Annotated in this window: 50 protein-coding genes and 1 pseudogene (1 of these 51 running past the window's edge); 31 read left to right on the top strand and 20 right to left on the bottom strand. The window is 62.0% G+C overall.

Translation table 11 applies throughout. The features are described from left to right. Together P3T25_RS41290 and P3T25_RS41285 are read left to right on the top strand one after the other, a co-directional pair. Positions 1-789: the 3' portion of an epoxide hydrolase family protein gene (locus P3T25_RS41290; protein ID WP_171926666.1), read on the top strand. The gene continues 501 nt to the left of window position 1, outside the view; 789 of the gene's 1,290 nt are visible here — the last part of the coding sequence; its start codon lies off the left edge, out of view; the stop codon is at positions 787-789. A gap of 50 nt (positions 790-839) precedes the next feature. Continuing rightward, entirely contained in the window at positions 840-1,583 is a 744-nt protein-coding gene (locus P3T25_RS41285; RefSeq protein ID WP_171926665.1) for an SDR family oxidoreductase, read from the top strand. Between the two features lie 160 nt (positions 1,584-1,743). Here P3T25_RS41285 and P3T25_RS41280 read toward each other — a convergent pair whose 3' ends face one another. The 4 genes from P3T25_RS41280 to sauS all read right to left on the bottom strand — a co-directional run bounded on the left by P3T25_RS41280 (position 1,744) and on the right by sauS (position 7,481). Further along, entirely contained in the window at positions 1,744-2,655 is a 912-nt protein-coding gene (locus P3T25_RS41280) for an NAD(P)-dependent oxidoreductase (RefSeq protein ID WP_429362973.1), read from the bottom strand. Between the two features lie 166 nt (positions 2,656-2,821). Continuing rightward, a complete protein-coding gene (locus P3T25_RS41275) occupies positions 2,822-4,204 on the bottom strand; it encodes an MFS transporter (protein ID WP_266242418.1) in 1,383 nt (460 codons plus the stop codon). A 155-nt stretch (positions 4,205-4,359) separates the two neighbouring features. Further along, positions 4,360-6,039 carry an AMP-binding protein gene (locus tag P3T25_RS41270; protein ID WP_429362971.1) on the bottom strand — a complete coding sequence of 560 codons (1,680 nt, stop codon included), beginning with the start codon at positions 6,037-6,039 and terminating at the stop codon, positions 4,360-4,362. Next, the gene (gene sauS, locus P3T25_RS41265; protein WP_171926661.1) at positions 6,036-7,481 is read right to left on the bottom strand and encodes an acylating sulfoacetaldehyde dehydrogenase; all 1,446 of its coding nucleotides are present in this window, start codon (positions 7,479-7,481) and stop codon (positions 6,036-6,038) included. Before sauS ends, P3T25_RS41270 begins: the two co-directional genes overlap by 4 nt. A 201-nt stretch (positions 7,482-7,682) precedes the next feature. Here sauS and P3T25_RS41260 point away from each other — a divergent pair, with 201 nt between their 5' ends. Continuing rightward, on the top strand, positions 7,683-8,447 hold the full coding sequence (locus P3T25_RS41260; protein WP_097393753.1) for an IclR family transcriptional regulator: 765 nt from the start codon (positions 7,683-7,685) through the stop codon (positions 8,445-8,447). 146 nt (positions 8,448-8,593) lie between these two features. Next, positions 8,594-9,346, top strand: coding sequence for an IclR family transcriptional regulator (locus tag P3T25_RS41255; RefSeq protein ID WP_074288001.1), 753 nt, complete (start codon positions 8,594-8,596; stop codon positions 9,344-9,346). A gap of 12 nt (positions 9,347-9,358) precedes the next feature. Here P3T25_RS41255 and P3T25_RS41250 read toward each other — a convergent pair whose 3' ends face one another. After that, entirely contained in the window at positions 9,359-10,885 is a 1,527-nt protein-coding gene (locus P3T25_RS41250) for a PLP-dependent aminotransferase family protein (protein ID WP_429362967.1), read from the bottom strand. A 299-nt stretch (positions 10,886-11,184) separates the two neighbouring features. Here P3T25_RS41250 and tauA point away from each other — a divergent pair, with 299 nt between their 5' ends. From tauA to pta, 6 genes are all read left to right on the top strand, one after another. After that, positions 11,185-12,243, top strand: coding sequence for a taurine ABC transporter substrate-binding protein (gene tauA, locus P3T25_RS41245; protein ID WP_154563276.1), 1,059 nt, complete (start codon positions 11,185-11,187; stop codon positions 12,241-12,243). Positions 12,244-12,275: 32 nt separating this feature from the next. Beyond that, positions 12,276-13,091, top strand: a complete 816-nt coding sequence (locus tag P3T25_RS41240) for a taurine ABC transporter ATP-binding protein (RefSeq protein ID WP_154563278.1) — start codon at positions 12,276-12,278, stop codon at positions 13,089-13,091. After that, the gene (locus P3T25_RS41235) at positions 13,084-14,004 is read left to right on the top strand and encodes an ABC transporter permease subunit (RefSeq protein WP_266242427.1); all 921 of its coding nucleotides are present in this window, start codon (positions 13,084-13,086) and stop codon (positions 14,002-14,004) included. Before P3T25_RS41240 ends, P3T25_RS41235 begins: the two co-directional genes overlap by 8 nt. A gap of 104 nt (positions 14,005-14,108) precedes the next feature. Continuing rightward, a complete protein-coding gene (gene phnY, locus P3T25_RS41230; RefSeq protein WP_154563282.1) occupies positions 14,109-15,566 on the top strand; it encodes a phosphonoacetaldehyde dehydrogenase in 1,458 nt (485 codons plus the stop codon). Between the two features lie 169 nt (positions 15,567-15,735). Further along, positions 15,736-17,538, top strand: coding sequence for a sulfoacetaldehyde acetyltransferase (gene xsc / locus P3T25_RS41225; protein ID WP_154563284.1), 1,803 nt, complete (start codon positions 15,736-15,738; stop codon positions 17,536-17,538). A 167-nt stretch (positions 17,539-17,705) separates the two neighbouring features. Then, positions 17,706-18,743, top strand: coding sequence for a phosphate acetyltransferase (gene pta, locus P3T25_RS41220; RefSeq protein WP_429362963.1), 1,038 nt, complete (start codon positions 17,706-17,708; stop codon positions 18,741-18,743). Positions 18,744-18,771: 28 nt separating this feature from the next. Here pta and P3T25_RS41215 read toward each other — a convergent pair whose 3' ends face one another. The 4 genes from P3T25_RS41215 to P3T25_RS41200 all read right to left on the bottom strand — a co-directional run bounded on the left by P3T25_RS41215 (position 18,772) and on the right by P3T25_RS41200 (position 24,820). Then, positions 18,772-20,514 (bottom strand): cobaltochelatase CobT-related protein, encoded by a 1,743-nt coding sequence (locus tag P3T25_RS41215; RefSeq protein WP_154563288.1) that lies wholly within the window; start codon positions 20,512-20,514, stop codon positions 18,772-18,774. Beyond that, entirely contained in the window at positions 20,514-21,503 is a 990-nt protein-coding gene (locus P3T25_RS41210) for an AAA family ATPase (RefSeq protein WP_168435814.1), read from the bottom strand. The genes P3T25_RS41215 and P3T25_RS41210 overlap by 1 nt, the downstream gene beginning before the upstream one ends. A gap of 144 nt (positions 21,504-21,647) precedes the next feature. Next, positions 21,648-22,952 (bottom strand): MFS transporter, encoded by a 1,305-nt coding sequence (locus tag P3T25_RS41205; RefSeq protein ID WP_154563290.1) that lies wholly within the window; start codon positions 22,950-22,952, stop codon positions 21,648-21,650. 206 nt (positions 22,953-23,158) lie between these two features. Further along, complete coding sequence (locus P3T25_RS41200) at positions 23,159-24,820, bottom strand: GMC family oxidoreductase (protein WP_429362960.1); 1,662 nt, start codon at positions 24,818-24,820, stop codon at positions 23,159-23,161. Between the two features lie 218 nt (positions 24,821-25,038). Here P3T25_RS41200 and P3T25_RS41195 point away from each other — a divergent pair, with 218 nt between their 5' ends. After that, the gene (locus P3T25_RS41195) at positions 25,039-25,875 is read left to right on the top strand and encodes an IclR family transcriptional regulator (protein WP_429362958.1); all 837 of its coding nucleotides are present in this window, start codon (positions 25,039-25,041) and stop codon (positions 25,873-25,875) included. Between the two features lie 104 nt (positions 25,876-25,979). Here P3T25_RS41195 and P3T25_RS41190 read toward each other — a convergent pair whose 3' ends face one another. From P3T25_RS41190 to P3T25_RS41180, 3 genes are all read right to left on the bottom strand, one after another. Beyond that, entirely contained in the window at positions 25,980-27,395 is a 1,416-nt protein-coding gene (locus tag P3T25_RS41190; protein WP_171926652.1) for an NAD(P)/FAD-dependent oxidoreductase, read from the bottom strand. Positions 27,396-27,414: 19 nt separating this feature from the next. Further along, positions 27,415-27,819 carry a nuclear transport factor 2 family protein gene (locus P3T25_RS41185; RefSeq protein WP_266242450.1) on the bottom strand — a complete coding sequence of 135 codons (405 nt, stop codon included), beginning with the start codon at positions 27,817-27,819 and terminating at the stop codon, positions 27,415-27,417. Between the two features lie 516 nt (positions 27,820-28,335). Beyond that, positions 28,336-29,715, bottom strand: a complete 1,380-nt coding sequence (locus tag P3T25_RS41180) for an MFS transporter (RefSeq protein ID WP_429362956.1) — start codon at positions 29,713-29,715, stop codon at positions 28,336-28,338. 156 nt (positions 29,716-29,871) lie between these two features. Between P3T25_RS41180 and P3T25_RS41175 the strand changes: the two genes are divergently transcribed. Together P3T25_RS41175 and P3T25_RS41170 are read left to right on the top strand one after the other, a co-directional pair. Further along, positions 29,872-30,576 carry an ArsR/SmtB family transcription factor gene (locus P3T25_RS41175; protein ID WP_154563302.1) on the top strand — a complete coding sequence of 235 codons (705 nt, stop codon included), beginning with the start codon at positions 29,872-29,874 and terminating at the stop codon, positions 30,574-30,576. An 88-nt stretch (positions 30,577-30,664) separates the two neighbouring features. Beyond that, positions 30,665-32,254: a tetratricopeptide repeat protein gene (locus P3T25_RS41170; RefSeq protein WP_171926650.1), complete on the top strand. Its 1,590-nt coding sequence runs from the start codon at positions 30,665-30,667 to the stop codon at positions 32,252-32,254. Between the two features lie 37 nt (positions 32,255-32,291). On the opposite strand, the gene P3T25_RS41165 is transcribed toward P3T25_RS41170, so the two are convergent. From P3T25_RS41165 to P3T25_RS41145, 5 genes are all read right to left on the bottom strand, one after another. After that, on the bottom strand, positions 32,292-33,125 hold the full coding sequence (locus P3T25_RS41165) for a quaternary amine ABC transporter ATP-binding protein (RefSeq protein ID WP_429362953.1): 834 nt from the start codon (positions 33,123-33,125) through the stop codon (positions 32,292-32,294). A 32-nt stretch (positions 33,126-33,157) separates the two neighbouring features. Next, positions 33,158-34,126 (bottom strand): ABC transporter permease, encoded by a 969-nt coding sequence (locus P3T25_RS41160; RefSeq protein WP_154563308.1) that lies wholly within the window; start codon positions 34,124-34,126, stop codon positions 33,158-33,160. 105 nt (positions 34,127-34,231) lie between these two features. Next, positions 34,232-35,269 carry an ABC transporter substrate-binding protein gene (locus P3T25_RS41155; protein WP_429362950.1) on the bottom strand — a complete coding sequence of 346 codons (1,038 nt, stop codon included), beginning with the start codon at positions 35,267-35,269 and terminating at the stop codon, positions 34,232-34,234. Between the two features lie 94 nt (positions 35,270-35,363). Further along, complete coding sequence (locus P3T25_RS41150) at positions 35,364-36,590, bottom strand: M24 family metallopeptidase (protein ID WP_154563312.1); 1,227 nt, start codon at positions 36,588-36,590, stop codon at positions 35,364-35,366. Between the two features lie 40 nt (positions 36,591-36,630). Continuing rightward, entirely contained in the window at positions 36,631-37,515 is an 885-nt protein-coding gene (locus tag P3T25_RS41145) for a HalD/BesD family halogenase (RefSeq protein ID WP_429362948.1), read from the bottom strand. A gap of 121 nt (positions 37,516-37,636) precedes the next feature. On the opposite strand from P3T25_RS41145, the gene P3T25_RS41140 reads away from it, so the two are divergent. From P3T25_RS41140 to P3T25_RS41110, 7 genes are all read left to right on the top strand, one after another. After that, entirely contained in the window at positions 37,637-38,551 is a 915-nt protein-coding gene (locus P3T25_RS41140) for a LysR substrate-binding domain-containing protein (RefSeq protein ID WP_429362946.1), read from the top strand. A 572-nt stretch (positions 38,552-39,123) separates the two neighbouring features. Beyond that, positions 39,124-40,269 (top strand): porin, encoded by a 1,146-nt coding sequence (locus P3T25_RS41135; protein ID WP_154567130.1) that lies wholly within the window; start codon positions 39,124-39,126, stop codon positions 40,267-40,269. A gap of 144 nt (positions 40,270-40,413) precedes the next feature. Further along, the gene (locus tag P3T25_RS41130) at positions 40,414-40,881 is read left to right on the top strand and encodes a MarR family winged helix-turn-helix transcriptional regulator (RefSeq protein ID WP_154567129.1); all 468 of its coding nucleotides are present in this window, start codon (positions 40,414-40,416) and stop codon (positions 40,879-40,881) included. Positions 40,882-40,897: 16 nt separating this feature from the next. After that, the gene (locus P3T25_RS41125) at positions 40,898-41,461 is read left to right on the top strand and encodes an isochorismatase family protein (protein ID WP_171926644.1); all 564 of its coding nucleotides are present in this window, start codon (positions 40,898-40,900) and stop codon (positions 41,459-41,461) included. Positions 41,462-41,513: 52 nt separating this feature from the next. Continuing rightward, positions 41,514-42,860, top strand: coding sequence for an MFS transporter (locus P3T25_RS41120; RefSeq protein ID WP_168436002.1), 1,347 nt, complete (start codon positions 41,514-41,516; stop codon positions 42,858-42,860). An 82-nt stretch (positions 42,861-42,942) separates the two neighbouring features. Further along, entirely contained in the window at positions 42,943-43,119 is a 177-nt protein-coding gene (locus P3T25_RS41115; protein ID WP_166618364.1) for a hypothetical protein, read from the top strand. 103 nt (positions 43,120-43,222) lie between these two features. After that, positions 43,223-44,587, top strand: a complete 1,365-nt coding sequence (locus P3T25_RS41110; protein ID WP_154567127.1) for a glutamine synthetase family protein — start codon at positions 43,223-43,225, stop codon at positions 44,585-44,587. Between the two features lie 105 nt (positions 44,588-44,692). On the opposite strand, the gene P3T25_RS41105 is transcribed toward P3T25_RS41110, so the two are convergent. Next, positions 44,693-46,216, bottom strand: a complete 1,524-nt coding sequence (locus tag P3T25_RS41105) for a CoA-acylating methylmalonate-semialdehyde dehydrogenase (protein WP_093632881.1) — start codon at positions 46,214-46,216, stop codon at positions 44,693-44,695. A gap of 171 nt (positions 46,217-46,387) precedes the next feature. Next, the gene (locus P3T25_RS41100; protein ID WP_154567126.1) at positions 46,388-47,467 is read right to left on the bottom strand and encodes a hypothetical protein; all 1,080 of its coding nucleotides are present in this window, start codon (positions 47,465-47,467) and stop codon (positions 46,388-46,390) included. A gap of 208 nt (positions 47,468-47,675) precedes the next feature. Between P3T25_RS41100 and P3T25_RS41095 the strand changes: the two genes are divergently transcribed. The 4 genes and pseudogenes from P3T25_RS41095 to P3T25_RS41080 form a co-directional block, all read left to right on the top strand. After that, positions 47,676-48,581 (top strand): LysR family transcriptional regulator, encoded by a 906-nt coding sequence (locus P3T25_RS41095; protein ID WP_429362941.1) that lies wholly within the window; start codon positions 47,676-47,678, stop codon positions 48,579-48,581. 130 nt (positions 48,582-48,711) lie between these two features. Then, positions 48,712-49,389 carry an HAD family hydrolase gene (locus P3T25_RS41090; RefSeq protein WP_154567124.1) on the top strand — a complete coding sequence of 226 codons (678 nt, stop codon included), beginning with the start codon at positions 48,712-48,714 and terminating at the stop codon, positions 49,387-49,389. 4 nt (positions 49,390-49,393) lie between these two features. After that, entirely contained in the window at positions 49,394-50,530 is a 1,137-nt protein-coding gene (locus P3T25_RS41085) for a DSD1 family PLP-dependent enzyme (RefSeq protein WP_429362938.1), read from the top strand. A 25-nt stretch (positions 50,531-50,555) separates the two neighbouring features. Then, a pseudogene (locus tag P3T25_RS41080) lies at positions 50,556-50,687 on the top strand (DNA-binding response regulator); the annotation flags it as partial. 9 nt (positions 50,688-50,696) lie between these two features. On the opposite strand, the gene hpaR reads toward P3T25_RS41080, so the two are convergent. Next, on the bottom strand, positions 50,697-51,104 hold the full coding sequence (hpaR, locus tag P3T25_RS41075; protein WP_097393792.1) for a homoprotocatechuate degradation operon regulator HpaR: 408 nt from the start codon (positions 51,102-51,104) through the stop codon (positions 50,697-50,699). A gap of 177 nt (positions 51,105-51,281) precedes the next feature. Between hpaR and P3T25_RS41070 the strand changes: the two genes are divergently transcribed. From P3T25_RS41070 to hpaI, 7 genes are all read left to right on the top strand, one after another. Continuing rightward, positions 51,282-52,055, top strand: a complete 774-nt coding sequence (locus P3T25_RS41070; protein ID WP_154567121.1) for a fumarylacetoacetate hydrolase family protein — start codon at positions 51,282-51,284, stop codon at positions 52,053-52,055. Continuing rightward, a complete protein-coding gene (locus P3T25_RS41065) occupies positions 52,052-52,810 on the top strand; it encodes a fumarylacetoacetate hydrolase family protein (protein ID WP_154567120.1) in 759 nt (252 codons plus the stop codon). Before P3T25_RS41070 ends, P3T25_RS41065 begins: the two co-directional genes overlap by 4 nt. A gap of 76 nt (positions 52,811-52,886) precedes the next feature. Further along, on the top strand, positions 52,887-54,344 hold the full coding sequence (hpaE, locus tag P3T25_RS41060; protein WP_154567119.1) for a 5-carboxymethyl-2-hydroxymuconate semialdehyde dehydrogenase: 1,458 nt from the start codon (positions 52,887-52,889) through the stop codon (positions 54,342-54,344). Between the two features lie 61 nt (positions 54,345-54,405). Further along, positions 54,406-55,269, top strand: coding sequence for a 3,4-dihydroxyphenylacetate 2,3-dioxygenase (gene hpaD, locus P3T25_RS41055; RefSeq protein WP_154567118.1), 864 nt, complete (start codon positions 54,406-54,408; stop codon positions 55,267-55,269). Positions 55,270-55,290: 21 nt separating this feature from the next. Then, positions 55,291-55,689 (top strand): 5-carboxymethyl-2-hydroxymuconate Delta-isomerase, encoded by a 399-nt coding sequence (locus P3T25_RS41050; protein ID WP_168436001.1) that lies wholly within the window; start codon positions 55,291-55,293, stop codon positions 55,687-55,689. A 141-nt stretch (positions 55,690-55,830) separates the two neighbouring features. Beyond that, on the top strand, positions 55,831-56,634 hold the full coding sequence (hpaH, locus tag P3T25_RS41045) for a 2-oxo-hept-4-ene-1,7-dioate hydratase (RefSeq protein WP_429362934.1): 804 nt from the start codon (positions 55,831-55,833) through the stop codon (positions 56,632-56,634). 10 nt (positions 56,635-56,644) lie between these two features. Continuing rightward, positions 56,645-57,448: a 4-hydroxy-2-oxoheptanedioate aldolase gene (hpaI, locus tag P3T25_RS41040; RefSeq protein WP_154567115.1), complete on the top strand. Its 804-nt coding sequence runs from the start codon at positions 56,645-56,647 to the stop codon at positions 57,446-57,448. Positions 57,449-57,671: the final 223 nt, after the last annotated feature.

The following is a 57,671-nucleotide window of genomic DNA, read 5'->3' as shown; positions in this document are numbered from 1 at the left end:
GAAGATTCCTTCGACGTGGTCCTGCCCTCGATGCCCGGATACGGGTTCTCAGGCAAGCCCAAGGGCACTGGGTGGACGCCTGACCATATCGCCCGCGCCTGGGAGGAACTGATGCGCCGCCTCGGGTACCAGCACTACGTCGCTCAGGGCGGCGACTGGGGTTCCGTGATCGCCGACAAAATGGCCGCGCAGAAGCCATCCGGACTGCTCGGCATTCACGTCAACATGCCGGCGACGGTACCGCCGGACGTTGCGAAATCGCTGAAAGCGGGCGACTCACCGCCGGCCGGCCTTTCCGACAAGGAGAAAGCCGCGTACAAGTCACTTGACAGCCTCTATACACGCGGCGGCGGTTACGCAGCGATGATGGTCACGCGTCCACAGACGGTGGGTTACGCGCTTGCGGATTCTCCGGTTGGCCAGGCAGCATGGATGTACGACAAATTTGCGGACTGGACCTACAGCGGCGGCAATCCCGAACGCTCGCTGACCAAGGACGAGATGCTCGACGACATCACGCTGTATTGGCTGACCAACACGTCGACGTCCGCGGCGCAGCTCTACTGGGAAAACAATGCGAACAACTTCAACGCGGTCGACATTTCGATCCCTGCGGCAGTGACGGTCTTCCCCGGCGAGATCTATCAGGCGCCTCGTAGCTGGACTGAACGCAGCTACCACAAGCTCATCTACTTCAATGAAGTGAACAAGGGTGGCCACTTCGCGGCCTGGGAACAGCCTCAGCTTTTCTCGGAAGAACTCAGGGCTTCATTCAAGTCCTTGCGTTGAATGACGCGAATCAAGTCATGCATGAAAACCATTTATCTCAAGAGCAATCGATGAAGACGACTGGCAACACCATTTTCATTACCGGCGGCGGTTCCGGCATTGGCCGCGGTCTCGCCGAAGCATTCCATCGACTCGGCAATCAGGTCATCATTTCCGGACGGCGCCGCGCGAATCTCGACGAGACGATCGCGGCCAACCCCGGCATGCAGGCGATCGAGCTCGACATCACCGACCCGGAGAACATCATTTCGGTTGCCGAGGAACTCGTCGCCGGATGGCCATCGCTGAACGTGCTGATCAACAATGCAGGTGTGATGCATGTCGACGATCTCAGCGCACCGGTTGACGAAACGCTGCTGACGTCGACGCTGAGCACCAATCTGATGGGTCCAATACGGATGACGGGCGCGCTTGTCGAACACCTGAAACAGCAGGACAAGGCGACGATCATCAATGTCTCGTCGGTTCTGGCTTTCGTGCCGATGGCAATGGCCGGTGTCTATTCGTCGACCAAGGCGGCCATTCATTCCTACACGCAATCGCTACGTTATGTGCTCAAAGATACGTCCGTACGCGTGGTTGAGATCGCGCCACCCTGGGTTCAGACCGACTTGCTGAACAGCAAGAACGAACCACGAGCCATGCCGCTTGCCCCGTATATCGAGCAAACCATGCGCGAACTCAGCACCGATTCAATCGAGGCACTGGTCGAGATTGCACGACCGATGCGCAACAACGTCGGTCCGAATGAATCGGCGTTCGTAACGCAGTTCAACGACAAGTTCAAAAGCTGATTCGCTCTTCGTGTATCGATCCGTCCGGGTGGAATGGCAAGCATTTGCCGGTCCACTTGGACTTAGGAACGTGATCGAATCATATGAAGGCGACGAACGGCATCGCGAAGCGCCACGTCGCTCGACGGCTTCGATGCCCGTGGCAAGCTCCGGTCGGGTCCTATTGGGGCGCGCCCTTTGCGTTTTTCCTCGCCTCGGTGCGCGCTTCGATCGCGTGCACGACGGCCGCCATATCGGCTTGACCGTGACCCAACTCAACAGTCTCGGTGTACAGATCAAAGCAGACATCCAGCAGCGGCGACGCAAGATTCGCATGGCGCGCCGCTTCGGCCGCGAGCCGGTTGTTCTTCAGCACGTCGACAATCGAGGCCTGCACCGTGAAATCCTCGTTCACGAGCTTGTCGACCTTCACGCGTGAAACGTTGCTTGCCATCGGGCCCGCGTCGAGCACGGCCTGGAATTGCTTCATGTCGAGCCCGTAGCGTCGCGCGAGATGCGACGCCTCGGCAAGCGCGGTCACCATCGGAATCAGGAACGTGTTGACCGACAGTTTCATCAGAAGCCCCGTTGGCACCGCCCCGCAGATCACCGTTTCGTGGCACATCGGCTTGAGGAGTGGACGAACTTCTTCAACGGCTGCCGGCTCGCCCGCCAGCATCGCCACCAGTTGACCCGCTTCGGCCGGCTTGCGTGAACCCGAGACGGGCGCCTCGACGTACTGCCCTCCTGCCGCGCGGATGTCGGCTTCGAGGTCGCGCGAATAGTCGGCCGATGTCGTGCCCATGTGCACGATCGTGTGCTGTGCGACGTTCGTTGCGAAATCCGCGGTGTGGCGGCCGAGCACCGCGTCGAGCGCCGTATCGGTCGCCATCATCAGGATCACGATGCTGGCCTGCCGGAAGACGTCGGCGGCGCTGTCCGCAATCTGCGCGCCTGCGTCGCGCAACGCAGCGCAACGGTCCGGCGTGCGATTCCACACGATCAGTGGGGTGCCGGCGCGCGCGAGGTTCAGCGCCACTGGCTGCCCCATCACGCCGAGGCCGATGAATCCTACTTTCATAGGTGGCTCCATTTCTTATCCGTTGCTCGTGGCCACGGTTCGGTGGATCGGGTGCAGGTATGCACGCACGACAACGAGGCGGCCGCTTTGCCTCCGCGACGCTCTCCCGAAACAGAATCGATCGAGCCGGGCGACGCCGCCCAGTCTATCTAAATTGCCGCAATCACGCCCGCACACCTTATTTCCACCAGCGCAGCGGACGGCGCAGATGATGCCGCTCCAGCCGCACCGCGGCGCTCGCCTGGAGAAACGCCGGCATGCTGTCCAGCGGCCTGCCTTCGAGCCGTTCGCGCTCCTCGTCGGCCTCGACGGTTCTCGCCGGATCGATGAAAAACGCGGCCACGATCCCCACCCCGAGCAAGCACGCGGAAATCGTGAACGGCACGTTATAACTGCCCGTCGTCTCGATCAGATAGCCGAACACGACGGGCGAGATCATGCCGGCGACGCCGAAGCCCGTGTTCATCATGCCACCCGCCGTGCCCGCGTAGCGACCGCCGATGTCGAGCGGCAAGGTCCACAACACAGGATTCGTGATCTCGAGAAAGAAGAATGACGCCGACAGGTACAGCACCGCCATCAGTGGATTAGTCGCGGACACCATCGGCAGCAGAAACACGAGCGAGCCGCCCATACCTACCACCAGCACGGCGCAGCGCGCAAAGCGCAGCCGGCCGGTGCGCTTGTAGAGCCGGTCCGAAACGACGCCGCCCAGGGTATCGCCGATCACGCCCGCGAGCAGCGGCAGCGCCGTGAACAGCGCCAGTTGTTTGAGATCGAAGCCGCGGGCTTCCTTCAGGTACGAAGGCAACCAGGTCAGATAGACCCACAGCAGCCAGCCGTAACAGAAGTCGACGAACGTGACGAGCCACATACGACGGACCAGCTTGCGCCACGGCGTGGCCGCACGTTTGGCACGTTCGCAGTCACCCGCGCGATAGCCGATCTCGGCCGTTTCCTCTGGCGTCACGCGACGGTTCTGCTCCGGCGAGTTCGTAAAGACGCAGAGGTACAGCACCGTCCACGCGAGACTCGCCACGCCGAGCAGAATGAACGCGTCGCGCCAGCCGCCCGCCACCACCACCGCGAGCACCAGCGGCGGCGTGACCGCGCCGCCGAGGCGGGCGAAGCTATGGGTAATGCCTTGAGCGAAACCCCGCTCCGCCACCGGCATCCAGTAGGTAAAGGCGCGCGTCGCCGTCGGAAACGCACCGCCCTCGCCGATGCCCAGCGCGAAGCGCAGCGCGACGAGCATTGCCACACTGCCGGCGAAGCCGGTCGCGAGCGTCGCCGCCCCCCAGATCAGCGACAGCACCGTCAACACCAGCTTCGGCCCATACTTGTCCGACAGCCAGCCGCCGATGACTTGCATGAACGCGTACGGATAGGCGAAAGCCGAGAACACGAGGCCGAGCTGAACCGTCGTGAGACCCATTTCGTGCCGGATGATAGGGCCGGCCACGGCAATATTCACACGGTCGATGTACGAGATGAAATACATCAGGCACATGACGGCCAGGATGATGTGGCGCGTCTTCACACGCCGCTTGTGCGTTTGCATGCTGTCTCCTGTGTCTCTTATGTGACGCCGGGGGCGTCTGTGATCGTTCGATCCGTACGTCGTACTGCGTCGCGCCGCGTGCGCCTCGACTCGCGCCCTCCTCTGCTTTCCAGCGCGATCCGGGCATGCTGCTACGCATGCCGATGCATGCGCCGTCAGGTGGGCACGAGCTTCAGCCGCTGCACCTTGCCCGACGGTCCACGAGGCAGTTCCGCGATGAAGCGAAACTCCTTCGGTGTCTTGTAGCGGCCCAGTTCGCGCAGACAGTGCTCACGCAGATCCGCGATGTCGAGCGCGCCCGGCCCCTCTGAAATGCGAGGCACGATGAAGGCGACGATCTCCTGCCCGTAAGCGGTATCCGGTACGCCCACCACCGCCGCATCCAGCACGCCGGGGTGTTTGAGCAACGCTTCATCGATCTCGCGTGGGGCGATGTTTTCACCGCCCTTGATGATCAATTCCTTTGCGCGGCCGTTGATGTAGAAATAACCGTCGCTGTCGCGATAGCCAAGGTCGCCGGTGCGCAGCCAGCCGTCGGCGGTGAAGGCCGCACGCGTTTCTCCCGGGCGTTTGTAATAGCCGCGCATGACCTGTTCGCCACGCAACACCAGTTCGCCGCACTCGTCGGGCGCGCATTCGCGGCCGTCACGGTCGATCACCTTTGCCTCGCCGCCTGACGGCAGGCCGATACTGCCGATTCTTCGGCTTGCTGGATCATAAGGATTGCTGAACATTGGGGCGGCGGTTTCTGTCATGCCCATCGTTTCGATGATGCCGACCCCGAAGCGCGCCTCAAACGCACGGTGATGATCGACGGGTAGCGCGGCCGACGCACTGCGGCAGAATCTCAGCGCGGACAGATCGACCGTGCACGGTTCGTCGTTATTGAGCAGATAGGCGACGATCGTCGGCACCACGTTGATCCATGTGCAACCGTGGCGCGCGACATCGCGCCAGTAGGTGCGCGCGGAAAAACGCGGCGCCATGACCACCGAGCCGCCATGAAAGAGCGGCGCAAGCAGCGTCACGACGAGACCATTGATGTGATAAAGCGGCAATGCGGCGAAAACGCGATCGCCAGTCCCAAGCCGATGTTCGTGCGAGATGTTGCGCGCATTGGCCAGCAGGTTTCGCTGGTCCAGCAGGACGCCCTTCGGCGCGCCTGTGGTGCCGGACGTGTACATCAGCAGCGCTACGTCGCTCGCAGCCGGGCCACTGCTTGACGGCGTTTCGGTATCCCAGGTGTCTGTATGTCTCGCCTGTGCCTCGTATGTCACACGTGACGCGCGCTGTGCCGGTTTTGCGTGCACATCCATAGATACCGCCGTTTCCGCCAGCGCGGGTTCGACGGCGGTCTGCATCGGTGCAATAGCAGCATCGGGCGCCGTCTGCAACAACGCGATGTCGCGGGTCAATCCCTGCTCGCGCAACTCCGCAATCGCGCTCGACATCGCCGCATGCGTCTCGCCGGAAACGAAGACCATGCGCGTGTCCGAATGCTCCACGATGTAGCGCAACTGGGTCGGCTGGCACAACAGATTGAGCGGGTTGGCGACGAGCCCGCTGTACATCGCCGCAAGCAGCAGCCTTGCCGTATGGATGCCGTTGCCCATGAACACCGACACGACATCGCCGGCCTGCAAGCCTGCTTCATGAAAAACCGTCTCGAGCGCCCGGCAGTCGTCGCGCAGTTCCGCGAAGGTCAGCACGTCGGGACGCTGCGTAGCGGCGCCGCCGTCTTCAGCACATTCAGGCGCCGCCAGCAGGAACGGCTTGTCGGGATACTGCGCGGCACGCGCGTCGATCAACGCACGGATTGTGTGAGGCGTCGTCATTTGCCATACCTCACGAAAAAATCCCCGAGCACGTCATCCAGTTCGGGAACGCGCTCTTCGATCGGGTAGGCCACGCGCGTGATGTTCAGGTAATGGTGAAAGTTGAGGTTGCTCGAGAAATTGTTGCGGCCCCACGTTCCGCATCCCATCGACAGCGAGAATGGCAAGCCGTTATCGAAGTTGCCGCCGGTCGCAAGGCAATGCGCCTGATTCACGATCACGCGCGCAACCGGCAACGTCGAACCTAGCTGCTCCGCCTGGCCCGAGTCGCTGGAATGCAGGCCGACCGAGTGTCCTGCGCCCATGTAGCCGTAGATGCCGCGCACGATGTCGGCAGCGGCGTCGAAGGATTCCGCGCGATAAACGGTCAGCACCGGCGCGAGCTTCTCGCCCGAGAACGGGTAATCAGCGCCGAAGCCGGTTTCCTCCACCATCAGGAAAGCGGGCTCATGTGCGGCGATGCCGTCGAGGCCCGCCGCGCGTGCAATCGCCGTGGCCGAGCGCGCTGTGCAGTGTGCCGCCAGCTTGCCGTTCGACCACAGGGCGGCCTGCAATTGCGCCTTTTGCGCGGCGTCGAGCATCACGCCACCGCAGGCGGTCAGTTCGGCCATCATGTCCGCGTACACCGCGTCTTCGATCACAACGCTGTTTTCCGATGAACAGCTCGTGGCGTTGTCGAACGTTTTCGAGCGCGCGATCTTGTGCGCTGCATCGTGCAAATCGGCGGACGCAGTGACGATCGAAGCAACGTTCCCCGCGCCCACGCCGAATGCGGGCGTCCCGCTGGCGTAGGCCATCCGCACGTTCGCCTGCGAGCCGGTCGCCACGACCAGATCGCACTGCCGCATCAGTTCAGCGGTGGCCGCCTTGCTGATCGGCGCGGGCAACATCTGGACGAGGTCGGCCGCGAGCCCGACTCTGGCGAATTGCGCGTGAATGAATTCGATCAGCAGCGCGCACGACGAATAGCCCTTCGGAGAAGGCGCCACGATGACCGCATTGCCGCATTTGAGCGCGTTGACGATCTTGTTGATCGGCGTGGCCGCCGGATTGGTGGACGGCGTGATCGCCGCCACCACGCCGACCGCCCGCGCGATCTCGACGATGCCGGTGGCGTCATGACGCGCGATCACCCCCGTGGTCTTCTGCCCGCGCAGATCGCGCAACAGACCGAGCGTCTTGCGATAGTTCTTGCGGAACTTGTCGTCCGCGTTGCCGAGACCGGTGTCGCGCACCGCCAGCTCGGCGAGTTGGCGGTTGCGGGCGGGCTCCATGATCGCCCACGCGGCGGCGTCGGTGGCGGCATCGAGCACGTCCTGCCCCGCGACCTCGAATCCGCGCTGTGCGGCGCGCGCACGTGCAACCAGCAACGAGACGACACGTTCGACTTCGCTATGTGTACCAGCGTGCGTAGCTTCCGCTTCTGTGGCCCTAACGTTCATACGGTTCACTCCGGACTGAAAAAATTGGCGTTGGTACCAATCTAGTGAGCCGTACCTGCTTCGGAGTCCCGTTTTTTGAACTATCCCTTGCGCTGAGCGGGCCAGAATCGAAAAGTGCGAAATTCGGGACTTTCCATAGTCCCGAAAACTAAACAGACCGATGCACAATCCAACTTATAACTACGACATCGCGGAGACAGCGTGGCGACTTCGAATCAATCGAATGCGGCGGCCGTACGTGCATTTCGCGTACTCGAAACGTTGGCTGAGGCAAGCGGCCCGCTTTCCATGACGGATCTCGTCCATGCCCTCGAACTGCCCAAGCAGACCGTACATCGCATTCTGGTGCAGTTGATGGATGCGTGGCTGGTCACGCGCAGCGCCGGCGACAGGCTGTATGAGTGCTCGCCGCGCGTGCGCATGCTGGCGGTTAATGTGCTGATGCATGCGGGCCCAGCCGCTGCCCGCCATGTTCTGCTTGAACAACTGGTGGCAAAAATTGGCGAGACCTGCAATCTGACGATGCTGGCCGGCAACGACGTGGTCTATGTGGACCGGGTGGAAACGGAGTGGCCGCTGCGCATGCACCTTCAACCGGGCTCGCACGTGCCCCTGCACTGTTCGGCAAGCGGCAAGCTGTTGCTCAGCTTTCTTCCCAAAGACCGGCGCGAACGGGTTATCGAAACCTTGCCGCTGCGCGCCTATTCCGAGCGGACGATTACGGATCGCGGCGAGTTACGCAAGGAGTTGACCATCACGCGGCGGCGCCAGCTCGCGATCAACAATCAGGAACATTTGCAGGGGCTCATCGCGATCGCGGTGCCGGTCATGCTGGATCGCAATCGCGCGTGCGCGGCCATCGCCGTCCAGGCGCCGGTCGGGCGGGTGGTACTCGACGATCTGCTGGCCTTCCTGCCCGATCTGCGGTTGGCCGCGGAGGAAACCGCCAAGACATTCCGGCAGTAGCGCCGAAATAGCGCACCGCAGCGCATTCCGAAAAACGGGATGATCTGCGCTGGAATTGCACGCCGAAACCGCCCCAACCCTGCGAAAACCATGGCCGACAAAGGCACACGGTACAATGACGCCGATCCATTTTCCGGAACGGCACCATGACTAAAGCGGATACTCCCACCCTGCGCGCGTTCGCCCTGCTGGAACATCTCGTCCGTGCCGAAGGTCCGGTGTCGCTAGCCGACATTGCCCAGGACGTCGACTTGCCGAAGGCCTCGCTGCATCGCATGTTGGCTTCGCTCGAAGCCGGTGGTCTCGTGATCCGCGAACCCGGTCAGAAGAATGCCTACGTGATCGGGCCGCGTCTCGCGCAACTCGGTCTTGGCGTCATGATGCACTCGGGTGCCCGCCGGTTGCGGCATGCGATCCTGTCGAATCTGGTTGCCGATCTCGGCGAGACCTGCAACCTCACGATGCTGCACGAAACCGAGGTGCTCTATCTCGACCGGCTCGAAGCGCCCTGGCCGTTGCGGCTCGATCTCAAGCCCGGCTCGCACGTACCGGCGCATTGCAGCGCGAGCGGCAAGCTGCTGCTGGCCATGCTGCCGCGCGAACAACGCAGCGCCCTCGTCCGCACGCTGAAGCTCGAACGCTTCACGCCGAATACGATCACCGACCCCGAACTGCTCGAAGCGGAACTCGACCGCACCGCGCACAAGCGCATTGCCATCGACAATGAGGAATTTGTCGCCGGTATCGCGTGCGTGGCCGCGCCGGTGATGGATGAGAACAACACCTGCATCGCGGCGATCGCCGTTCATGCGCCGGTCTCGCGGGCGCCGCTGTCGCGCGCTCTCGAGTTCGTGCCGCGCCTGCAGGAAGCCGCTCAGCAGCTCGCTAAAACGTTCTAGCGCGCCGCCCGCCTATTCCTCGGGCTGCTGCGCGCGCACGAGCTCCGCGAGCAGGCGCACGCCCTCATCGATCTTTTCGAGCTTGATGGCCGAAAAGCCCATCCGGAAGCAGTGGTTCTGCTCCAGTCCCGTCATGAAGAAAACCCGGCCCAGCTCGATCAGGATGCCATGTGCCTGCGCGTCCGCGGCAAGCTGTGTCGCATCGAGCCACGGCGGCCCTTCGACCCAGCACGACGCGCCGCCGCCGACCGGCAGGTAGCGCGCTTCCGGAAGGTGGGTGTCGAGCGCCGTCATCAACGCCTGCGCGCGTTCCCGATAGGCGTGAGCGAGCCGCCGCAGTAGCGCATCGTGGTGTCCGAGCGCCAGAAAGGTGGCAAAGGCACGTTGAATATAGGCGGCCGGGTGCCGCACCATCAGGCGCCGCAGCGCACGGAGTTCACGGACCAGTTCACGCGGCCCGACGATATAACCCAGCCGCAGCCCGGGCGCAAAAGTCTTCGACAGACTGCCGATATAGATCACCCGGTCTGCGGTATCCAGGCTCTTCAATGCCGGATGCGGTGTGCCTGAGAAGTTGTTTTCGCTCTCGTAGTCGTCCTCGATCAAGACGAAGTCATGGGCCTGCGCCTGTTCCAGCAGCGCGTGGCGGCGCTCGATGGGCATGGTGGCCGTGGTCGGGCACTGATGACTTGGCGTCACATAGACGTAATCGCATTGCGCGAGCAGATCGGCGTCCTCGACCGGGCGCACGCCGCCGCTATCTACAGGCAGTGGCTGCAGCCGCGCATTGCGGTTCTCGAAGATATTGCGGGCATCCGGATAGCCGGGGTTTTCGAAGCCGATCGTGGTCCGCTCGCTCGCGAGCAGATCCGCGATCAGATAGAGCGCCTGCTGGCAGCCGATCGTCACGACGATTTCGTCGGGCATCGCAAACACGCCGCGCCGCGGCAGCACCCGAGTGCGGATCTGCTGGATCAACGTATCGTCGTCGCGCTCGATCAGGTCCGGCGCCCAGTTGCGAATCTCCATCACCGACAGCGCTTTCATGCAGCATTCGCGCCAGTCGTTAGTCGGAAACAGCGACTGGTCGAACTGTCCGTAGATAAAGGGGTATTCGTAGCTCAGCCAATTTCCGGGCTTGACGATATTGCGCTGCAAGGACGGCCGCCTTCTGACGCGCTGGTCCCAATCCGGCCTTGCAAGCGCCTCATTGGCCGCCTGTCCGGGGACCGTCTGCAGCGGCGCAAATTCGTGCCGCCCCTCGAGGATCGCCGGGTTGACGAAATGCCCGCTGCGCTCACGCGAAATCAGATAGCCCTCCTCAACCAACTGCTGGTAAGCCAGCACGACCGTATTGCGGGCAACACTCAACTGGTCGGCCAGCTCCCGGCTGGACGGCAACGCGTGATCCGGCAGCAGTTGGCCGTCCAGAATCGCGGCCACCAGCATCTGGCGAATCTGGCCCTGGAGGCTCATATTCGACTCGGATGAGCGCTGGAACCGCTGGGTCCATAGGGCCACCGAGGTGCGACTTGCCATGCTTTCTCCTGATTTTTATAGGCGGAGCCCGCCCGCACGAAGACGGACACCGGCATTGTGGACGTGCAAAAAAACGCCTGCCAGCCGCTCTCGGGCGGCTGCCGGCGAGACCGGCGCGGCGGCCCATTCTGGTGCAGCGGTGTGGACTCAACGATCAGCCACGTCTGGCCCTAACCCGCAACATTTATTACTGACGATACTCGCATCATCCCATTGCCGGCGATTGGGACAAGCCCCCGCCGGCGGGCGTTGGATTCACGTGTATTCGCGTACCTACACGGCCATTCTGGAGACCTACGATGAAAAGCGATCACCCCAAAAAGCTGTCCCGCTGGTTCGGCGATCTGACGCGCCGCGTGACTGTGGCGGCATTCGCCGCGCTCGCCTGCGCGGTGGCGCCAGCCAGCCACGCGCAGGACAAAGAGGTCACAATAGCCTATCAACAGATCGTCGACCCATGGGTCGTCGCGATCGCGAACGGCTCGATCGAGAAAGAGACGGGCTACAAGATCAACTGGCGGCAATTCGAATCCGGCGCGAAGGTCGCGACCGCCATGGCGTCAGGCGACGTGAAGGTCGGTGTGATCGGCTCGAGCCCGCTCGCGGCGGCGGTCAGCCAGGGCCTCGACCTGCAGCTCTTCTGGATTCTGGACAACATCAACCAGGCTGAAGCGATGGTCGTACGCAACGGCTCCGGCATCACCAAACCGGCCGATCTGAAGGGCAAGACGATCGGCGTGCCGTTCGTCTCGACGACGCACTATCACACCATGTTCGCGCTGCAGCATTGGGGCATCAATCCGTCCGAGGTGAAGATCCTCAACATGCAGCCGAACCAGTTGGTCGCGGCGTGGGAGCGCGGCGACATCGACGCCGCCTACGTCTGGGACCCGGCGCTCGCGCAATTGAAGAAGAGCGGCAAGGTCCTGATTACGTCCGGCGACCTGTCGAAGCTCGGCAAACCGACCTTCGACGGGATCGCCGTCGACCGCCAATGGGGCGAGGCGCATAAGGACTTCATGGCAAAACTCGTGAAAGCCATCTCCGACGCAGACGATCAGTATCGAAAGAATGCGGCGCAATGGAATGCTACCTCGCCACAGGCCGCAGCCATCGCGAAGATGATTGGCGGCTCGCCGGCCGACGTGCCGGCGTCGCTCTCGCTCTATGCCTTCCCAACGCTCCAGGAGCAGGCCTCCTCGCAATGGCTGGGCGGTGGCAGCGCGGGCCGCGCAACCTTCGCGCTGAAAGACACGGCCAACTTCCTGAAGGATCAGAAACAGATCAGCGCGGTGTTACCCGATTACTCGAAGTTCGTGACCCCGGCGTATGCCGAAGCGGCAATGAAACTCAAATGACGTAAGCCGGTTCTGTCGATTCAGGAGGCAACATGGAAAGCATGAGAGTCAAAAATGTGAGCGTGGTCTTTCCGGGCCGCAAGCCCGGCCAGACGGTACACGCGCTCGACAACATCAATCTGACGATCAACTCGGGCGACTTCGTCGTCGCGCTCGGTGCATCGGGTTGTGGCAAGACCACCCTGCTCTCGCTTATGGCGGGCTTCATTGCGCCGACCAGCGGCGAGCTGCTGCTCGGCGGTTCGCCGATCGCAGGTCCAGGCGCCGACCGTGGTGTGGTGTTCCAGAAGCACGCCCTGTTGCCCTGGCTCAACGTGATCGACAACGCCGAATTCGGCCTGAAGCTTCAGGGCGTGCCGAAAACGCAGCGGCGCGAGATCGCCACGCGCAATCTGGCACTGGTCGGCTTGCAGGACTTTCACAAGCACATGATCTATCAGCTCTCGGGCGGGATGCAGCAGCGTGTGGGCATCGCCCGCGCGCTGACCTGCGACCCCGCCATGCTGCTGATGGACGAGCCGATGGCCGCGCTCGATGCGCTCACCCGCGAAACCATTCAGGAACTGCTGCTCGACGTCTGGACGAAGACCAGCAAGATGTTCTTCTTCATCACGCACAGCGTCGAGGAAGCGCTCTTTCTGGCCAGCCACCTGATCGTGATGTCGCCGCGTCCGGGGCGCGTCACGCACACCTATGAGCTGGATTTCAACCGACGTTTTCTCGAAACACGCGACGCGCGCGCGATCAAGTCGAGCCCCGATTTCATCGAGATGCGCGAACGCGTGCTCAGCATCATTTACGGCGACGAGAAAATGCACGCCGCCGAAGCCGAGGTGACACATGTTTAGTTCAAAACGGGCTCATGCGTTGGCGCACGGCCAGCAAACCTCGCTCGGCTCCGACACGCCGATGGAACCGCCGCGCACTCCCGGTCGACGTCCACGCCTTCTCGCCAAGAAACCCGCGCGGCCTGGAGACACCTTCGGCGTGCCCGGCCAGGGCAGTAGCGTCGTCACGAGCCTCATCACGGTCGGCCTGTTCATCGGGCTATGGTTTGTAGCGACTAACCTGCACTGGATCAAGCCGCTCTTTCTGCCGTCGCCGCAAGCCGTGTACGCGAAGTTCATCTACGTCGCGACCGAAGGCTTCGCCAACTCCACGCTCGCGCAGCATACCGGCATCAGCTTGCTGCGCGTGTTCGGCGCCTTCGCGCTCGCCTGCGTGACCGCGATTCCAATCGGCGTGATGATGGGCGTCTCGCGCTTTGCGCGGGGCATGTTCGATCCACCCATCGAGTTCTATCGTCCGCTTCCGCCGCTCGCCTATTTGCCGCTCATCATCATCTGGTTCGGCATTGGTGAATTCTCCAAAGTCTTTCTCATCTACCTGGCCATCTTCGCGCCACTCGCCATCGCGGCGCGATCCGGCGTGCGTTCCGTGTCGATCGAGCAGATTCATGCGGCCTATTCGATGGGCGCCTCGCGCACGCAGGTGGTGTTGTATGTGATCCTGAAATCCGCACTGCCGGAGATTTTCACGGGTATGCGCATAGGTATTGGCGTCGGTTGGACGACACTGGTTGCCGCGGAAATGGTGGCGTCGACGAGTGGCCTCGGCTTCATGGTGCTCAACGCTGCGGAGTTCCTCGCCAGCGACGTGGTGATCATGGGCATTGTCGTCATTGGCTTCTTTGCTTTGTGCTTTGACTTGTTGATGCGACACATGGAGCGCGTGCTGGTGCCGTGGAAAGGCCGGGTGTGATTGTAGAAGGCCAGCGTGGACTCAGCGATTGGCGGCGGCTGGCACTACTCGGCTTGCGGTGCCAGCCGCAATACTTCAGCTGTCTGTTATCGCTGGAGCGCAGCATGAATTCGATCGAGAAAGTCCGGCCGTCGCCGCAGGTTCGTCATGAAGCGCTGCGCATCGGCGGAGAAAGAATCCGGCATGCAGAGATCATCGAAGTCTTCAATCCCTATAACGGTGAACTGGTCGGCACGGTGCCCAAGGCGACACTTGCCGACGTGCGACACGCCTTTGCCTGGGCACACCAATATCGCGCGCGGCTGACGCGCTACGAGCGCTCGCAGATCCTGCTGCTTGCGGCAGACATGGTCCGTCGGCGTACTGAAGAAATTGCCGATCTGATCACCGCAGAGTCCGGCCTGTGTAAGAAAGACTCGCTGTACGAGGCAGGCCGCGTCGCCGACGTGATGACATTCGGTGCCAACGAGGCGCTCAAAGACGACGGCCAGGTGTTTTCCTGCGATCTCACGCCGCACGGCAAGAAGCGCCGCGTCTACACCCAGCGAGATCCCCTGCTCGGCGTCATTTCCGCGATCACCCCGTTCAACCATCCGATGAATCAGGTTGCGCACAAAGTCGTGCCCTCCATCGCGACCAACAACCGCATGGTCGTCAAGCCCTCCGAGAAAGTGCCGTTGTCCACGTACCTGCTCGCGGACATCCTTTATGCGGCCGGTCTGCCGCAGGAAATGCTGCAGGTCATCACCGGCGACCCGAAAGACATCGCCGACGAACTCATCACGAACGAGCACGTCGATCTGATCACGTTCACGGGCGGCGTGCAGATCGGCAAATATATCGCCAGCAAGATGGGCTATCGACGCGCGGTGCTCGAACTCGGCGGCAACGATCCGATCATCGTGATGGAAGACGCCGACCTGGAAGAAGCCAGCACACTCGCCGTCTCCGGCTCCTACAAGAACTCCGGCCAGCGTTGTACCGCGGTCAAGCGCATTCTGGTGCACGAGGCGGTGGCCGACCGTTTCGTCGAACTGCTCGTGGAGAAAACCCGCGCCATACGTTATGGCGATCCCGCCGATCCGGCGACCGACATGGGCACCGTCATCGACGAAGCCGCAGCGAAATTCTTTGAAGCTCAGGTGAACGATGCGATCAGCCGCGGCGCGAAGCTTCTGGTGGGCAATCGTCGCGACGGCGCGCTGTATTCGCCAACCGCGGTCGATCACGTCACCCCGGACATGCCGCTCGTCAAATACGAAACCTTCGGCCCCGTGTCACCGGTGATCCGCTTTCGCGATATCGACGACGCGATCCGGATTTCCAATTCGACCGACTACGGGCTCTCGTCTTCGGTCTGCACGAATCGCCTCGATTACATCACGCGCTTTATCGCCGAACTGCAGGTGGGCAGCGTGAACGTGCGCGAGGTGCCCGGTTACCGGCTCGAGTTGACGCCGTTCGGCGGCATCAAGGATTCGGGTCTTGGCTACAAGGAAGGCGTCCAGGAAGCGATGAAAAGCTTCACCAACGTGAAGACCTATTCGCTGCCGTGGGATTGAGCCGCTCTCCTCGCATTCCACCTTGCATCACATTCATCAATTTTCGAGACAATTTGTACCGTTTATTTTGCATCATCTATTGACCATCACAGGTGCATGCTCTACATTTTAGATAAGCACTTTTCGGAACAAATTGTTCCGGTTTCATTAAACATTGGAGACAGCCCTCATGAGCGATCACACCCCTGTCAGCGGCCCGCAGGCCATGACCCCGTCAGAAGCTTTCGTCGAAACCCTGGCCGCGAACGGCGTGACCGACATGTTCGGCATCATGGGCTCGGCCTTCATGGACGCCATGGACATCTTCGCGCCCGCCGGCATTCGCCTCATTCCCGTGGTGCACGAACAGGGCGCCGGCCACATGGCCGACGGCTATGCCCGTGTGTCGGGCCGCCATGGCGTGGTGATCGGCCAGAACGGCCCGGGCATCAGCAATTGCGTGACCGCCATCGCCGCGGCCTATTGGGCGCACAGCCCTGTGGTCATGATCACGCCCGAGGCCGGCACCATGGGCATTGGCCTCGGCGGCTTCCAGGAAGCGAAGCAACTCCCCATGTTCCAGGAGTTCACCAAGTATCAGGGCCACGTCACCCATCCCGCACGCATGGCTGAATTCACCGGCCGCTGCTTCGACCGCGCGCTGGCCGAGATGGGCCCCACGCAGTTGAACATTCCGCGCGACTACTTCTACGGCCAGATCAAGGCCGAGATTCCGCAACCGCAGCGCCTCGACCGCGGCCCCGGCGGCGATCAACGCCTGAACGAAGCGGCTGAACTGCTCTCCCAAGCCAGGTTCCCGGTCATCATCTCCGGCGGCGGCGTGGTGATGGCCGATGCGATCGAAGAATGCAAGGCGCTCGCCGAGCGTCTGGGCGCGCCGGTCGTCAACAGCTACCTGCACAACGACTCTTTCCCCGCCGACCACCCGCTGTGGTGCGGCCCGCTCGGCTATCAAGGCTCCAAGGCCGCGATGAAGCTGATCCAGCGCGCCGACGTGGTGATCGCACTCGGTTCGCGTCTGGGACCGTTCGGCACGCTGCCCCAACACGGCATGGACTACTGGCCGCAGAACGCCAGGATCATCCAGATCGACGCCGATCACAAGATGCTCGGCCTGGTGAAGAAGATCTCCGTGGGCATCTGCGGCGACGCCAAGGCCGCCGCGGTTGCACTGACGCAGCGTCTCGAAGGCCGCACCCTCGTCTGCGACGCCTCGCGTGAAGAACGCGCCGGCCAGATCGCCGCGGAGAAGGCGGCATGGGAGAAGGAACTCGACGGCTGGACTCACGAGCGCGACCCCTACAGCCTGGACATGATCGAGGAGCAGAAAGACGAGCGCACGCCCGGCGGCGGCGACTATCTGCACCCGCGCCAGGTGTTGCGCGAGCTCGAAAAAGCCATGCCGGATGACGTGATGGTCTCCACCGACATCGGCAACATCAACTCGGTGGCCAACAGCTATCTGCGCTTCAAAAAGCCGCGCAGCTTCTTCGCCGCGATGAGCTGGGGCAACTGCGGCTATGCGTTCCCCACCATCATCGGCGCCAAGGTTGCGGCCCCGCATCGCCCCGCGGTCTCCTATGCCGGTGACGGCGCGTGGGGCATGAGCCTGATGGAAACCATGACCTGCGTGCGCCACAACATTCCGGTCACCGCGGTGGTCTTCCACAACCGGCAATGGGGCGCCGAGAAGAAAAACCAGGTCGACTTCTACAACCGCCGCTTCGTCGCCGGTGAACTCGACAACCAGAGCTTCGCGGGCATCGCGCGTGCGATGGGCGCCGAGGGTGTCACAGTGGACCGGCTCGAGGACGTCGGCCCGGCGCTCAAGCGTGCGATCGATGCGCAGATGAACCAGGGCAAGACCACCATCATCGAGATCATGTGCACCCGCGAGCTCGGCGATCCGTTCCGCCGCGATGCGCTGGCCAAGCCGGTGCGCCTGCTCGACAAGTACAAGGACTATGTCTGAGCCGTCCGCTGTCTGATGGTCCGGGCGGCGGGAGATTTGTTCCCACTGCCCGGCGGGCCGGAAACGGGGCTTCCCCTGCCGTTTCCGGCCTCTTTGTTTGCCATTTGCCGTTTGCCGTCTGCCGTTTGCTGCCTCCGCCTCCCCAACCATGACTTCCGCCCAGTGCCATGAAAGCCATCAACCGCATCATCGAACGCGCCCGCTCCTCGCAAAGACGCATCGTGCTCTGCGAAGCGGAGGATCCTCGCATGCTGGAGGCCGCGCAACGCGCCACGCGTGAAGGCATCGCCCGCATCGTGCTGGTGGGCGCGAGTGCGCGAATCCGCGCGGCCGCTGCCGAGCAAAACATCGAACTGTCTGGCATGGAGCTGGTGGATCCCGCAACCTCGCCGCTCGCACCCTCGTTTGCCGAAGCGCTCTTCGCACTGCGCAGCAAGAAAGGCATGACGCCGGATGAAGCCACGCAGGAAATCCTCAAGCCCCTCTGCTTTGCCAACCTGATGGTGCGGCTCGGTCACGCCGACGGCTCGGTGGCAGGCTCCGTGCACACGACCGCCGAAGTGGTCCGCACGGCGATCCAGATCATCGGCATTCATCCGTCCTTCAACCTCGTGTCGAGTTTCTTTCTGATGATGCTGTGCGAGCCCTTCCACACGCTCAAAGGTGGCTTGATCTTCTCTGACTGCGGGCTGGTGGTGGACCCGGACGCCGGCGAACTGGCCCAGATTGCCATGGCGGCGGCCGACAACGCGCAAAGCCTGCTGATGGAGGAGCCGCGCGTAGCCATGCTGTCATTCTCGACCAGCGGCAGCGCCCGGCACGCGGCAGTCGACAAGGTCGTGGAAGCAACGCGCCAGGTGAGGGCACAGCGTCCGCATCTGGCGATCGACGGCGACGTGCAACTGGACGCGGCACTCGTCTCCGAGATCGCCATGCGCAAGATCGAGCGCTCGCAGGTTCAAGGACACGCCAACGTGCTGATTTTCCCGAGTCTCGAAGCCGGCAATATCGGCTACAAGCTGGCTGAGCGGATCGGCGATGCGAAGGCAATCGGCCCCTTGCTGCAAGGCCTGAGAAAACCTGCCAACGATCTTTCGCGCGGCTGCAGCGCCGACGATATCTACTACGTGATCGCGGTGACTGCCGTGCAGGCGCAAACCGCAGAAGCCCCGCTGGACGCACACACCACACCGTTCGCGTCGTGACCCACTCGGGGTCAGGCCGCCGGAGCAGTCACCGCCTGCCGCCCGGCGCGCGTGCGCCGATCCAACCCACGATCTCCGCGAACAGCTTCATGTCGGGTGGCGCGGATAGGTCCACCGCCAGACAACGGCGGTAATACGGACTGAGATCCAGCCCGACGCCCAGGCCCAGCACCTCCACATCGCGCGAAGCCTCATGGCGCACCACGACGGCCTTGAGGTGGTTGTCGAGATAGAAGGCGTCGTTGGCCTGACCCGTCGCGCTATCCATCGGGCTGCCATCCGAGATCACGATCAGAATCCGTCGCGCCTCAGGACGGGCGACGAGGCGCGTGCATGCCCAGTCGACCGCTTCGCCATCCACGCCCTCGCGAAACAGGTCTGCCTTGAAGAGCGCGGCAATGTCGGCGCGGGCGCGTCGCCAGCTCTGGTCGGCGTCCTTGAACACCAGATGAGACAGTTCATTGAGCCGGCCCGGATGAGACGGCCGGCCCTGCGCCAGCCAGTCGAGCCGGGCGCGGCCGCCGTTCCAGGTGCCTGTGGTGAAGCCCAGCACCTCGGTAGTGACACCGGCCTGGTCGAGCGCGCGCGTGAGAATGTCCACCATGATCGCCACCGGCTCGATATGCGCTTTCATGGAGCCTGAGCAATCGATCAGGAAGCCGACTACACAGTCGGCCATGAGCGTGTTTCGTTCCAGCCGGAACAGACGCCGTTCAGCGGGAGAACTAACCAGTTGGGCGAGACGCCGCCCGTCGATACGCCCATGCTCTTCACCGAACGACCAGCCGTCGCGTTGCGGAATCGCCAGCGCCGCCTTCAGCGCGTGCGCAAGCCGCGCCACGTTGATGCCCTGGGCAGCGACGCGTTCGTCGAGCCGCTCGCGAAACTCGCCAAGCAAGGCTTTGCGGACCAGCGCACCTGGTGCGATCTCGCGGTCGTAGCGCGTGGTATAGGCCCGATAACCCTGCTCCGAGGCCTCGAGCACGCGGCTTCTGCCGGTGAGCGCAACGGCCATGTCCTTGTACTCGTCGTCCTCGACGTCGAACCAGAGCGAGAACGCTGTGCGCGGCGCTTTGTCGTCGCTTTCCTGCGGGTCATCTTGCGCATCGTCCAGCGCCTCGGCGCGGGCGGTTCGGATCATGTCACCCACCAGCCTCGCCAGTTCGAGCGCATGGACAGCGAACGCGCCCTGCTCCTGTCGATGCCGGCGCAAACCTGCCAGCGAGGCGCCCAGCACCGGCGCGATCGCCGCGCGCGTGGCTTCGATCAGGCCTTCGGTTTGTTCAAGCACAGGCCAACCCGTCAGGCGCGACCACGCAATCTGTGCGACGGTGTACAGGAGGATGCCGAGCTGATCTTCGGCGAGTCCGGAGCGGTAGAAAGCCAGCGACCAGGCCTCGAAACGATCGCGCAGATTCCGCACCAAGCCCGGCATGCCCGGTGGTGTCTGTGTTTCGCACCGTAGTTGCTCGAGCAGTTCGAATATCAGTCGCTCAACGCGGTCCGTCGGGCATAGCCGGCTGTGCAGCGCCGCATCGGAGTGCATGAGTCGCAAGGCTGCACCGTCGGCGGCGCCACGCAGGGACGCGAAATCGTCCTGCTGCGGATCGGTGCGCAGATGCGGCGCGTGCAAGGGCAAAGGCCGCAGGTCACGGCACAAACGGCCTTCGCGGTAATGCAACGTGGCGTCGCCTGTGAGCGCACGCACGGTCGCGGCGCACAGGGCCTCGCGTTGCTCCGCGCGCAGCGCCGCTTGCCTGTCCGACGTCATCAGCGGATGCCCGCTGCCTGGTCTTCAACGTTGGCCGCGGCCTCGAGCTCAGTACCAAAGCAGCGCTGAAAATACTCCGCCACGATCGACCTCTCCGCTTCATCGCACTTGTTCAGGAAGGTCAGGCGAAACGCCATCGCGGGATCATGGAAAATCTGGCAGTTCTCCGCCCAGTTGATCACCGTGCGCGGCGACATCAGCGTCGACAGGTCGCCGCTCGCAAAGCCCTTGCGGGTGAGTTCCGCCACGCTCACCATCGCCTCGATCAGCGCACGCCCCGCCTCGTCAGCCAGTTCCGGTACGCGTGCAAGCACGATGCCGGCCTCTTCCGCGCGCGGCAGATAGTTGAGCGTGGCCACCACGTTCCAGCGATCCATCTGCGCGTGATTCAGCACTTGCGTGCCGTGATACAAACCGTTCAGATTGCCCAGTCCCACCGTATTGGTGGTGGCGAACATGCGGAAATACGGATGCGGATGAATCACACGATTCTGGTCGAGCAGCGTGAACTTGCCGTCGCGCTCGAGAATGCGCTGGATCACGAACATCACATCCGGACGCCCCGCATCGTATTCGTCGAAGATCAGGGCGACCGGGCGCTGCAATGCCCATGGCACGATCCCCTCCTGAAACTCGGTGACCTGCAGATCGTCGCGCACTACGATCGCGTCTTTACCGACCAGATCGAGGCGGCTGATATGGCCATCGAGATTGACACGCACGCACGGCCAGTTGAGGCGGGCCGCAACCTGTTCGATGTGCGTCGACTTCCCGGTACCGTGCAAGCCCTGCACCATCACCCGGCGATCACGGCTGAAGCCGGCCAGGATCGCCAGTGTCACTTCCGGATTGAAGCGGTAGACCTCGTCGATCTCCGGCACGTGGTCGTCGCGCTCGCTGAAAGCGGGCACCATCAGGCTGGAATCGATGCCGAAAACGGTTCGTACAGCGACCATTCTGTCGGGTTTGCCAGTCACGATATCAGTCACTTCATTCTCCTCCCCGCTGTGGGGATGTTCGTTCGGCGCCGCCGGGTCATTACATTTTTCGGTACATTTTGTTCCATTTTATTATAAACAAAATCCCTCGTCCTGGGCGGCGCTTTCTCTGCATCGACCCCACAGGCCGCGCCATCAACGCACGGTCGCCATCCCGTCGAAAGGTTTCATGCGCCGTTCCATCGCTCGCGCCGCCCATGCCGAGAGCAGCGCAGACAGAATCACGTAGCCGCACACATACCAGGGCTTGCCGCCGTCGAGACGCAGCAGTGCCGTCGCGATGATCGGTGTGAGGCCGCTCGCGAAGATCCCCGAGAATTGATACACGAACGAGATGCCGGTATAGCGCACCTCCGGATCGAACAGTTCGGCAAAGAGCGCGGCTTCCGGACCGTAGACCATCGCGTAGAAGATGCCGAACGGGATCACCACGCCGAGCCAGACGCCCAGCGTATTGCCGGCCTGCGTCTCCATCAGCCAGAACGCCGGCAGCACCGAGGCGCCGCAGATCAGCGAGCCCCAGCGATACACCCGCGCGCGTCCCATCAGGTCCGACATCCTGCCGAAGAAAGGGATGAAGAAGCACATCACCATCGCCGCGATCATCACGCCGGTGAGCGCTTCCGTGCGACTCATCGAAAGACGTTGCGTGAGGTAGCCGATCATGAACACCGCGAAGATGTTGAAGAACACCCCGTCGATCCAGCGTGCGCCCATGCCGAGCAGCACCGAACTGCGGTAGCGCGTAATCATGTCGACGAACGGGATTTTCACGTCGCGGCGGTTGCGCTTGAGCGCGAGAAACTCGGGCGTCTCCATCACCTTGATGCGGATGTAGAGGCCGAGGACCACGAGCAGCAACGAAGCGCCGAACGCGACCCGCCAGCCCCAAGACAGAAACGCCGCTTCCGGCAGCAGGTGGGAAATGCCCGCGACGATGCCCGACGCGAGGCATAAGCCGATCGACAAACCGATCTGCGGCAAGCTCGCGTACAGACCACGCCGGTTCGGCGGCGCATATTCGTAGGCCATCAGCACCGCGCCGCCCCACTCACCCCCGAGCCCGATGCCCTGCAACACGCGCAGGAAGAGCAGCAGAATGGGCGCCCAGATGCCGATCTGATCGAAGGTCGGCACGAAGGCGACGCCCGCCGTCGAAACCCCCATGATGATCAACGTGCAGATCAATGCGGACTTGCGTCCGACCTTGTCGCCGAAGTGACCGAAGATCACGCCGCCGAGCGGCCGCGTCACGAAGCCGACAGCGAACGTGCCGTAGGCCAACATCGTCGAGACGAGCGGATCGTGAGCGGGAAAGTAAAGCTTGTTGAACACAATGCCCGCGACGACGCCGTACAGAAAAAAGTCATACCATTCGACCGTCGCACCAATCACGCTCGCGAATGCAACGCGGCGGATAACCCGCTTATCGATTGCCATAGCGCCTCCTCCAATGGATGGCCGCGTGCCGTCCCGGCAACGCAGCACATTTAAGCCCCTGTCTGTCTCCTCCTGGGGCACGAATTCCGCCGCCTGCACGCTGCTTTTATCGACTTCGGATGCAGCGAGTCAGGTAGCGATCGTTTTACTTCTTGCGGCCACTTCGCTTCGTTGTTGCTGTTTCTGCTTTTGCGTCCGCTGTTGCCTCAGTATTGCGCTTCCATGCTCCGCGATTGCACTTGCCCAGCCGAAAGGTCGCCGGCGCGAGCATCCTCAAGAATCATGCTGGACGCCTTCTCAGCGACCATCACGATCGGTACGTTGGTATTGCCGGAGACCAGCGTCGGCATGATCGAACAATCGACCACCCGCAAACCTTGCGTGCCATACACGCGCAATCGTTCGTCAACCACCGCGCCCGGATCGCTCGCGACGCCCATCTTCGCGGTGCCGGACGGATGAAAAATCGTCTGGCCGTATTCGCGGCAAAAATGCAGCAACTCGTCGTCGCTTTGTGCTTCCCGGCCAGGCCGCACTTCGCGTTTCATCAGCGATGCCATGGGCTCCGTGGCGGCGACGCGGCGCGCGAAACGCACACCCGCAACCGTCGTGCGGCGGTCGAGATCGGTTGCCAGATAATTCGGCTGGATCGACGGGGCGTCGCGCATGTCGCTCGTGCGGATCCGCACACTTCCGCGCGACTCCGGCCGCAACTGGCAGATCGAATAGGTACAGCCGGGAAACGCGTGGACGTCGCCGCCCGCGGTGTCGGCTGAGAGCGTGGAGAAGTGGAACTGGATGTCGGGCGTTTTCGCCTCATCCGGCAACGCGCGGCAGAACATGCCGCCCTGATTGATGCCGACAGCCAGCGGCCCTTCGCGAAACAGCGCCCATTGCAGCCCCATCTTTGCGCGGCCCGTCCAGGAGTGCAGCAGGTCGTTTGTGGTGATCGGCCGCGTCACTTCATAGGTCAGGCGCACTTGCAGATGGTCCTGCAGGTTCTCGCCGACACCGGCTCGATTGGCGACCACCGGAATACCCAATTCATTGAGCAATTTTGCCGGCCCAACGCCCGACACCTGCAGCAATTGCGGCGACTGCAGCGCGCCTGCCGTCAGCACCATCTCGCGGTGCGCACGCACTTCGTGAACCCTGCCGTGCTGCACATAGCGAACACCCGTAGCACGTGTGCCTTCGAAGAGAATCTTCGACGCCAGCGCGTTGGTCTCGATCTGCAGATTCGGACGGCTGCGTGCGGGTTTGAGGTAAGCGACGGCCGTCGAACAACGCCAGCCACGCCGCGTGGTCAGTTGATAGTAGCCGACCCCTTCCTGATCGCCCTGATTGAAGTCGTCGACCGTTGGGACGCCCAGGCGATTCGATGCGGCGATGAATGCATCCACGAGTTCGTGGCTCTGCTTGATCGTGGAGGCCCACAACGGACCGTCCAGGCCACGTGTCGGCGACTCGCCCAGTTCGTTGTGTTCGAGCCGCCGGAAGTAAGGCAGGCACTCCTCCCAGCTCCAGCCGCGATTGCCGAGCGCGGCCCAGTGGTCGTAATCCTCTTTCTGACCGCGAATGTAGATCAGCCCGTTGATGGAACTGCAGCCACCCAGCGTGCGCCCGCGCGGCCAGTAGAGCTTGCGGTCGTGCATGTTCGGATCCGGGTCGGTGTAAAAGCCCCAGTTGTAGACCGGATGAAACATGGTCTTGCCGTAGCCGATCGGGATATGGATCCACAGAAAGCGGTCGGGCGGCCCGGCTTCAAGCAGGCATACCGAGTAGCGGCCATTCTCGGAGAGGCGGTTGGCCAGTACACAGCCGGCCGATCCAGCGCCGACGACCACGTAGTCGAAACTCCGTACCATTGATGTCTCCGTGCTGCTGCCTTTGTTTTAAAACCGGATCATTTCGTCCCAATTTATTGGATGGCAGTTTCGACTTCAAGCAAATCCGGTTACGATTGAATAATCCGGTACGAAAACCGACTTTTTCGTTTCACTATTCAATCTGTCCGCACGCGTTCATCCGGGTTGTCACTGATCCGTTCGGGCTGCATTTATCGTCATCCGCTTCGGGAAGGACAATGAGAGACACCACGCATCTCCCCTCACCCGCTCACGAGCCCGCCGACGACACCCGCGTCCTGCGCGCGCTCAGCGTGCTGGAGCAACTTGCGTCCGCCGGACAGCCGTCCTCACTCTCCCAGTTGTCTTCACGTCTGCAGATTCCGAAGGCGACCCTGATGCGCCTGATCGAGTCGCTCGAAGCACGCGGTTACGTCACGCACATGCCGGATTCGCGCGGCGCCGATCGCGCGATTGCGCTCGGGCCACGCGCCGCGCAGCTCGCCCTGACCACGCTCGCGAACAGCACGTTTACGCGTGCGTGCCGTTCGTTGCTGCGCACGCTCGTGGAGTCGCTTGGCGAGACCTGCAATCTCACCGTGCTCGATGGCGATACCGTGCTGTACGTCGAGCGTGTCGAGACGAGTGAACCCTTGCGTCTGCATATGCAACCGGGCACGCGCGTCCCGCTGCATTGCACCGCCAGCGGCAAGCTGTTTCTTTCGCAGATGAGCTCAGCCGAGCGCGGACTTGTCATCCGCCGCTTACCGCTCAAATCGATGACGTATCGCACCCTGACCGATATCGATCTGCTGGAAGCGGAACTCGACCGCCTCGCTATGCGCGGCATCGGCGTCGACAACGAGGAGTTCGTGCGCGGGATGGTGGCGGTCGCGGTGCCGGTGCGCAACGTCGAGGATGGCCGAGTGCTCGCGGCATTGGCCGTTCATTCGCCCACGGCGCGTTCCAGCCTGGAGGATCTGTTGAAAGCGGTGCCGATGCTCAAGGAGATCGCCGTGCGCATCGGACCGCTGCTTCAGCCTGCCGCGGCGACGACGGTGGCCGCGACGAAGTAGAGATCGAGGGGCCGATCAGAATCGCGCGAACGGGAACGCCGCGCAAGTGACGCACGACGGCTGGCGAATAACGTGCCGCGGATGGCGCGGCACGCAGGCCACGTTCAAGGTTTCTCGTCGCGCCGGAAATACAACTGGTAGAGCATCCGTTGTCCAATACGACGGAACGGCGCGAACGGATGGCCGGGTAACGGGGACGTGAAGATCGGCAGCGTCTGCTTCGACCCTTTACCCGCAATCCGTTCGGCGAGGCGTCGCCCCGCCTGCTGAGAATATGACACACCGTTGCCACCGTAGCCCAGTGCGTAAAACACCGACTGCTTCGGATCCGGCTGGCACACGCGCGGCATCATGTCGTGGCTCACATCCACCCAACCCCACCATGAATAGTCGATCTGGACACCGCGCAATGCCGGAAACTTGCGGCCCATCCCTTCGATGAGCAACTCGTAGTGGCGCGGATTCGGCGCATCCGCACCGGTGATCGCGCTACGGCTGCCGATCTGCAGCCGGTTGTCCGGCAGGAAGCGGTAGTAGAAACGCAGCGTGCGCGTATCGGTCAGCACCTGCGTCGTTCGAAAATTGCAGGCGGCGATTTCCTGCTGCGTGAGCGGACGCGTCACCATCGAATTCGACAGGATCGGCATCACCCGGCCCGTCAGCGAAGGATGAAGATCCGGCGCCGTATACGCGCCAGTCGCGATACCCACAGACCGGGCCCGCACGATGCCGCCCGGCGTGCGCAGATGATGAATGCCGTTGATGGTTTCCCAGCCGATCACCGGGCTCGCCGGATGAACGCGCGCGCCTGCTTCGCGTGCGAGCCGCAGATAGCCATACGCAAGCTTCAACGCGTGGATGCCAATACCTTCGGGTTCGTGGAGCGCGCCGGCCGCCTCGCAATCGTTGACGTACTCGCGGCGCAACGTCGCCTGGTCGATGAGCTCGGACGGATAGCCGAAAACGTCTTTCCAGACTTTGGCTTCGGCGGCGAGTTTGTCCATCATGCGCGGCCGGTGCGCAATCAGAAAGTGGCCACCCGGCTGCGGATCGCAATCGATTTCGGCCACCAGCGACTTGAAGTTGTCGAAACCTTCCTGGATCTCGTCGTGCATTTTCAACGCGACGTCTTTACCCCAACGCTCGATCCATTGGGAACGCGACAGGCGTCCCGACGCATTCTGCCCTTGTCCGCCATTGCGGCTGCTGCAGCCCCAACTGGTTTTGTTGGCCTCGAGCACCACGGCCTTGATGCCATGCTCGCGCGCGAGACACAGCGCCGTCGCGAGCCCCGTATATCCTGCGCCGATGATCGCCACGTCCACGTCGATATCTTTCATGATCGGACCATCGTCCGGTGGCGGCGTGCCGGCGGTCGCGGCCCAGTAGGTCGGCGCGTATTGCTTGCCGTGCCCCGGTCCCGGCGAGACCAGCGGGTCGTATCTCGGGTCATACTGTGTTGCGCTATCCCGTCCTGCGGACAGACCTTCGCCGACCCGTGTGATGACACTTGGCTCCATGAGAAGCTCCTCGTCGGCGTCAAACGTTCTGCTTCGGACGTTCCTTGCGGAACGCGCGCTTGACTGCGATCAGACCATCGCGGAACTCGAAGAGATCGCACCCTTCTGCTTCGATGCGCCAGCCTTCCGCATGCGTCCCCGTGAATACCCATTCGGACACGCCGCGTTCGCCGATTACGTAGTGACGGCCCTTTCCCCAATGCGCATCCGGGAAAGTCTTGAAGACTGTTTCGAACGCCGCGCGCACCGCGTCGCGACCGACGAAGCGCGCGCCATAGACTTCACTTCCGCCGGCGGCGTCGAACACACAGTCTTCGGTCATGAAGCCCATTAGCGCGTTCGCATCGTGACGATTGAACGCGGCGGAAAATGCGGCGAGCGTGTCCGCGGTGACCTTCGATGCGGACGTTTCTGGTGTGGCCATGCATGTCTCCTGCTTGGTGAATTGGGTGAGACTCGTGAGCTTGCCTAAGCGGCGACCTCTTATGGAAAAGTGTAAGTTTGGTGACCACTCGACGGTAGGGCCAGTGCGCTGGTTTCGCCTGGTGCAGCGTGTGTCGGGGAGACGCGGGTTGACTGGCCTGGAACCGGGTTTTCGGATTCGGGCCGTTGGTGGGCTTGGTGGGTTTAGTGCGCTTGACGTGCTTGACGCGATGATCGCGGCAAGCTGGCGCGAGGCTGACGCTAGTTCAGCACTTGTGTGCTTTCGAGGCAGCGCTTCACCGTACACTAGTACCAGCGATAATGAATCGCCTGGTCCACATGAGGGGTCATGAGCGGGCATTGCACCCGCTCCTGCGAATAGGGCAAGGTCGTTCTTACGTGACCAGGGCGACCAGCCCGGAACACAGCAGCAAAGCGCTCACGAGATGTTCGAGCCGGCGGACCGCCAATACCGCCCAACGCGGTCAGCGCGCCTCTCTTTTGCGGTTCACGCGGCTTACCAGGCATCACTGCCCGCATAACGCGTCGCCACGGCCAAAGCGAGACTCCAGACCAGCGCGGCCAGCAACGACAGGCCAAGCGCCAGATAGACCGCCACACGAATCCCCGCGTCGAGTGGCTGGATCGCACTCATCAGCGCACCGAAGATCGCGACGCCAAAAGCGGACCCTGTCTGCCGGCTCGCGTTGAGCACACCCGCCCCGACGCCGGCACGCGCCTTGTCTACCGCCGTCATCAACGCGGCGGTCGCCGCCGGCGAAATCACCCCCGCCCCGAAACCGACTGCAGGAAAGCAAAGCGCAATACGCCAATACGGCGCATCGTCCGCGAGCGCGACGAGCCCGGCGAAACCCAGTGCATACAGCAGGAAGCCAGCACAAACGAGCCGGTGCGCGCCATACGTCCGGTTCAACGCGCCGGACACGAAGCTGCCGATGGTCACCATCACGGTCAACGGCAGGAATGCGAGGCCGGTCCGCAACGGAGACCATCCGCGTGCAGACTGGAAGTACAAACTCAACAGGAAAAACAAGCCATAGAAAATCAGGCCGGAAATCAGCGAAACGAATGCCGAGGCAGAAAACACTGGACTACGAAAGAAGCCCAACGGCAGCATCGGTTGTTTGCGTTTGGCCTCGACCAGCACGAATGCAACCCAGGCGACAAGCGCAATCGCCGCGCCCGCATGTATCGCGCCCGCCTGCCATCCGAGCTTCGCCCCCTCGATCAGCACGGCTACCGACGCGCCAAGCGCAACGATGGCGAGCAGTTGCCCGGCGACATCCATCGGCCTGTCCGAGCTGGCCGGCCGCACCGAATCGACACGCGTAGTCAGCCACGCGCCGATCAGCGCGATCGGCACGTTCACCAGAAAAATGCTGCGCCAGCCTAGCAGGTGAATCAGCAGACCACCGGCGAGGGGTCCCGCCGCCATCGCGATACCGCCGCATCCGGCCCACACGCCGATCGCGCTGGCGCGCTGCCGTGCGACCGGAAAAGCATGGTTGATCAGGGTCAGCGAACACGGCACCAAAAGTGCAGCACCGACGCCTTGCAATACCCGCGCGACTACCAGAATCTGCAAATCCGGCGCCAATCCGCATAACGCCGATGCGCAAGCGAAGACCAGCAATCCGGCGAGATAGACTGTTTTCGCGCCGATCCGGTCGCCTAGCGCGCCGCCACTCAGCAGCAGGCTGGCAAACGTCAGCGTGTAAGCGTTGACGACCCATTGCAGGCCGGTGATATCCGAGCCCAGACTGGCCGCAACCGGCTCCAGCGCAACGTTTACGATCGACGTATCCAGTATGACAATGACGTAGCTGAGGCTCGTCGCGATCAATACCCGCTTCTGATATTCACGTTCATCGTTCAAGAGTTTCAGCCCCTATTTCCCGGTTCTCCGTTGACTATACGGCGACCCGCACAGAGAATGCTTCGGGCTGTATCGAAGTGTTAGTGCGAACAAGCGAACGGTTTTTCACCTGCCAACAGGCATCAAACGCGCATCAATGAAGGACGCTGCAAACAAATGGGCCAGCACAATATTTCGAGTGTTGCGCACCTGATCGCCGAACCGGTTCGTTCGGTGATGCTGATCACGCTCGCCGACGGCAGCACCATGTCGGCCGGCGCACTTGCAGCAGCGGCGGGCGTGACCGCGCAGACCGCCAGCTCGCACCTCTCCAAGCTGCTCGACGGCGGCTTGCTGAGCGTGGAAAGCAAGGGCCGGCATCGCTATTACCGGCTCGCCGGCGCGCACGTTTCGCACGTGCTTGAAAGCCTCGCGTCGGTTGGCCCGGTCACCCCGGCCTGGCGCAATACGCCGAATCGCTCGGCGCAGGCGCTGCGTTTCGCGCGCTGCTGCTATGACCATCTGGCGGGCCAGATCAGCATCGCCGTGACGCAGAGCATGCTCACGCGTGGCTTCATCGTCGAGGCGAGCGAGCGCCACTACGCGCTCACCACATCCGGCCGCGCGTGGTTGCAGCAACTCGGCATCGATATCGGCGAACTGCCGGTCGGCCAAACGGAACAGGCCCGCCAATGTCTCGATTGGACCGAGCGGCAGTTTCACATCGCGGGGCCGTTAGGCGCCCGGCTAATGGATGCCTTTCTTGCATGGGGCTGGGTGCGCAAGTCCTCCACCACGCGGTCGGTGACCGTCACGGCACTCGGCTGGGATGGACTCAAGACGCACTTCGGCATCGCGCGCGAGACATACGAACCTGATTAAATGCGTCAGGTCACGTAGGCCGCCCAATTGTTAAATCCTCGCCTCGCAGCTTCGTTTTGTAGAAGCCGGCTCACCGAGGGGAGGCAACGTGCACGCACAGAAACATCATCGCGGAGCTCATCGCCCCTCGCATCTGAAAGCGGTCAAGCCGACCGATCCGCCGCATACGGGACAAAGGCCCGAGCCAGAACAGAAATCCGGGCAGAAACCAGGGCCGACGCCAGGGAAGGCGGGCACCCCGCACGAAGACCGCCTCGCGAAGCTCGCAACCTTCACGACCAACCTGCGGATGGTTTCGCTGAACCTGCTGCTTCTGATCAGCGCATGCCTTGGCGGCGCCGTGCTGTGGAAGCTGGTATCCGCACGCGAGACCGTCATTGAAAATATCTACGTGCCCGACGCGTTCGCCAAAATCGGCTACTCCGGTGACGCGTTCCAGTCATTCGTCGCGGACCATCTGATCGCCCTCGAAGAGCGCGCGGCAGACGTGATACCCGCCTCCGCCAAAGAAGAAATCAGGCTCGATTCCGATATGCCGGATTTCTCGGTGCCCGGCACGTCCATTTCCGCGAAGACGATCCTGCAGTACGTGCGCGAGGCGCTGCCGCTTCCGGTTTCAACCATCTCGGGCAGCGTAACCGGCACCCCGGACCACTACGTTCTGCATCTGGCTCTGGTGGAACGCGGCCAGGTTTATCGTTTCGACACACCCGAAGGCGCAATCGCCGATCTGGATAAAAATCTCTCCGATCTCGCCCTCGATGTGCTGAAGAAGCACAGTCCCTATATCTACGCTTCGTACGAGTCGGCCGAAGCTCAGGCGCGCTGCTACGCCGGCAAGGGAGCCTGCAATTTCTCCGAGGCTGAACGGATATTTTCGAGCATCGTCGACGCCGGAGACGAACAACCGAATTACAAATGGGCCCTGCTCGGACTATCGAAGATCGACGAGGCGTACCACGATTACAAAGGCGAAATCAGCGCGGTCAGCCGCCTGTCCGCCGAATACCCGTCGTCCTGGAGCTTTTATAACTGGGGCGTTGCGCTCAGCGAGCTCGGTTGCCACAAGCTGGCGATCGGCGCGTTCGAACGATCCATTGCCTTGCATTCGTCACGGGAGGCTGCATTCAATGCAATTGGCCGCGCCTGGCTGGCACTGGCCAGACAGGCGCCGGACCGTCATTCCACTGAAGCGAAGTCCGACCTGCAAAACGCGCGCGACGATTTCCGTATCGCCGTTTATCTGAAACCAGATTACCAGGAAGCGCACGTCAATCTGGCGGAATCGCTCAAGCTGCTCGACGATGACAACGGCGCGCGCCGCGAATACGTGAGCGCCATCAAGATGGATCCGACACACGCGGGGCTCGCCTATGCCAGGTATGCCGAACTGGCCGGGGATCCGAAAGAGCGGAGTAAGCTCCTCGGCTTTGCGAGCTGGGCCGACAACTTGCACAAGGAATGCAGCGCGAGTAACTCGACCTCGCTGCTCGAGGCGCAAGGTTGCAGCGTCGCCATGCAAGCCGAAACAACCCGTGTCGCCAACACAGGAAGTCATGCCGGAATCGAGACCGTTGCAGCGACGGCGCCTCCGGCACCCGACTGCCGCGGCCTCGCGGTCGACGACAGACTCGCGCCCGAAGATGGCTTGCCCGGCTTGCCGGAGATTGCTCCGTGAAACCGGGCTCAACATCCTCGCGCATACAAGCTCTGTATCAATGGCTGACTGTGTCGCGATCCGAACGGCGCTCGACAAAACGCCTCACGTAGTCATCAGCGGGGCGCGTCAGGATCTCGTTGGGCGTACCTTCCTGCACGAGTTTGCCGTCGCGCAGAATCGCGATGCGGTTGCCGATCCGCAGCGCTTCGTCGAGATCGTGCGTGATGAACACGATGGTCTTCTTTAGCGTAGCCTGCAATTGCAGCAACTGGTCCTGCATTTCCGTGCGAATCAGCGGGTCGAGCGCGGAGAATGCTTCGTCCATCAGCACGACGTCCGTATCTGCGGCAAGCGCGCGGGCCAGTCCAACCCGCTGACGCATGCCGCCGGATAACTCGTCCGGATAATGTTCGTCGTAACCGTTCAGACCCACCTTGCCGAGCCAGACACGGGCTTTCTCGTTGGCTTCGGTCTTGCGTTCGCCGCGCACACGCAATGCATATGCCGTATTGTCGAGCACGGTCTGATGCGGCAACAGTCCGAAATTCTGGAACACCATGCTGACCTTATAGCGGCGCAGGTCACGCAGGCCTTGCGCGCCGAGCTTGATGACATCTGAGCCGTCGATCACGATCTCGCCCGCGGTCGGCTCGATCAGCCGGTTGAAATGGCGCACAAGGGTCGACTTTCCGGAACCGGACAGTCCCATGATCACGAAGATTTCGCCCGCGCCGATATTCAGGCTGACGTCGTTCAGGCCAACGTTGCAACCGGTCTGGGCCAGCACATCGGCTTTGCCCTTGCCGCTTCGCAACAGGTCCAGCACGCGCGTATGACTGGCCGGCGGGCCGAAAAGCTTGTACACGTGGTTGACTTCAATCGCTGCCATGTCGCTCTCCTCGCTTTTTCCTGCTGTTCCTGTCATTTGGCCGTGCGGGTTTCGAGCCCGCCTTCAGCCGCCGATGTTTCATCCGTATTCGTGCTGCTCACGCGATAAGGAATGCGCGAAGCCGCCCGGGCCTTTCTACGCTGCGCCAACACCCGTCGCGCACGGCGGTCCTGCCCATAGCCCTGGCTGATGCGGTCGATCACGATCGCGAGGATTACGATGGCAATGCCTGCCTGCGTCCCCTTGCCCACGTCGAGCGTCTGAATGCCGGCGAGCACATCTTCGCCGAGGCCGCGCGAACCGATCATCGAGGCGATCACCACCATGGAGAGCGCCATCATCGTCGTCTGGTTGATGCCGGCCATGATGCTGGGCCGCGCCAGCGGCATCTGCACGTTCACCAGCAACTGCCAGCGCGTCGTGCCGAAGGCGCGCGCCGCCTCGACCACCTCGCTATCCACATGGCGGATGCCGAGATCGGTCAGGCGAATCAGCGGTGGCAGCGCATAGATGATCGTGGCGAGGATCGCCGGCACCTTGCCAAGGCCGAACAGCATCAGCACCGGAATCAGATAGACGAAGCTGGGCAGCGTTTGCATGACGTCGAGCGTGGGTAACAGCACGCGCCGCAGCCATGCGCTGCGCGAGGTGAGAATGCCGAGCGGCACGCCCAGCGAGACCGACAGCACGGTCGCCACCAGCATCAACGCGAGGGTCTGCATCAGCTTTTCCCACAGACCGAAGCAACCGATCGCATAGAGCAGCAGCATGAAGAAACCGGCAATGCTCAGGCGCCGCGTCGCATTCCACGTCACCGCGCCGACCGCCAGCAGGATCAGCCATGGCGGTAATGCGCGCAATGCGCCTTCGAGCGGCACGAGCACATAGCGCAGCAGTGCAATGCTGAACTGGTGAAAGCTGTCGCCGTAGCGGGTAACGAACGATTGCACGGCGTCGTTCACCCAGTCGGCAATCGAAAGATGCAGAAAAAACGAATGCATGACCCCTCCTCCACTACAGGTGGACCACAGGACGTACAACACCTGCAGTCCGGCACGAAGCCGCAAGAGCTCGTGCCGTCGAAATCTGCCTGACGTTACAGCCTGTCAGGCGCCAGCAAGTCCGGCCTGCACTTTCGACGCGACGTCGGCAGGCACCCATTGCTTCCACATCTCCGGATGCTCGCGCAGGAATTGTGTGGCCATGGCCGAGCCGTCGAGTTTCTTCGTGCTCATTTCCAGGATCGTGCTGTTAAGGAAGTCCATCGGAAACTTGACCTTGCCGAGCATCGACACGAGTTGCGGGTCGGCGTCGTAGAACGGCGTGGATACGCCTACCGTGACATGCGAGACCATGTACGAGGAAGCGCATTGCGAGGTACTGCTTTCGTCGCGCAACGTCTTCCAGCACGCGTCGTTATAGGCAGGCATCTTCAGTTCGACGAACCTGTACTTCGCCATCAACGCAGCCGGGCCCCAGTAATAGAACACAATCGGCGCGCCGCGTTGGTACGCGGAAGCGATAGCGGCATCGAGCGCGGCACCCGTGCCTGGGTGGAAGTTGGTGTAGCTCGCATCGAGATTCAGCACCTTCAGCAAGCGTGTGTTGACCCGTTCGCAATCCCAACCCGTCGGACAGTTGAGAAAGCGGCCCTTGTCCGGTTCCTCGTCGTCGGCGAATACGCTCTTGTACTTAGGCAGGTCGGTCACTGAAACAAGACCTGCGGCGACCGGCTTGATACCGCGTTTGGGATCGCCCTTCACCACGTATTCCGGCACGAACCAGCCTTCCTTCGTGCCGCCCGGCAAGGTGTCGCCTACCAGCTTGACGCTGCCCGAGGCCACGGCCTTCGCGGTGATCTCGCTGCGTCCGGTCCACTGTTCGGCCCACACCTGCACGTCGTTGTGCGCGAGCGCGGTTTCGGTGGCGGCCGTGCTGCCAGGCACGACATCGGTCTTGCAACCGTAGCCCTTCTCCAGAATCTGCCGCAGCACTTCGGTCGCAAAGGAGCCGCTTTCCCACGTAATGCCGGCGAAATGCACCGTCTTGCCCTGCGCGCACCAGCTATCCGCAGCGTGCGCGGTGACGCCGGTCAAAGCCATGGCGGCGGCGCACAGCACCGTCCGAAGTTGTCTGAATTGCATTGTCGATCACCCTTGGAGCGTTGAATTGCAATGAGCCGGCATGTGCGAGGGTCTTGGCCCCTGCCTCACATGCCGGTGAGGACACGCCATGCGCTCAAGCGAGCAGGCGCTTCTCGAACGGATAGTCGGACAGCAGCTCCACGCGGCCGTCGTCGCGCACATACACCTGCTCTTCCAGCTTGACGCCTTCGCCGCCATCTTCATGGCCGATATAGCTTTCGATGCACAGCGTCATGCCGGGCTCGATCACGCCGTCATAGCCCTTGGCGTCGTTGTCCTCGCGATGGACGATGTACGGATACTCGCCGGTCATGCCGACGCCGTGCGCGAGCGCGAAATAGCGGCGCGCCTGGTAAGGGCCGGGAATCTTCCAGGCCTTCGCGATGAACTCCTGGAAGGTGGTGCCGGCGCGCACGTTCTCCATGTTCGAATGCACCTGTTCATAAGCGAGCTTATAGACAGTCTTCTGTGCCGCTGTGGCGGGACCGTCGCCGCACAGGAAGGTGCGCGAGAAGTCCGCGTAATAGCCAAAGCGCCCCACGACGTCCGTGTCGAGACCGACAAGTTCGCCTGTCTGGATCTTGCGCGGGCTGCTTTCCTGGAACCACGGATTGGTGCGCGGACCGGAGCTGATCAAACGTGTTTCCACGTAGTCGCCGTCCGTTTCGATAATGTGCTTGTGCAGATGCGACCAGAGTTCGTTTTCGCTGATGCCAGGCACGAGTGCGGCTTCCAGCTTACGCACGCCCTCTTCCGCGGCACGCAACGATGAACGGATCATCTTGATCTCGTTGGGCACTTTGATCGAACGGGCCCGTTCGAGCGGCTCCTGCGCGTCGCTGATCTGATAGCCGCGCGCTTGCAACGCAAAGGCCGCCGCCGACGTCGCGCTTTCGATGGCAATGCGTTTGCCGCCGCCGCTCTGCTTGACCAGCTCGTCGATTTCGTCGGCCCAGCGTTCGGTGACGCGGCCCAGCATGTCGTCGCAGAAGTAATAGGAAATCGCGGTGGCGGGCCGCACTTCGTCGACGGTATCGAGTCCGTCGGCTAGAAAATCACAACCGGCGTATTCGAACAGCACGACCTTGCCTTCAGCCGGTACGAACAGATAGCGCGCGGGATTGCGCATCGAATAGACCTGCATGTTGCGCGAGCCGGTCGCATAGCGCATATGCGTGGGGTCGAACAGGATCGCGGCGGTCAAATCACGCTTTTTCAGTTCACGGCGCACGGCTGCAAGCCGGTCACGCTGGATCTGCGCGATTTCCTCCACGGTCGGTTCGCAATCTTCCGGGCGGTGGGTCGGGCGAATAATCGTCATGGTTTTGAAGGGGACGTGGGATGGTTTTAGAAAAACAGCTTCAATCGACGAGGTTGTCGGCGCGCACGAGCCGTTGCTCGGCTTCCAGATGCATTTCTGACACGCGTCCATACAGTTGGCGCGTGCGTTCGAGCCTGCCGATCACACCGGGCTTCTGCGAGTACGCGAAGATCGCTGTATGCCGGTCGATTCCGCCTTGCACCTTGGTGACGCGGTGCAGCGAAAAGCGTCCTTTGAACAGTTGCAGATCGCCGGGCTGCAACGTGATCACGTTGATCGGCGCACGGGTCTCGCCGCGCACCACGCTGCCCACGTCGCCATAGTTCTCGCCCTGGGGAGAACGGATGTTCGGGCAATACTCGAAATCGCCGCCCGCCTCCGGCTGTTGCGTCATCATCGAGACGATGAATTCGTTGGTGTCGTAGTGCCACGGCTGTTCGGTGCCCGGCGGCATGACGTTCTGAACCAGTCCGGCATAGGGATCCGCGTATTCCCAGACACGCGCTTCACCGAGGCAGGCGGCAACGAAGCGCTTCATCGCGAGAGCCACATAGATGCGATGCACGATCGCATCGGCGGGAATGACATCGCGGGTGACGAAGCCGCTGGTGCGGTCCATGAAGACGCGGCGCGGATCGTCGGCGGGCAGCGACGGATCGTCCGCCGTGAAGTAGGCGTTGACCTTACGAGTCGAAAAGTAGGTCTTGGCCGCCAGCGCCACGCCCTCGGCCCGCGCCTGGACGAGCGCCTCAGGCCGCAGGAAACCGTGCAGCACCGCGCTGCCGTTGCCCGCCAGGTGGGCGCGGCAGCTTGCGACCAGCTCGCGCATACGGGGGTGGTCCGGATCGTGCAACGGATAGCGCCCGGTATCGACGATGTCGCTCAAATCATTGCATTCGGCATCGGCAAGAGGAAGGACTGACACGGCGGGACTCCAGATTAGGGGTTCAGACTGATTTGTGACGCGAATTGTTTTCGACAACAATCACCTCACTGACGCCCCCATGTTTTGATCGCCAAATTTCTTTGGAAAGCGAGTAATTCCGATGGCTTCCATCAGCGGACCCGATTGGTCGAAACTGAGTTCTCTGGACCCCGAACTGGTGCGGGCGTTCGTTGCCGTGGTCGATAGCGGCGGATTTACCGCGGCGGCCAGATTGCTGCACCGCACACAGTCGACCATCAGTCTGCGGATTCGCACGCTGGAGGACCGGCTGGAAACGCACATGTTTCTGCGTAACAGCCGGCGGTTGGCTTTGTCGCGCGATGGCGAGAATTTCTTGATTCACGCTCGGCGCATTATTCAGGTGCAGAACGAGGCGATTGCTGCGCTGAACCGGAGTAATAGTGATGGGGTGATCCGGTTTGGGCTGCCTGAGGACTATGCGGAGTTGTGGCTGCCTGAGTTGCTCAAGAAGTTTTATGCGCTGAGGCCGGGCGCGCGGCCGCATATTCATTGCCGGATGTCGTTGGAGTTGCTCGAGCGGCTGCAGGCTGGGGAGTTGGATCTGGCGCTAGTGGTGCGGCATGGGTCGCAGACCAGTGGGCGGCATCTCGGGCGTGAGGAAGTGGTGTGGGCGGCGCATCGGGATTTTGTTTTGGAACCAGGGGTTCCTGTGCCGTTGGCTTTGTTTCCTGAGACTTGCTGTTATCGGCAGCGGGGGCTTGAGGCGCTTGCCGCGCTTGAGCGGCAGTATCAGGTCGTTTATACCAGTCAGAGTCCTACTGGGATTAAGGTTGCTGTTAATCATGGGGCGGCTGTCACTATTATCGATCGGTGTACTTTGCCGGATAACTGGCGGGTGCTGGGGGTTCGGGATGGGCTGCCGGTTTTGCCTGCGGCTGACCTTGAGTTGCATCGGGCTTCCGTTAATCGGGATCCTGCGGTGGATGTGCTTGCTGGATTGATTGAGGAGATGGTGGAGGAGAGGCGCAACGTTGTTGTTGGAGTTGCTGCTTAGTTTTTTGCTGTTTTTTTTGCCTTGCGCGGCGCTTGTTTGTCAGTGTTCTTGGGGCTTTGGCCTTTCCTTGAATTGTTAGTGGTCTATTAGTGTTGCCCCTCTGCGGGGCGGCACCTACTTCTCTTTGCCGGCTGCAAAGAGAAGTAGGCAAGAGAAAGCAGCTCAAACCACTCCTGCTAAGTGGGCACCGTGGTTTGCCCAGGGTAGTGGTGCATCTGGAATCTGGGTTCGTGCACCGGCATGCGCTTGTGACAAGGGACTCATTCTTCCGGCGGCGCTGCGCGCGCCGAAGCGTACTTCTTAACACCGTCTGGTTCGCCCCCCTTCTCGCTTCGTCCTGCATCGCGTTCGGTCGCGCCGTACCTCGCCTTAACTTGGCTTGCCTCGCGTGTTGTTCGCTCGCTCTTCAATTGAATAGTTCGGATCGCAGACGGTTCGCGGTTCGGTTTTCGCCTCCCCTCCGATTGCTCCATCGGTGTTTCCGATTGGTGCCATCAGAATTCCTCGCTTTGCAAAAAGTATTGTCCGGAAAATCATGCGTCGGCCACTTGCCAAACCATTCCGGAGATCTTATGAAAAAGAAAGTCCTCGCTGTAGCCCTGGTCGGCGTCGTCGCCTCCCCCGCTTTCGCGCAAAGCAGCGTGACGCTGTATGGAGTCATCGATGAAGGGATCGACTATACGAATAACGTCGGACACGGTAGCGTCGTGGAACTCGCCAGCGGTTACGCTCAAGGCAGTCGCTGGGGCTTGAAAGGCTCGGAAGATCTCGGGGGTGGCCTCAAAGCAATCTTTCAACTCGAAAATGGCTTCGATCTGAATTCCGGGCGGCTCAATCAAGGTGGGCGCATGTTTGGGCGGCAAGCCTATGTGGGGCTGAGCAGCGATCGCTTCGGCTCCGTTACGCTTGGCCGTCAATACGATTCGGTCGTCGACTATCTCGCGCAAACTACCGCCAACGGCAATTGGGCAGGCTATCTGTTCGCGCACCCGTACGATAACGACAATACCGATAACTCGTTTCGTGTCGATAACACCATCAAATACGCCAGCCCGGATTTCTCGGGGTTTCAGTTCGGTGGCACGTATAGCTTCAGCAACGATACGAATTTCGCCAACAATCGTCAGTACAGCTTCGGCGCTCAATACGCAAACGGCGGTCTGCTGGTCGCGGCGGCCTATTTGCAGGCGAATAATCCCGGCGTGGGTTCCAACGGCGCAATTACCGCCAACGATGCAAGCTTCATCGCCGGCCGCATGCGCGTGTTCGGCGGCGGGATCAATTACACGTTCGGCTCGGCTACCGTCGGCTTCGCGTATACCAACTCGAACTACAAAGATCCAACCGGTAATGGGTATATCGGTATCCCGCTTGCCGCGAACGGCGTCGTGCTGAATACGCTCAAATACCAGAACTTCGAAGTGAACGGCAAATACCAGATCACACCCGCATTCTTTGTCGGCGCACAGTATGTCTACACGATGGAGACATACGACGCCTCGACCGGCAGCGTGAAACCCAAAATCCACTCCGTCGGACTGATGGCTGACTACAACCTGTCCAAACGCACGGACGTCTATGTTCAAGGCGAGTACCAGAAGGTCGCCGGCAGTTCTACCAACTCGATTCTCGACGACGCATTCATCCCAGGCACGCAGTCCCCCTCGTCGACGCAGAATCAGGTCGTGGCGCGCGTGGCACTTCGCCATAAGTTCTAAAAGTCGCGTTGCCACGCGTCAGCTCGATCACTCAAGACAAACACGGAATGCGTGACTCACCTTGCATTCCGCTGTCAATCCAGTCAACTTGACTCCCGGCAGATGTGAAGGTAACCTTCGTAGGTAACCTTCACATCTGCCGGTATGTCCAGCAACGACACTCAGCCCACACGGCCCCTCTCCGATCCCGACGCGTTGCATGCAACGGCGGAAGATTTGCGCGTACTTGTCGGCAAGTTGCGCCGCCGGTTGCGCGAAGAAGCCCATGTGGGCGATTTCACGCCGTCGCAGGTGCAGGTTCTCAGTCTGCTGGAACGCGAAGGTCCGGCAACGGTCACCACGCTCGCGCGCATCCTCGGTATGCGGCCGCAATCCATGGGCGAGACGCTTTCAGTTCTGAAAGCGGCCGGACTCGTGAGTGGCGCACCCGACCCGAACGACGGGCGGCAAACCGTTCTCTCCCTCACGCCGGCCTTCGGCAAGAAGATCAAGGCAAGCCGCGCGGCACGCGAAGACTGGCTATTCCGTACGATCCAGACCCGCTTCTCCGCCGCCGAACAGAAACAACTCGCGATTGGCGTCGACTTGCTCAAACGCCTCATCGACTCGTAACTCTCAGGAAAACACCATGGCCCTCACGACGCTCGACGCAAAGACCGCATTGGTCGTCATCGATTTGCAGCAAGGCATCGTCGCGCTGCCCACCGCCCACCCCACCAGCGAAGTCGTCAAGCGCTCCGTTGGGCTGGCCGATGCATTTCGCCGCCACGGTCTGCCGGTGGTGCTCGTCAACGTGGCGGGCGGCGCGCCCGGTCGCGCGGAACAGTCGCGTCCCGCCGGTGACTTCCCCGCCGGCTTTGCGGACCTCGTTCCCGAACTGAATCAGCAGCCGTCGGATCATCTGGTGACCAAACGCACGTGGGGCGCGTTCACGAACACCGACCTCGAAGCGTATCTGCGCAAACAAGGCGTCACGCAGGTGGTATTGGTCGGCGTGGCTACCAGCATCGGCGTCGAGTCCACAGCGCGTTTCGCACAGGAACTCGGCTTCAACGTCACGTTCGCGGTGGACGCGATGACGGACATGAACCTGGACGCTCACACCAACAGCATCACGCGAATCTTCCCGCGCCTCGGCGAAACCGGCTCGACGCAGGACGTCCTCGATCTGCTCGAGACATCGCGCGCATGATCATGTGTCTGAACCGCTGCACAGTGCGAATCGTCCACGCGGGGATGTCCCGGTGAGTGGCACATTCCGTTCACTGCGCACGTTCAACTACCGGGTCTGGGCCAGCGGCGCAATCGTCTCCAACGTCGGGACATGGATGCAACGCACCGCGCAAGACTGGCTCGTGCTCACGGAACTCACGCATCACAATGCAACCTCCGTGGGCATTGTGATGTCGCTGCAGTTCGGGCCGCAAATGCTCCTGCTGCCCCTAACCGGCTATGCGGCCGATCATTTCGATCGCCGCAAGCTGCTGTTCGCCACCCAGGGGGCGATGGGCACGTTGGCGTTATGCCTCGGGCTTCTCACCGTGACCGGCCTCGTGCAGTTATGGCAGGTCTACGTGTTCGCGGGCTTGCTCGGCTGTGTCACCGCGTTCGATTCACCGGCGCGTCAGACCTTTGTCTCCGATCTGGTGAGAGAAGCCGATCTGTCGAACGCGGTCGCGCTGAACTCCACCTCGTTCAACGCGGCGCGCATGATCGGGCCTGCCGTCGCGGGGCTGTTGATCGCCTCGGTAGGCACGGGCTGGGTGTTTCTGATCAACGGGCTCTCCTTCGTCGCCGTGCTCGGTTCGCTGCGCATGCTGCGCATCAGCGAACTGAATCTGAAACCACGTGCGACACGCACGCGCGGCAGCTTCGTGGAAGGCTTCAAGTATGTGTGGACCCGTCCCGATCTGAAAGCCGCGCTGTTGATGATGTTTCTGATCGGTACGTTCGGGCTGAACTTCCCGATCTTCATCTCGACCATGTCGGTCACCGCCTTTCATGCGGGTGCGAGTCAATACGGTGTGCTGAGCTCGACCATGGCAATCGGTTCGGTAACCGGAGCGCTGCTTGCCGCACGCAGAGCGAAACCTCGTATGGCTCTTCTGCTCGGCGCAGCGGCGGTTTTTGGCGTGGGCTGCACGGTCGCCGCGCTAATGCCGAACTACGTATTATTCGGCCTGGCGCTCGTCGTGGTTGGCGTGGCGACGCAGACGTTCAACACGTCGACGAACAGCCTCGTGCAAATCTCCACTGAGCCGGCCATGCGTGGCCGGGTGATCGCGATCCTGCTGGCCATCGCGCTAGGCGGCACGCCACTCGGCGCGCCGGTGGTGGGTTGGGTCGCGGATCGCTTCGGCCCGCGTTGGGCGCTCGGCGTCGGCGCTGCATCGGGCTTCGCCGCGGCGATCGTCGGCTTGATGTATCTGGTCAAGTATCGTCAGTTGCGCGTGTATGTCGAGGCGGGGCGTTTGCGCTACAGCATTGACGACCCGCGCCAGGCGCCGCCTTATGTCAGTCCTGTTACGGCAGTACGGAATGCCGTGTTGAGCGAAGAGGAAGAGGAAGAGGATTCGTCCGCTGGGGTTTAAGGGCCGCTGCGCAAAGCGCAACGAAGCGCCCCGTCATTTCGTCGAGCAACGCGGCCGGCCCGCAGCTATACTCGTGTGCATCATGAAGCCCGCCGCATGGTCATTCAGCCGCAGTTGCCACGCCGATCCGGCGTGTGCGCACGCGCGCCTCGCCACGGCGCGTCTCAATCCCCTGCTGAACGTGATTCTCGCTTTCTGGGCGATCTGGCATTGCCGTCACGCGCGCCCCCCGCTGTTCTCTCTGCATCCGCTCGCCTGAACTGAATCCGACGCCGCCATCCGCGGCTCTTCCGATTTTTTTCGTCGCTTCGCGCGCCTGATGCGGAGGACGAGGCACGCGCCAATGCGCAGAGAGAACCGACATGCAATTCGCCCACGAACAGGAAGCGCTGAGTTTCCTTGAACAGAATCCCGATATCGATCTGATCGAACTCTTTATCGTCGACGCCGCCGGCGTGCCGCGCGGCAAGCTGCTTCATCGTGAAGAACTACTCGCCGTGTATCGCGGCGGACGGCCGCTGCCGAGCGCGATCATGAATCTGACCATCAACGGCGACGACACCGAAGACAGCGGCCTCGTCTGGGACGTGGGCGATATCGACTGCCGCGCCTATCCGCTGCCGGGCAGCCTCGTGCGCCTGCCGTGGCGCAAGATGCCGACCGCCGCCGTGCAGGTTCAGATGCACCCCGAAGAAGGCCTGCCCGCCGGCGTCGCCGATCCACGGCAACTGCTTGCGCGCATCGTCGACGATCTGCAAGCGGAGGGTTTCTTTCCGGTGATGGCGTGCGAACTCGAGTTCTATCTGCTGGATGCAAAACTCGACGCACAGGGTCGTCCGCAACCCGCGCTCGATACCGACGGCCGCCGTCCGCGAACAACCCAGGTGTATGGCCTGCGCGAACTCGAACAGATCGAACCGTTCCTGAAGGATCTCTACGATGCCTGCCGCGAACAGAACATTCCGGTACGCACTGCGATTTCCGAATACGCACCGGGCCAGGTGGAGATCACACTCGAACACGGCCCCGCGCTCGAAGCGATGGATCATGCCGTGCGCTACAAGCGCATCGTCAAAGGGGTCGCGAACGCGCACGGCATGAGCGCATGTTTCATGGCGAAGCCGTTCGCCGACATCGCAGGTTCCGGCATGCACATGCACGTGAGCCTCGCCAATGAAGCCGGCGACAACCTGTTCGCCTCAGAAGACAAAGCCGGCACGCCACTGCTGCGCCAGGCCGTGGGCGGCATGTTGCACGGTCTGCTCGATTCGATGCTGATGTTCTGCCCGAACGCGAACTCGTATCGCCGCTTCCAGGCAAACAGCTACGCGCCGTGCACGCCGACATGGGGCGTCGACAACCGCACAGTCAGCCTGCGCGTGCCGGGCGGTCCGGCGCCGAGCCGGCACGTCGAACATCGCGTGTGCGGCGCCGATGCGAATCCGTATCTCGCTGCCGCGGCTATTCTCGCGGCCTCACACCACGGCATTCGCGAACGCCTTGACCCGGGGGCGCCGATCGAAGGCAACGGTTATGCGCAAGCCACCACACTGCTGCCCACCGACTGGTTGAGCGCCTTAAACGCGCTCGAACAGTCAGACTGGGCGAGGGACGTATTTGGCGCAAAATTCCTTAAGGTGTTCCTGGCGATCAAGCGCGCCGAGTACCGGCAGTTCATGGGCGAAGTCGGTGAACAGGACTGGCGCTGGTATCTGAACCAAGCCTGATTGTTTGTCGCTGCGTGCCGCGTGCACGCTGCTGATTCATTGCAAAAAAGCCGCGCCTGAAAAATCGGGCGCGGCTTTTGAACTACGGCAATACTGTTCTATTGCTTACTTCGCCACCGGCATCGTGAACTCGGCACCCTTCGCGATGCTATCCGGCCAGCGCTGCATGATGCTCTTGTAGCGCGTATAAAAACGCACGCCTTCTTCGCCATATGCATGGTGATCGCCGAACAGCGAACGCTTCCAGCCGCCGAACGAGTGCCATGCCATCGGCACCGGAATCGGCACATTTATGCCGACCATGCCCACCTGAATCTGCCGGCCAAACGCGCGCGCCACACCACCATCCGACGTAAAGAGCGACACGCCGTTGCCAAACTCGTGCGCATTGATTAACTCGACCGCGCTCGCGAAATCGGGCACGCGCACCACCGCCAGCACCGGGCCGAAGATCTCTTCCTTGTAGATCTTCATCTCCGTACCGACCTGGTCGAACAGCGTCCCGCCGATGAAGAAACCGTCTGCGTTCGTGACCGGATGCGCGCGGCCATCGACGATCAGCTTCGCGCCTTCCGCCACACCCGAGTCGATATAGCCGGCCACCTTGGCCTTATGTTCGGCTGTAACCAACGGGCCCATTTCAGCGTCGAGGTTCTCGCCGTTCTTGATCACCAGCGACTTCACGCGCGGCACCAGGCGCTCGATCAGTTCATCGGCGACATTGCCCACCGCCACCGCGACCGAGATCGCCATGCAGCGCTCGCCTGCCGAACCGTACGCGGCGCCGATCAAGGCGTCCACCGCCTGGTCCAGATCGGCGTCCGGCATCACCACCAGATGATTCTTCGCGCCGCCGAGCGCCTGCACGCGCTTGCCGCGCTTCGATGCTTCCGTATAGATATATTCGGCGATCGGCGTGGACCCGACAAACGACAGCGCCGCGACGTCCGGGTGTTCGATCAGCGCATCCACGGCCACCTTGTCGCCGTTCACGACGTTGAACACGCCATCAGGCAAACCGGCTTCCTTCAGCAGTTCGGCAATGCGCAACGACGCCGACGGGTCACGCTCCGACGGCTTCAGCACGAACGTGTTGCCGCAGGCAAGCGCAACCGGGAACATCCACATCGGCACCATCACCGGGAAATTGAACGGTGTGATCCCCGCCACTACGCCCAGTGCCTGACGCAGATTCCAGTTGTCGATGCCGCCGCCGATCTGGTCGGTGAAATCGGTCTTCAGCAGATTCGGAATGCCGCAAGCAAACTCGACCACTTCGATGCCGCGCACCACCTCGCCTTGCGCGTCCGTGAACACCTTGCCGTGTTCGCGGGTGATCAGCATCGCCAGTTCGTCGTGGTGTTTGTTCAGCAGTTCCTTGAACTTGAACAGAATGCGGGCACGCTTGATCGGCGCGGTTTCGCTCCAGGCGGGAAAGGCAGCCTTGGCGGCCTTGACCGCCGCGTCCACTTCCTCGACCGATGCCAACGCGACCGAGCCGGTCACCTGGCCGGTGGCGGGATTGAACACGTCCTTGAAGCGGCCGCTGGTCGACGCAGCCGGTGCACCGCTGATGTAATGCCCCAACTGCTGCACCGACAACTTCGCTTGTTCGTTCACTGCATTCATTTCGTTCCTCGTGTACGGGATAGGCCGCAGGGGTTGACCCGCCAACTGTATCGACGGCGCCGGTCATATTCCCGATACAGCACAATAAAACCGCGCCTCACTGTATTGTTTTTCACGAGGCAACTGTATTGGCCGGTGGGGCCGGCGCAACGTCAGGCAAAGACGCCCAACTCAGCGCCATTGCTCGGTCAATTCATTGGCCAGCACCATCTTCTCGCGGATGAGCTCGATAAAGTCTGCGTCCGCGCCGTTCTGCGCCTTGAGGAATTTCAGCGCCGCGGAATGAACGGCTCGCATCGACCGGCCGTCGATCCCGGCCATGCGCGCCGCGCTGCGACGCGTTTCCTCAACCAGATCGCGCGCGCTGCTGAAGTCGGGTGACAGGCCGGTCTGCGCCTCGAACCCGGCGCGCAATCCGGCCGCATAGTCACGCGACTGCCCCAGCCGGTCGACGTCGATCATCAGATCAACGCCGTCGGCCATACGCAACGCACAGAGAATCCATAGCGCAACGAAGGCTCGATACGCGTTATTGCCTTCCGCCGTGCGCGCGTATTGCTCGCACGCCATGGCGTAAGCGTCATCCGAAGTAGGCACGGCAGGCGGCAAGCTCACGCCGCAGATTTCGATGGCCTGCCGGACCAAGGGCTCCGTCTGGTTCAGGCCCAGCACGCGAAACGGTGCGGCCAAGAAAAACGGATTGCTCCATTGCTGATTAAGCAGCCACCCCGAGGCGAACTGCGATGCGGGATTTCGCAACACGGCTGCATGCATGACCTGCGGGAAGGCTTGCTTGAGCCACGGCAGCCGGCCCGACGAACGGCAAAACTTGAAGACGGGCACGCTGCCGTGCTCGGCGGTGCGTTCGCACAGGTTGGCCAGATAGGCCTGCAAGGCGGGGAATTCCGCATCGGGTGCAGGTGCAAAGCGATCGGTGCCGAAGCGCTTCCTGTATCCGGCTACGCCACGCGCGCCCTCCTGAAGGAACGGCCGGTATTCTTCGAAATATGGCGCGGCGAGCGGCGGGTGTCCAGAGGTCAACGTAGGACGGGACGCGGAAACGTCGGCGAGGCTCAGATCGGCGAGTACGTTGCTGAACGGCTCATAGAATCCAGTCACGGAATCAAGTGCGCGCAGACGCGACCAGACCCACGTTCCTGCGCTGCGCCAGCCCGTGTGCAGAAATACCCCCTGTTTCAGGGCACTTTGTTGCGCGGCGACGCCAGGACTCGGTCCTTGTGACAACGGCATGGGACTTCTCTTCAAATGGAAGTAACAACGATTCGACGGACGGCAGGTGCTGCCTGCCCCATCTCGCTCAATCGCCCACTTTAGCGAGTGAAGCTGTCGACTTCGTTACGGAGGTATCAGTCTACCTTGCAAGAACGTCTTGTGACGCACTGGAACAGCGCATCCAAACGCTTTAAGCTGCCAGACTCCGAACTCAAAAGTTGCCGCTATGAACGACTCGGCCGATATCCGGTTTCTGCTGGCCATCCGCGAAAGTGGCAGCCTGATCGCCGCGGCGCGAAGACTGGGGCTGTCGCCCTCGGCGGTGACCCAGCGCCTGCAGCAGCTCGAAAAGAAACTGGACACGCAGTTGGTGAACCGCACGGCGCGCCGTTTGCAGTTCACGGAAGAGGGCGTGCTCCTATGCGAACGCGGCGCCGAACTGGTCCAGCAGTTCGACTCGCTGTTCGAAGACCTGCAGACACGCCGGGGCGGTCTGGTCGGCACGCTGAAAATCAATGCGCCGCTGGGATTCGGCCGCCGCCACCTGGCGCCCGCCATCGCCGACTTCCAGCAGCAAAACCCGGATATCGACGTGGCGCTCACACTGTCCGACCAGCCATTGACCGAAACGATGGACCGCTTCGACATCGTCGTGCATATCGGCGATTTGCCGGTATCGAATCTGGTCGGTTATGCGATCGCACCGAATGCGCGCTTCGCGTGCGCCGCACCTGCGCTGCTCAAACGTATTGGTCAGCCGGAGTCACCGGAAGCGTTGAGCAAGCTGCCGTGCATCGTGCTGCGCGAGAACAACGAGGACGTCTCGCTGTGGCAGTTCAGCAAGGGCCGCACGCGCCGCAGCGTGCGCGTTTCTCCGCATTTGAGTTGCAACGACGGCGACGTGATCCGCCAGTGGGCTTGCGAAGGCCGCGGCGTGATCCTGCGCTCCGAATGGGACGTGGCCGAGGACATCGCGAGGGGAAGACTCGTACGGTTGCTGCAAGGCTGGAAGGCACCAGACGCCGACGTGATCGCGCTCACGCATCAGCGAACGGGAATGCCCGCTCGTACGCGGCATTTCATGCAGTACCTGCAAGGTAGATTCAGGCCGCAGCCGCCGTGGAGAAGATAACGCGCGAAACGTGGCGAATCACGCCGCTAATGACAGATTCATTCAAACTGAATTTTAGAGTTACCTTGGCTGAACTCCACGCGAGCAATGAAACTTTATAATCGGCTCACCGTTCCTCGCCGGTTAAATCATGACCTCCGTATCGACTCCGACCGCCTACCCCAAGGCCGTCCTCTTCGACCTCCTGACCGCCCTGCTCGATTCGTGGACGTCATGGAATCACGCCGCGGGCTCCGAACAGCTAGGCCGTGCGTGGCGCGCCGCCTATTTGCGCCTGACCTACGGCTGCGGCCGCTACGTTGCGTACGAACAATTGGTGCGCGAGGCGGCGGCTGAAGTTGGATTGCCTGAATCCGCCGCGCTCGCGCTCGAAACCGACTGGCTGAAACTTGCCCCCTGGAGTGGCGCTCTCGACGCCTTGCAGGCGCTCAGCCCGCATTGCAAACTGGCGATCGTCACCAACTGCTCGATCCGCCTCGGCACGCAGGCTGCCGGGCTTTTCCCGATCCACTGGGACGCTATCGTCACCGCTGAAGAAGCCGGCATGTACAAGCCGGACCCGTTGCCTTACCGGCTCGCGCTCGGCAAACTTGGCGTGGGTGCCCATGAGGCCGCGTTCGTGGCCGGTTCCAGCTACGACATGTTCGGCACAGCCGCGGTCGGGTTGAGGACATACTGGCACAACCGCGTAGGTCTGCCGCTGGTGGCGGCAGCACAGCCGCCCGACATCGAAGCGCCCACGCTCGACTCGCTGATCCCATGGCTCAGCCGGTTCGGCCAGACCGAAAGCCACTCCATTCCCCGGTGAAACCATGAAACTCGAGCACATCGACACCCCTGCCGCGCTGATCGACATCCCCCGGATGCAGAAGAACATCGCGAGAATGCAGGGACATATGAACACACTGGGGGTCGCATTCCGTCCGCACGTCAAGACCACCAAATGCGTCGACGTGGTCCGTGCGCAAATCGCCGCCGGTGCGCGCGGCATCACGGTCTCGACCCTCAAAGAGGCGGAGGCCTTCTTCGCGGCCGGCGTCAGCGATATTCTCTACGCGGTCAGCATCGCGCCTTCAAAACTGCCGCGAGCGTTGGCGCTGCGCCGCCAGGGTTGCGATCTGAAACTGGTGGTCGACAATCCGACCGCCGCCTCGGCCATCGCCGCGTTCGCGGACCAGCACGGCGAATCCTTTGAGGTGTGGATCGAGGTGGACACGGATGGCCACCGCTCGGGGATTACGCCGGAACAGGACACGCTGCTCGAAGTCGGCCGGATTCTGCATGAGAACGGCGTCAAGGTGGGCGGCGTGATGACCCACGCGGGTTCCAGCTACGAGCTTCATACGCCGGAGGCGCTCGCCGCGCTGGCGGAGCAGGAACGCGCCGGCTGCGTGCGCGCGGCGCAACGGCTGCGCGACGCAGGCATTCCGTGCCCAGCCGTCAGCGTCGGGTCGACGCCCACGGCGCTGGCCGCCGGGCAACTGGATGGCGTAACCGAAGTGCGAGCCGGGGTCTACGTTTTCTTCGATCTGGTGATGCACAACGTAGGCGTGTGCGCGCTTGAAGATATCGCGCTCAGCGTGCTCGCCACCGTAATCGGGCATCAGGAGGATAAAGGCTGGGCGATTCTCGACGCCGGCTGGATGGCGATGAGCCGGGATCGTGGCACCTCGAAGCAGTCGCACGATTTTGGCTACGGCCAGCCATGTCTGCTGAACGGAACACCGCTTGGCGGTTATGTGGTGAGCGGCGCCAATCAGGAGCATGGGATTCTGTCGTCATCGGAAGAAGGCGCGCATGCCGACGACATCGCGCAGCGCTTTCCGATCGGGATGAAGCTGCGCATCCTGCCGAATCATGCATGCGCGACCGGCGCACAGTTCCCCGAGTATCACGCGGTTTCGGCGAATGGCGACAGCGTCGAGTGGCGGCGCTTTCAAGGGTGGTGAGGAGCGGGTCAAACCGCGGCACGGTGCCACCGTGCGCGACTATCTGCGCTGCGCTTACAAAAAGCTCGGCATGCACGACAAAAGCCAGATTCCATGGCCTCGCGGGTTGAGAGAGAACGCTGCCACAAACCCCTCGGCGCCCAACCAGGGCGATTGAGCCTCCGCTTCACTCATCCTCTTCTTCGAGGCCGGCAAGCAGATCGTCGACCGCGCGATACACGCGCTCGACGATTTCCGGCCCGACCTTGCGCTCCAGCTCGCGATAGTGCGCCTCGAGATCCTTCGAGATCACGCGCACCAGGTCCACGCTCGTCTCGGTGAGCGACACCAGCACGCGGCGCTGGTCTTCCGCGAAACGCTCCTTGGTCACCAGTTCCATGCTCTCCATGCGCGCGAGCACACCCGCCATGCTCGGGCTCGAAATCGTGCAGATATCGGAGATGTGACGCGGCTCCATCGGCCCGTGCTCATTGAGCGCGCGAATCACGCGCCATTGCTGCTCGGTCAGTCCGTGCGCGGTAATCAATGGCCGGAAACGCTCCATCATTTTTTCTCTGGCGCGCAGCAACAACATCGGCAGGTTGCGGTGCAAAACTCGGGTAGAAGCGGATGCGGACATGGCGGATAAGTTAAAAGCAACTGTCGAAGCTTAAGGGAAAACCCGCGATCGGCCGACAGGCTATTGACCGTGGATGATATCAAGCGCAATACTACTAACATGTTAGTGTTTTTGCCGAGAGACAGCTAATTTATGTTTGCACTTGCCGATCACCTGCTGCATCCGGAAGGCGACGCGCTGCCTCGCGACGTGGATGCGCACACCGTTGCCGCGCTGCTCGCACGCGGCATTGCCTGCCGTGCGCCGGTTTCCGGCGCAGTTTATGGAACCTTGCTGAACGACCGGGCCGCTTTGGAGGCCTTGGGCGAGGCGGCGCATGCCGCGCCCTACAAGGCCCCGCCCAAGGCGCCGATTCTCTATCTGAAGCCGCGCAATACACTCGCCGGTCATCGCGCACGAGTCGTCGTGCCTGACGATGCATTGGGCGTGGAAGTTGGCGCTTCGCTGGGTATCGTGATCGGTCGCACTACAACACGCGTTAGCGCGGATCAAGCGTTCGACTACATCGCCGGCTACACACTGGTCGCCGATCTGAGCGTGCCGCATAGGAGCGTGTACCGGCCTTCGGTACGGTTCCGGGCGCGCGACGGTTTTTGCGTGATCGGACCGGCGGTGGTTGCAGCGCGTCATATTGCTGCGCCGGACAATCTGGCGATCACGGTTTCGCTTCCAGAACGCGAGGTCTTCACTGCGAATACTGCGTCGTCGGTACGCAACGTGGCGCAATTGCTTGCGGACGTAACCGATTTCATGACACTGAGTGCCGGCGATGTCATTACGCTCGGCGTGCCTCATGGTTCGCCAGTTGCCCATTTCGGCGACACGGCCACGCTATCGATTGGCGGATTGCCGCCGCTCGAGGTGTCGTTTGTCGGTGCAGCAGAACAAGATGGAGAACAGCAATGATGCGCGGCCGTGTTGCGTATGCAGGAGCGATTCACGAAGCCTATCCGGACGCCAACGGCGTGCGCCTCGCCGACGGCCGCGTGCGTCGTGAGGATGAAGTGGTGTGGCTCGCGCCGATCGAGGTCGGCACGATCTTCGCGCTTGGCTTGAACTACGCGGAGCACGCGAAGGAATTGCAGTTCAACAAGCAGGAAGAGCCGCTGGTCTTTCTCAAGGGTCCGGGCGCGGTCATCGGTCACCGCGGCTTCACGCGCCGCCCCGGCGACGTCACCTTCATGCACTACGAGTGCGAGCTGGCGGTGGTCATCGGCCAAACCGCGCAGAACGTCAAGCGCGACGACGCCATGCAGCATGTGGCCGGCTACATGATCGCCAACGACTACGCGATCCGCGACTACCTGGAAAACTACTACCGCCCCAACCTGCGCGTGAAGAATCGCGACGGCGGCACGGTGCTCGGCCCCTGGTTCGTCGATGCCGCCGATGTTGAAGACGTCACGCAACTCGAATTGCGCACCTTCGTGAACGGCACGCGGCAGCAACACGGCAACACGCGCGATCTCGTCACCGGTATCCCGGCGTTGATCGAATACCTGAGCAGCTTCATGACCCTCGCACCCGGCAACGTGATTCTGACCGGCACGCCGGAAGGCATCGTCAACGTCAATGCGGGCGACGAAGTGGTCTGCGAAATCGACGGCCTTGGCCGTCTCGTCAATACGATTGCATCCGACGCGGACTTTGGCCGCGCCTGATCGACTGCTTTGCATGGGATCGGAGTAAGACTAAAGCGCTAACCCCGATCGACAGCTAAAGAGAAAGGACAAGACAATGCGAATCGAACATCTGATCAACGGCAAATCGAGCGCCGCAAAAGACTACTTCGAGACCGTCAATCCGGCAACGCAAGAGGTGCTCGCGCAAGTGGCGCGCGGCGGAGCGGAAGAAGTCGACGCCGCCGTGCGTGCGGCCAAAGAGGCGTTTCCGGCATGGGCCGGCAAGCCCGCAGCGGAACGCGCAAAAATCATCCGCAAGCTCGGCGAGTTGATCGCGAAGAACGTGCCGGACATCTCCGAGACCGAGACGAAGGACACCGGTCAAACGATCTCGCAGACGCGCAAGCAGCTCGTGCCGCGCGCCGCCGACAACTTCAGCTATTTCGCGGAGATGTGCACACGCGTCGACGGCCACACGTATCCCACCGATACGCATCTGAACTACACGCTGTTCCATCCGGTCGGCGTCTGCGCACTGATTTCGCCGTGGAACGTACCGTTCATGACGGCAACGTGGAAAGTCGCACCCTGCCTCGCGTTCGGCAATACCGCCGTGTTGAAGATGAGCGAACTGTCGCCGCTGACCGCCTCGATGCTCGGCAATCTCGCGCTCGAAGCCGGAATTCCCGCCGGCGTGCTGAACGTCGTGCACGGCTTTGGCAAGGACACCGGCGAACCGCTGGTGGCGCACCCGGATGTGCACGCAGTGTCGTTCACCGGATCGACGGCAACCGGCAACCGCATCGTGCAAACGGCCGGCCTGAAGAAGTTTTCGATGGAACTGGGCGGCAAGTCACCCTTCGTGATTTTCGACGACGCCGATTTCGAACGCGCGCTCGATGCCGCCGTGTTCATGATCTTCTCGAACAACGGCGAACGCTGCACGGCGGGTTCGCGCATTCTGGTGCAGCGCTCGATTTATGCTCGCTTTGCCGAGCGTTTCATCGAACGCGCAAAACGTTTGACGGTGGGCGATCCGCTGGCCGACAGCACGATCGTCGGCCCGATGATCAGCCAGGGGCATCTGGCCAAGGTGCGCAGCTACATCGAACTGGGTCCGAAGGAAGGCGCCACGCTCGCGTGCGGCGGACTCGATGCGCCCGACTTGCCCGAATCCATGCGCAAAGGCAACTTCGTGCAGCCGACGGTATTCGTCGACGTCGACAACCGCATGCGAATCGCGCAGGAAGAAATTTTCGGCCCGGTCGCCTGCCTGATTCCGTTCGACGACGAAGCCGACGCAATCAAACTCGCCAACGACATCTCCTACGGCCTGTCGAGCTACATCTGGACCGAGAGCACCGGCCGCGCGCTCCGCGTCGCCGCGGCTGTGGAAGCAGGCATGTGCTTCGTCAACAGCCAGAACGTGCGCGATCTGCGCCAGCCGTTCGGCGGCACCAAGGCATCGGGCGTCGGCCGCGAAGGCGGTACGTGGAGCTATGAAGTGTTCCTCGAACCGAAAAACGTGTGCGTATCGCTCGGCTCCCATCACATTCCGCGCTGGGGCGTCTGAAACGCGGGTCATTTGCGCGCGAGGGCATCACGCCTCGCGCCACACAGAACAGGAGACCGCGATGGGCAAACTCGCGTTGGCAGCAAAAGTCACTCACGTCCCGTCGTTATATCTATCCGAACTCGACGGCCCGCATAAGGGCTGCCGCCAGCCGGCAATCGACGGCCACCATGAAATCGGCCGGCGTTGCCGTGAATTGGGTGTGGATACGATCGTCGTCTTCGACGTGCATTGGCTGGTGAACAGCGAATACCACATCAATTGCGCGCCGAAGTTCGAAGGCGTCTATACGAGCAACGAACTGCCGCATTTCATCAAGAACATGCCGTACGCGTATCCCGGCAATGTCGGTCTCGGCGATCTGATCGCGGAAGTCGCCAACGAAATGGGCGTGAAGAGCCGCGCCCACAGCGAGACCACGCTCGAACTCGAGTACGGCACGCTGGTGCCGATGCGCTATATGAACAGCGACCAGCACTTCAAGACCGTATCGGTAGCTGGCTGGTGCATGTGGCACGACCTCGAAACGAGCGCGCGCTTCGGCCTCGCCGTACGCAAGGCCATCGAGGGCCGTTACGACGGCACCGTGGCGATTCTGGCGAGCGGATCGCTGAGCCACCACTTCGCCACCAACGGCACAGCCGAGCAGTTCATGCACAAGGTGTGGAGCCCATTTCTCGAACAGATGGACCGCCGGGTGGTCGAGTTGTGGGAGGCTGGCGACTGGAAAACTTTCTGCGAGATGTTGCCACTCTATAACGAGAAGTGCTGGGGCGAAGGCGGCATGCACGACACCGCGATGCTGCTCGGTGCACTGGGTTGGGATCGTTACGACGGCAAGGTTGAAGTCGTCACCCCGTATTTCGGGAGTTCGGGCACTGGCCAGATCAATGCGATCTTCCCCGTGACGCCCCTGCCCGCTTGAGTCCTGAGAAAGGAGCTTACCGTGCCCCATTTGACACTCGAATACAGCGCCAATCTTGCTGATGAAGCAAGCATCGGACAGCTTTGCACCTCACTCGCGGCTTGCCTTGACGCGCAGCGCGACAACGAGCAACGCGTTTTTCCGCTCGGCGGCATCCGCGTGCGCGCCTTGCGCTGCGACCAGTACTGCATCGCCGACGGCCGACCCGACGCCGCCTTCCTGCATGCGAACCTGAAGATCGCCGCGGGCCGCTCGGACGCCACCAAAAAAGCGACCGGCGACGCACTGTTTGAAGCGATCAAACAGCACTTCGCCGCAGAGTTTGAAAAACAGGGACTGGCGTTGTCGCTGGAGATCAATGAATTCAGCGAATCCGGCACGTGGAAACACAACAATTTGCACGCGCGGCTTAAGGCCTGAGACCCGGCCTGGAGCCTGGAGCCTGGAGCCTAGGCCCGAGACCTGGGCTTGAGGCTTGAGGCTTGAGACCCGGGCTTGACGCTTCGGCCGAACATTCCGACCCGCTAGCTGGGCCTAGCAGCCGCTCATAGAGAATCTATCATGCTAGACGAACAGACAATCCGCGAGCTTGCGGCGCAACTCGACAACGCCGAGAAAACGCGCACCCAACTGCGCCACTTCTCGGCGAAGTATCCCGACATGACCGTACAGGACGGTTACGCGATCCAACGCGAGTGGGTAAAGCTCAAACTGGCCGAAGGCCATGTAATCAAGGGGCGCAAAATCGGCCTGACGTCACGCGCGATGCAGCGTTCGTCACAGATTGACGAACCCGACTACGCGCCGTTGCTCGACAGCATGTTCATCGAAGGCGGCCAGGACATCCGCGCCGACCGCTTCATTGCACCGCGCGTGGAAGTCGAACTGGCCTTCGTATTGAGCAAGCCCTTGAAGGGCCCTGGCGTCACACTCTTCGATGTTCTGGACGCCACGGCCTACGTGACCCCGGCCGTGGAGATTATCGACGCCCGCATCGAACAATTCGACCGCGAGACGAAGGCGCCGCGCAAGGTCTACGACACCATCTCCGACTTCGCGGCGAATGCCGGCATCGTACTGGGCGGCCGACCGGTGCGTCCGCTGGACGTCGACCTCCGCTGGGTTGGCGCATTGCTCTATAAGAACGGCGCCGTGGAAGAAAGCGGCCTCGCGGCCGCGGTACTGAACCACCCCGCGACGGGCGTCGCATGGCTCGCCAACAAGATCGCTCCATACGACGAAATCCTGAACGCGAACGACGTAATTCTGAGCGGCTCCTTCACGAGCCCGATCCCGGCAAGAGCGGGCGACACCTTCCACGTCGACTATGGCCCGCTGGGCGGCATTGGTTTGAATTTCATTTGAGTGTGCCGACATGTCTCTACCGCAAAACACATTCAAGCGTGCGCTAGCAGAGGGCAAGCCGCAATTCGGCTTATGGGCGGCGCTTGCCGATGCGTACGTGACTGAGTTGCTGGCCACGGCCGGCTTCGATTGGTTGTTGATTGACAACGAGCACGCACCGAACGATATCCGCAGCACGCTGGCGCAATTGCAGGCGGTAGCTGCCTACGCATCGCATCCGGTGGTACGTCCCGTACGAAGCGACAGCGCATTGATCAAGCAATTGCTCGACATAGGCGCCCAAACCTTACTGCTCCCGATGATCGACACGGCGGAGCAAGCTGCGGACGCAGTCGCGGCAACGCGCTACCCACCGCATGGCATTCGCGGCGTGGGGAGCGCATTGGCGCGGGCATCGCGCTGGAACCGGATACCGGACTACCTGACCACAGCGTCGCAGGAGTTGTGCGTACTGGTCCAGGTAGAAACCGTGCAAGGCATGGATAATCTTTCGGCTATTGCGGCGGTGGAAGGCATTGACGGCGTATTTTTCGGACCCGCGGACCTGAGCGCGTCGATGGGCTTGCTGGGTAAGCCAGGCGACGCGAGCGTACGTGAGGCGATATGCAATGGCATCAGGAAGGTGCGGGACGTCGGCAAGGCGGCGGGCGTGCTAGCGCCGGACGCGGGGATTACCGCCGAATATCTGGCGGCAGGCGCGACGTTTGTGGCGGTGGGAACAGACACGGGTCTATTGAGCCGGGCAGCAGCAGATCTGGCGGCCTCATATAAAAGGACAGCACCAACGGCAACACCGACGAAGGGCGGCTATTAACAAAACCGCGGCGATGGGTTTCAGAAAACAAAACAGCAGCGACCGGTTTTAGAAGTACTCTTCGGCGCGCGCAGCGCCGCCGGAAGAATGACACCCTTGTCACAAGCGCATGCCGGTGCACGAACCCAGATTCCAGATGCACCACTACCCTATGCAAACCACGGTGCCCACTTAGCAGGAGTGGTTTGAGCCGCTTTCTTTGCTTATCTTTCTTTGCGGCGGC

This window comes from Paraburkholderia sp. GAS32, assembly GCF_050434225.1.
Taxonomy (GTDB): domain Bacteria; phylum Pseudomonadota; class Gammaproteobacteria; order Burkholderiales; family Burkholderiaceae; genus Paraburkholderia; species Paraburkholderia madseniana.
The sequence above is the reverse complement of the archived record's forward strand: the minus strand, read 5'-3'. Positions and strand labels throughout refer to the sequence as shown.

Excerpts from the sequence above, each read along its gene's own strand:
- P3T25_RS41155 (WP_429362950.1), bottom strand. The coding sequence starts at position 35,269 with ATGCAATTCAGACAACTTCGGACGGTGCTGTGCGCCGCCGCCATGGCT.
- hpaH (WP_429362934.1), top strand. The coding sequence starts at position 55,831 with ATGCTAGACGAACAGACAATCCGCGAGCTTGCGGCGCAACTCGACAAC.
- P3T25_RS41200 (WP_429362960.1), bottom strand. The coding sequence starts at position 24,820 with ATGGTACGGAGTTTCGACTACGTGGTCGTCGGCGCTGGATCGGCCGGC.
- P3T25_RS41160 (WP_154563308.1), bottom strand. The coding sequence starts at position 34,126 with ATGCATTCGTTTTTTCTGCATCTTTCGATTGCCGACTGGGTGAACGAC.
- P3T25_RS41085 (WP_429362938.1), top strand. The coding sequence starts at position 49,394 with ATGAAACTCGAGCACATCGACACCCCTGCCGCGCTGATCGACATCCCC.
- phnY (WP_154563282.1), top strand. The coding sequence starts at position 14,109 with ATGAATTCGATCGAGAAAGTCCGGCCGTCGCCGCAGGTTCGTCATGAA.
- xsc (WP_154563284.1), top strand. The coding sequence starts at position 15,736 with ATGAGCGATCACACCCCTGTCAGCGGCCCGCAGGCCATGACCCCGTCA.
- P3T25_RS41240 (WP_154563278.1), top strand. The coding sequence starts at position 12,276 with ATGGAAAGCATGAGAGTCAAAAATGTGAGCGTGGTCTTTCCGGGCCGC.
- P3T25_RS41250 (WP_429362967.1), bottom strand. The coding sequence starts at position 10,885 with ATGGCAAGTCGCACCTCGGTGGCCCTATGGACCCAGCGGTTCCAGCGC.
- P3T25_RS41150 (WP_154563312.1), bottom strand. The coding sequence starts at position 36,590 with ATGACGATTATTCGCCCGACCCACCGCCCGGAAGATTGCGAACCGACC.
- hpaD (WP_154567118.1), top strand. The coding sequence starts at position 54,406 with ATGGGCAAACTCGCGTTGGCAGCAAAAGTCACTCACGTCCCGTCGTTA.
- P3T25_RS41165 (WP_429362953.1), bottom strand. The coding sequence starts at position 33,125 with ATGGCAGCGATTGAAGTCAACCACGTGTACAAGCTTTTCGGCCCGCCG.
- sauS (WP_171926661.1), bottom strand. The coding sequence starts at position 7,481 with ATGAACGTTAGGGCCACAGAAGCGGAAGCTACGCACGCTGGTACACAT.
- P3T25_RS41255 (WP_074288001.1), top strand. The coding sequence starts at position 8,594 with ATGACTAAAGCGGATACTCCCACCCTGCGCGCGTTCGCCCTGCTGGAA.
- P3T25_RS41125 (WP_171926644.1), top strand. The coding sequence starts at position 40,898 with ATGGCCCTCACGACGCTCGACGCAAAGACCGCATTGGTCGTCATCGAT.
- P3T25_RS41190 (WP_171926652.1), bottom strand. The coding sequence starts at position 27,395 with ATGGAGCCAAGTGTCATCACACGGGTCGGCGAAGGTCTGTCCGCAGGA.
- hpaR (WP_097393792.1), bottom strand. The coding sequence starts at position 51,104 with ATGTTGTTGCTGCGCGCCAGAGAAAAAATGATGGAGCGTTTCCGGCCA.
- P3T25_RS41140 (WP_429362946.1), top strand. The coding sequence starts at position 37,637 with ATGGCTTCCATCAGCGGACCCGATTGGTCGAAACTGAGTTCTCTGGAC.
- hpaE (WP_154567119.1), top strand. The coding sequence starts at position 52,887 with ATGCGAATCGAACATCTGATCAACGGCAAATCGAGCGCCGCAAAAGAC.
- P3T25_RS41185 (WP_266242450.1), bottom strand. The coding sequence starts at position 27,819 with ATGGCCACACCAGAAACGTCCGCATCGAAGGTCACCGCGGACACGCTC.
- P3T25_RS41195 (WP_429362958.1), top strand. The coding sequence starts at position 25,039 with ATGAGAGACACCACGCATCTCCCCTCACCCGCTCACGAGCCCGCCGAC.
- P3T25_RS41280 (WP_429362973.1), bottom strand. The coding sequence starts at position 2,655 with ATGGAGCCACCTATGAAAGTAGGATTCATCGGCCTCGGCGTGATGGGG.
- P3T25_RS41095 (WP_429362941.1), top strand. The coding sequence starts at position 47,676 with ATGAACGACTCGGCCGATATCCGGTTTCTGCTGGCCATCCGCGAAAGT.
- P3T25_RS41215 (WP_154563288.1), bottom strand. The coding sequence starts at position 20,514 with ATGACGTCGGACAGGCAAGCGGCGCTGCGCGCGGAGCAACGCGAGGCC.
- P3T25_RS41205 (WP_154563290.1), bottom strand. The coding sequence starts at position 22,952 with ATGGCAATCGATAAGCGGGTTATCCGCCGCGTTGCATTCGCGAGCGTG.
- P3T25_RS41130 (WP_154567129.1), top strand. The coding sequence starts at position 40,414 with ATGTCCAGCAACGACACTCAGCCCACACGGCCCCTCTCCGATCCCGAC.
- P3T25_RS41135 (WP_154567130.1), top strand. The coding sequence starts at position 39,124 with ATGAAAAAGAAAGTCCTCGCTGTAGCCCTGGTCGGCGTCGTCGCCTCC.
- P3T25_RS41090 (WP_154567124.1), top strand. The coding sequence starts at position 48,712 with ATGACCTCCGTATCGACTCCGACCGCCTACCCCAAGGCCGTCCTCTTC.
- pta (WP_429362963.1), top strand. The coding sequence starts at position 17,706 with ATGAAAGCCATCAACCGCATCATCGAACGCGCCCGCTCCTCGCAAAGA.
- P3T25_RS41270 (WP_429362971.1), bottom strand. The coding sequence starts at position 6,039 with ATGACGACGCCTCACACAATCCGTGCGTTGATCGACGCGCGTGCCGCG.
- P3T25_RS41115 (WP_166618364.1), top strand. The coding sequence starts at position 42,943 with ATGAAGCCCGCCGCATGGTCATTCAGCCGCAGTTGCCACGCCGATCCG.
- hpaI (WP_154567115.1), top strand. The coding sequence starts at position 56,645 with ATGTCTCTACCGCAAAACACATTCAAGCGTGCGCTAGCAGAGGGCAAG.
- P3T25_RS41110 (WP_154567127.1), top strand. The coding sequence starts at position 43,223 with ATGCAATTCGCCCACGAACAGGAAGCGCTGAGTTTCCTTGAACAGAAT.
- P3T25_RS41100 (WP_154567126.1), bottom strand. The coding sequence starts at position 47,467 with ATGCCGTTGTCACAAGGACCGAGTCCTGGCGTCGCCGCGCAACAAAGT.
- P3T25_RS41070 (WP_154567121.1), top strand. The coding sequence starts at position 51,282 with ATGTTTGCACTTGCCGATCACCTGCTGCATCCGGAAGGCGACGCGCTG.
- P3T25_RS41105 (WP_093632881.1), bottom strand. The coding sequence starts at position 46,216 with ATGAATGCAGTGAACGAACAAGCGAAGTTGTCGGTGCAGCAGTTGGGG.
- tauA (WP_154563276.1), top strand. The coding sequence starts at position 11,185 with ATGAAAAGCGATCACCCCAAAAAGCTGTCCCGCTGGTTCGGCGATCTG.
- P3T25_RS41065 (WP_154567120.1), top strand. The coding sequence starts at position 52,052 with ATGATGCGCGGCCGTGTTGCGTATGCAGGAGCGATTCACGAAGCCTAT.
- P3T25_RS41175 (WP_154563302.1), top strand. The coding sequence starts at position 29,872 with ATGGGCCAGCACAATATTTCGAGTGTTGCGCACCTGATCGCCGAACCG.
- P3T25_RS41275 (WP_266242418.1), bottom strand. The coding sequence starts at position 4,204 with ATGCAAACGCACAAGCGGCGTGTGAAGACGCGCCACATCATCCTGGCC.
- P3T25_RS41285 (WP_171926665.1), top strand. The coding sequence starts at position 840 with ATGAAGACGACTGGCAACACCATTTTCATTACCGGCGGCGGTTCCGGC.
- P3T25_RS41235 (WP_266242427.1), top strand. The coding sequence starts at position 13,084 with ATGTTTAGTTCAAAACGGGCTCATGCGTTGGCGCACGGCCAGCAAACC.